The organism is Chryseobacterium sp. T20 (genome assembly GCF_047345655.1).
In the GTDB taxonomy this organism is placed as follows: domain Bacteria; phylum Bacteroidota; class Bacteroidia; order Flavobacteriales; family Weeksellaceae; genus Chryseobacterium.
Map to the genome: position 1 here is coordinate 115344 of NZ_JBLFDU010000012.1, position 57671 is coordinate 173014.

Below are 57671 nucleotides of genomic sequence, written 5' to 3' on the forward strand. Positions count from 1 at the left end.
TTAACTAAAATAACATATATATGGCTATAAATTTCAGTTAGAATCTCAAATGAACATTGAAATTTCAACAAGCACAAATTCGCAGATATTCAAAAAAATATGATTCCATAGAATGATGAAAAGTTATCCACAAATGAAAACAAATTTAATAACCCAATACCCTCATTCAAATGACAACAACAGACATCATGGAAAACATCATCCCTTACCTTGGGGAAACACAACCTTACATTTCTATTCCAGAAAATACAATTTTCAATGGCAACAGCATAGAAACTAAAATTTATAACTGTGATTTCAGCCATGAGAACTTTTCGAAACTCATAAAAATTCTGTCTTCTTTGGGAAGCTGCAATTTGTACAGACTACTCACCCATACATCTAAAGAACGGATTTATTTTATGGGTGAAAAAGTGAGAATAAGACAGCTTTCTTATAAAAAATATGATTCGGTTTTCATTGTTGGTGAAAGCTATTTAGAATCGAAAAGAAAAGGTAAATCTTCTCTTATGGTAAGAGATCATCATTCCGGAGAACCACTTTACTCTTTTGAACTTGATTATCATATCATCGCAAAAGATACATTCAAACTTTTTTACAAAGATTATTATAATGACACCCCGGTAGAATATTATGATGAAGCGCTTCCCAAAGGTAAAATTACCCTCGAAAGTGACTGCCAGTTCAGTATTCTCCTGGAACCTTTTACCCCTAACCAATGCAAGGGACATTTTGAAAACTATCCCATCGTTCCTTCTGTTTTTAGTATGAATTGTATTTTAAGGGAAATTTTCCATTTTATGGGAAATGAAAAGGCTTATGAAGTAGATAATCTGGAAGGCTTTGCGACAAAAGCAATGCCCACAGGAATAGAATATCGGATTGAAGTTTCTCACCAGCAGTTTTTAAAAGACCTCATCTTTTTCAAATGTGAAGTAAAAGATCTTTTGGGAACCCCTTATGTTATTATTTTAGTAAACCTCCGATCAAAAGAGAAAAAATAAAAAGATAAACACTGCAGCAATGTAGTGTTTTTTCATTCATCAAGTCCGCAGTAAATACAGATCATTATTTTTAAAGGTCTTTTCGTAAATTACAATCTTAAAATAAAATACATCAAAACTCTCATTTTATATGGAAAAATACACAGTATCATCAGACGGTCAGAAAATTCATTATCAAGAATCCGGAAGCGGAAATACCACCTTGCTTTTCATCCACGGATGGCTTGGGAATGTTGAATGGTGGGCAGACCAGCAAAAATATTTCAGCAGCCAATATCATATTGTACAAATAGATCTTGCAGGACATGGAAAATCTGATGCTTCCAGACAGGAATGGACGAGTGCGAAATATGCAGACGACATTAAATCCGTGGCTGATGCTATCGATTCAAATGAAATAATTCTTGTAGGACATTCTATGTCCGGAGCTTATGTTCTGGAAGCTTCATTGAAAATCTCAAAAGTCAAAGCAATAATTCTGATTGATACATTGAAAAACCTGGACGAGTCCTTTACCGAAGAACAGGCTGAAGAAGCGCTTTCTCAATATGGAAAGGATTTCAAATACACTGTAGAAAACATTTTACCTCAATTTTTATTCGCTGAAGGAACACCTCTTGCAGTAAAAGAAAGGGTACAGCATGAATTTCTTCAGCACAAACCTGAATTGGCAATCAATGCACTCTGGCCTTTATATAAAACAGACTTCAAGGCTTTTGCAAAACAGATTCAAGTACCCGTTATAGCTATCAACTCAGATGCTTCTCCTACTGATATTGAAGCTAACCGAAAATATTTAAAAGACTATGATTATGTTACCATTGAAGGTGTTGGACATTATCCTATGCTGGAAAAGCCTACTGAATTCAATACTATTCTTGATGGAGTTATCAAAAAACTAATCTGATATTTAAAGATGCAGAATACCAGAATTTTCGCGACAGCATTCTCCAGTGTTTACCCACATTACATTCAAAAAGCTGAAAAAAAAGGACGTACCAAAGAAGAAGTTCATGAGATTATATTTTGGCTTACCGGATATAATGAAAAAGCATTACAGGAAATACTAGAAGATAAAACTGATTTTAAAACGTTCTTTGAGCAGGCTCCTCAGATCAACCCCAATGTTTCATTGATAAAAGGTGTCATCTGCGGATATCGTGTGGAAGAAATTGAAGATGAACTGATGAGAAATATCCGTTATCTGGATAAGCTGATCGATGAATTGGCAAAGGGAAAGAAAATGGAAAAAATACTAAGAACAACCTAAAGATATCAATTCAAAAGGAATCATTCTTTAAATATGATAAAAAACGCTTCTCCATTTCAAAAAACTTCCCGAAATTAGCAGTCTGTGCGTTAAAAATACGATTCAATGAAATAAAAATTTAAATTACAACATACAGCAAAACTTAGTATAAGTTTTCTTCGGGGCAGGGTGAAATTCCCTACCGGCGGTTACAGTCCGCGACTCCTTTCTTATGAAGGGACTGATCTGGTGAAATTCCGGAACCGACAGTTAAAGTCTGGATGGGAGAAGAAAATGAGATGACCAATAAGATTCCTTATGGATTTTCTTGTTGCGTTGTATTTCATTTCCATGTACCGAAGAGTATTTTAACTTTTAAAAGTAAAATAACATGGAAAAATTATTAGAACAATTCGGAGCTACCTCCAGAGAACGTGTAGAAAAAGCACTTCAGACATTACAAAAGGGAAAAGGTATTCTTTTAGTAGATGACGAAAATCGCGAAAACGAAGGCGATATCATCTTTCCCGCTTCCACGATTACAGAACAGGACATGGCACTTCTGATCCGCGAATGCAGCGGTATCGTATGCTTGTGTATTTCTGAGGAAAAAAGCCGACACCTCAACCTTCGTCCGATGGTGGAAAACAACAATTCAAAAAATCAGACTGCATTTACCATTTCTATTGAAGCCAGAGAGGGTGTAGAATCAGGTGTTTCAGCAAAAGACCGTGTAACAACCATCAGAACAGCTGTAGCATCAGGTGCGCAGGCAGAGCATATTGCAAGCCCTGGACATGTTTTCCCACTGATTGCAAGAGAAGGTGGAGTATTTGAAAGACGTGGCCATACTGAAGGCAGCGTAGACCTTGTAAAAATGGCCAACCTGGGTGACGATGCTGTACTTTGTGAACTGACGAATGAAGACGGTTCTATGGCAAGACTTCCGGAGATTGTTGATTTTGCCATCAAAAAAGGGATGAGTGTCGTGACCATCGAAGATATTTATGCATACCGTAAAATGGTAATAAGCAATTAAACATTAACATTTTTAACGCACAGACCGCCTGTTGATCCGATCAACAGGCGTTTTTGTTAAAAATTTAACTAAAAACTCATTAATTTGATAAATGAATACCATTTTTTATTTATTTTTAACAAAAAATTTTGACTATGAAAAAATCTTTACTCCTTTTATTAGGAGCATCTGCGATGTTTTCTGCGCAGATCACGCTTACAAAAACAGCTAATGACCCTATTTCAGGAAACGTTATCAATTATAATAATACAGCTGGTACCGTAAACAATTCTGCGACAGGGCCAAACGCAACATTTTCAAATGGAGGTCTTACGATGGGAGCAGCATCACAAACAACCTATTCAACTCCTACTGCCACTGAAATAGCAACTTTCCCGGGTTCTACTCTTAAAATGGCAGATGGCGCAACAATAGTTTACTATAAAGCGTCTTCTACTAAACTGGAAATCACAGGAATGGTAAATCCACAGGCAACTTTAAACTTTAGTGTGGACAACGGTACTCACATTAATTATCCAACAACTTACGGACCGGCTCAAAACGATACTGCCAAAGGTACTTTCTCCTCATCTTCTGCCAGCGGACTGTTTAGTGGTACAATGACTGCCATTGCTGATGCATACGGAACTTTAATTATAGGTAATCAAACATACAGTAATGTTCTTAGAGTAAAATTCACACAGAATCTTAATCTATATTCATCACTAGATGTTACTTATTCTAACCCTATCGGAGCAATAGTCAATACAGCCTATTCTTATTACGATGCTTCTCACAGATATGCACTGCTTAATTCTACAAGCGGAAACATCAGCATTCCACTGTTGAGCATCAACCAGAATGTAAAAACTACATTTGCATTAAGTGAAACATTCCTGGCCGTAAACAATGCCGTAAAAAAAGAAAACTTAGTGGTTTATCCAAACCCTGCTCAGGATTTTATCGGTTTCAAAGGAAATACGGATAATTATTCCAAAGCAAATATTTACAGTCTGGATGGTAAACTGGTTAAAACTTCAGATGTAAAATCCGGAAACATACAGATCTCAGATCTTCCACCAGCATCTTATTTCATTGAAATCAGTGGAAAAAATGCTGCAGAAACAAAGAATACAAAATTCATCAAGAAATAATAAAAAAATCCCCGCTCCAATGAGCGGGATTTTTTTGTAAGGAAGCAGGAGGATGGAGGTTGGAAGCTATTTTAGTCTAAGAATAAATAGAGTTTAATTTATGCTATTTTTTAATAAATAAAATCTTAAATGATCATCTGCACAATATAAACTCCCATCCTCCAACTTCCCTCTTTCCACCTAAAACCAACTCTTAAAAAGTAGCTGCAGGAGCTGTTTCGTTATTAAGCTTTCGCTGAATTTCTGTCTTTTTTCCTTTCGAGAAATCATAACTCAGCCCTAATACAAACATCGATTTATTGTTCATAATCTGTGTATGAATTTTATAATCTACCAGACTTTCCGGTAAACTTTTCGTTTTGTATTCTGAAGGCATTCCTATCCAGTACATTCCTGTGGAAAATGTCCAGTTTTTATGCTTATAGCTCACAAAAATATTATTCTGATTTTCATTCGTATTAAGGAATGCTCCATTGAGACTATACACCGGAATATTAAACTGATACTGAACGGAAAAAGATTTATATTCTGAAGAAAGTGAGAAGTAATTTCCTAAATAATTATTTTTTATCAAAGCACCTTTACTTGTTCTTACCGTTTCAGAAGTGGGTGTAATCACAGCTTTGATAACAAGAAGACTATTCCCAAAAGGCTTATAGGATCCTGTTAACTGAGCTCCATATCTCTGAGCATTTTTTCCATTTTCATAAGTCAGTGCATATCCATTCAATACCTCATCCTGAACGTAGTACTGATTGATCACTCTGTTGGTATATCGGTAAAATAAACCTGCATTGAAATCAAAATATTTATTATTAAAAGAATAGGTCAGATTATTAGAAAAGACCTGTTGGGATTTTAAAAAAGGATTTCCCCGTTGAACAATATTAGGAGCCAATTGCACCACATTACTACTTAAAGCGTTACTCCAGGGACTTACCGGATTATAGCTTGCTGTAAAGCGAAGATTCTGATTATTTTTAACCTGATAAGCCAGGATAATTTTTGGAGTAAAAGTCCATTCATCAAAAACATTCTCTGCACTTTTGTTGTGAATATTGGTAAGGCCAGCTCCAATACGATAACTGAATTTATCCATTTTCCCTGCAAATTCAGTGTATAAATACTGTTCCAGATAATTGACACTGTACTGAGAATATCCGGCAAGATTATTCAGATCATTGGAAATAGAAGACCTTGAAATACGGTATCCGGATGAAAGCTTTCCTGCTGTAAAATCATGGATATGCGCCAGTTCTCCCACCAGACTCGTCTGCTTTGCTTTCAATACCATATCATTATCATATACCGATAATCCTGAACCTACAATCCATTCTTTGGCCGTTTCTGTAGTATTGGTAGTATAATGAGAACCTACAACATTAATGCTCAACTCATCTTTTTCCCCAATCTTTTTAGAATAATAAAGATCCAACTTTGGGATCACATAATCTGAACCATTATTTTTGAACATATTGTGCTCTTCATTCAGATTATCCTCAGTAAAAATACTCTGCCCTACTCCTTTTGAAAACCTGCTGAAAATATCCATATTCAGTTTAGCCTGAAAAGCGTAATCATCAGGAACAAGTCTGGTATATCGTAACGCAATATTCTGGAAAGTATATCCGAAATGATCTTTTCTATTTTCATCAGACCGGTAATGCTTCCCGTTCAGCTCATAGTCATAGATACTATTAACCCTTCTGTCATTATAATCTCTGAGATTCAGGGAATATTCCAGTCCGAAATTATTCTTTCCTTTTGTATAGTCTGCGTAGGCAGAACCATTCACAAATCCTGTATTCAAAGCTGCGGAAACATCAGCCCCAAAAACATATCCCGTTTCTGTAGACCTTGTCAGAATATTCACTACCGTATCTGCTCTTGTTGCCCATCTTGCAGGTGGAATATCATAATACTCTACCTTTACAACCTCACTGGGTGCAATACTTCGGATCTGCATATCGGTAGCTTCAATCCCGTTGATAAGAAATAACGTAGTTCCTCCCTTCGTACTGGTAATGGTATTGGCCACCGGATCCAATTGTAATTCTGGAAGAGTACGAAGTAAATCTTTTGCGTATCGTGCTTTCTCCAGAGCCTCCCTATCAAAGGTATAAACTGCTTTGTCTGCAAACTGTTTTTTACGCTGAGATTTCAAAATAACCTCCTGAATTTCTTGGGTAGCCACTGCATCCACTGTATCATTTTTCTTCTCCTGTGAAAACATAAAGACGCCACAAAGAAAGAAAATGGTATATATAGTTTTTTTCATGTCTGAAGATGAATTATACAATTAGAACAATCAATTCTCAATGTTTGTTACATTTGTAATAGCAAACAGATTAGAAAATGATCAATCTGTTTTCTTTAAAAACTTTGATTATTATGTTAAATCCAGCCCGTTTTTTGCTGGTATTTTTTACATCACAAAATATAAAGTCATGAAAAAAGCAGTCCTATTAATTCCATGCTTCCTGTTTTCTTTTATGAGAGCTCAGGAAATTCAGAACAGCCCGGCAGAGAAAATGAATATCATCAAGACCAATGTCACGGCTTATGCATTCAGAAATATCAATCTGTCTTATGAAAGAGCCATCAACCAATGGTTTTCTGTGAACATTGGCTTTGGAACGATGACAGAAGGAAAAGTACCTTTTATCAATGCTTTTCTGAAAGATGAAGATGAAAAAAGATTCCAGAATTTAAGAGTAAAAGCGACTAATTTTACAATAGAACCAAGGTTTTATATTGGACAAGGCTATGGAAAAGGTTTTTATTTTGCACCCTATTACCGGTACTCAAGTGTTACTTCCAATACTTTTGATTTTTATTATGATTACAACGGCCCGAATGGAGTCACTTATCCAATTCCACTTAAAGGGCATGGAGATACCAAAGGAAACAGTGGTGGTCTGATGGTTGGAGTACAGTTCTTTCTTACCAGAAACCAGAATCTTGTATTGGATTTCTGGATCGCAGGAGCACACTATGGAAGCGGAAAAGGAGATTTTACTATGACTTCAGATTATGTACTTACACCGGATATGCAGGCACAGCTTAAAAAAGAAATTGAAAACCTGGATATTCCTTTTGTAAAATATACAGTAGAAACCAATGCCAATGGCGCAAGAATAAAAGTAGACGGACCTTGGGCCGGCTTCAGAAGTGGGCTTTCCATTGGATATAGGTTTTAAAAACTCACTTTTATATACTATTAAACCGTTCTTTTCCAGAGCGGTTTGCTTTTTTCTGAAATTTGTATCTTGGATCCCATTATTAAAAAACTTTTCAGGAAAATAACATTGTATGAACTCAACGGCTATCACCACAGCTCAAAGAATCAAAGCCATTATAGGCGGATCTATCGGAAATCTTGTTGAATGGTATGACTGGTATGCGTATGCAGCCTTTGCCATTTATTTTTCCCATTCATTTTTCCCGGATTCTGATCTGAATGCACAACTGATGAATACCGCAGGAATATTTGCTGTAGGTTTTCTTATGCGTCCTATCGGCGGATGGCTGTTCGGGAGTATTGCTGATAAAATCGGAAGAAAAAAAGCAATGACACTTTCTGTTTTGTTGATGTCTTTCGGATCTTTATTGATTGCCCTTACTCCTACCTATCAATCTATAGGAATTTTAGCACCGTTATTACTTTTACTTGCAAGATTACTTCAGGGATTAAGTGTGGGCGGTGAATATGGAGTTTCCGCAACTTATCTCAGCGAAATGGCGACACAAGACAGAAGAGGATTTTATTCAAGCTTTCAATATGTCACTTTGATTGGCGGGCAGCTTATAGCATTGGGAATTCAGCTTATTTTACAAAAATTATTACTCACTGAAGCTCAGCTGGAAGAATGGGGATGGAGAATTCCTTTTGTAATTGGAGCACTCCTTTCTATTATTGCATTATATCTTCGGGCGAATCTTCACGAAACAGAAGCTTTTGAGAATAAAAAAGCAGTCAGCGAAAAGAAAAAAGGAACAGTAAAAGAACTTCTGAAACATCCAAAAGCTCTGCTAACCGTTGTGGGATTGACTTTAGGAGGAACCCTTGCATTTTATACCTATACAACTTATATGCAGAAATTTCTCGTGAATACGGTACATCTTACGAAGGAAGAGTCTACATTAGTTTCTTTCATTTCGTTATTTATTTTCGCCTGTCTTCAGCCTGTCTTTGGTGGATTATCTGACAAGATCGGAAGAAGACCGCTTCTTTTAGGTTTTGGTATTCTGGGAACTTTATGTACCGTTCCGCTTCTTACAGCATTGAGTACAACTACATCCATTTGGACTGCATTTTTCCTGATTATGGCAGCGTTAATTATTGTCAGCGGATACACTTCTATTAATGCTGTGGTAAAAGCAGAACTTTTCCCTTCCGAAATCAGAGCGCTTGGTGTAGGTTTACCTTACGCTATTACTGTAGCTGTATTTGGAGGAACCGCAGAGTATATTGCGCTTTGGTTTAAAAAGATAGGATCTGAAGAATATTTTTATTGGTACATTACCGGTTGTATTCTTTTTTCTCTGGTTGTTTATGTTGGAATGAAAGACACCAGGAAAACCTCTACACTGGATAAAGATTAATATAAAAAATAATATAAAAATCGAGCGCCGCAGAAAATCTGCGGCGCTCGTTCTATTTTTTAATGATAGGCCTGTTTAAATTTTTCAATCATACTATCCAGATTATGACGCTGGACGTATATACTTTTTACCTCTTCATACCTCGGTGATTTGTAGAAAACCTCGTGGAAATCCATACTACCGTTTCCTACTTTTACAACTTTCTGTACTTCGATATTCAACTTTCTTAATTCGTCTTTGAAGACTTTAAATTCATCTTGGATACTACTGCTCATTAATATTTATAGTTTTTTAGTTAAAAATTCCATTCACCCCTTCAAATGTTAGGGGTAACATCTCAAATTCCGAATAAAGTTAGTAAATTTATTGACACAAAGTAACACTTTGATAATATTTTATTATTTTTTTTACAAATAGTAAGTCGATATTATTCGATTGATGCATATTTCGTATTTTTAACCTCGAAAAAAAATTGTAACAACCTTATACAAACCATGAATAATAAAGCATTTTTCTCTTTATTCTTTTTACTACTGCTTACTTTCCTGCATGGTCAGAAAATGGAATTTAAAGCACCGGATTATGCGGAAATTCAAAAAAATATTGAGAATAAAAATTCAGAATTCTATTATCCGAAACTTTTAAAGAGGTTAAAGCAGAACGATACGCTTCTTACCAGTAATCAATACCGTCATCTTTACTTCGGATATACCTTTCAAAAAGACTATCAACCTTATAAAATTGGAAAGAAGTCAGAAGAAGTTGCCAAATATTATCGTGGAGAAGGTATTTCACAAAAAGATCTTTCAAAGGGAATCCAGTTATTTTTAGGTGCATTGGATGAAAACCCGCTGGATCTTAGGGCCATGAATTATCTCGCTTATTTATATCATTTGAATAATGATGACACCACTGCTGAAAAAATTGCAGGAAATTTCCACGGATTATTAAATGCCATTCTTACCTCGGGTGATGGACTAACCTGTGAAACAGGCTTTCACGTTGTTTCTGTAACAGATGAATATGTTCTTTTGAACAGGTTTCAAATGGAAACAAAATCACAAAGTCTGAAAGGGAAATGTGATTACCAGGAATTTGAAAAGGATAAATACAAAGTTCCGGGTTTTTATTTTGACATCAGCAGATTCTATGGAAAGATATTAGATTAATAATTTTCTGATATTTTATTCATTATTTCATCACCTTTTTACTATTCAGAAATGACCGTTATCAATTTTTATAAAAATAAATTTCATATGATTTTACCCTAAACAAAAGGGTTTGGAAGGAGGAGAAATATTTTTTTTCAAAAAAAGATTAAATCTTGTGTAACATTTTTTAAAGGTTCGTCTCTAAAAGACAAATAAACTTTAAAACTTTAGAAATCATGAAAAAATTCACATTCCTTTTAATCATCATGTTATTCTTTTTAGCGGTATGCAATATATTCGGCCAACAAACAACTTATCCGTTTGAAGTAAAGAAAACAGGAAAAGGAAATCAATCGTTAATTTTCATTCCGGGATTTGCTTCTTCAGGAGATGTATGGAACGAAACCACGGCAAAGTTTGAAAAAGATTTCACCTGTTATACTTTAACAATGGCTGGATTTGCAGGAGCAAAACCACAGGCAGATGCCAGCTTTAAAGACTGGGAAAAAGAAATAGCGGCTTACATCAAAAATAATAAAATTGACAAACCTATTCTTATCGGCCACAGTATGGGAGGTGGCCTTGCTCTGGCTATCGCAGCCGACTATCCTGAACTTGTAGGTAAAATCATCATTGTAGACACACTTCCCTGTCTGGCAGCCTTATCTGATCCTAATTTTACGTCTAAAGAAAACAATGACTGCTCAGCTACTATTACTCAGTTAACAGCAATGAATGATGAGCAGTTCCGAAAAATGCAGGCTCAGGCTATGCCACGTCTCTTAGCAGATACTTCGATGCAGGAAACCGTGATCAATTGGAGCATGAAATCTGACCGAAAAACATTTGCCAAAATGTACTGTGATTTTTATAATACCGATCTCAGAGAAAAAATAAAAAACATCCAATGCCCTTCCCTTATTCTTCTGGAATCCTTTTTTGTAAACCTTAAACCCACTATTGAAGGACAGTACAAAAATTTAAAGAATGCCAATATGCAGTATGCTTCAAAAGGATTACATTTCATTATGTACGATGATAAAGATTGGTATTTTAACCAGCTTACTCAATTTTTATCTGCGAAATAATGGCTTTTGAAGAGATATACGAACTCTACTGGCAAAGGATATTCCGTTTATGCATGGGATATGTGAATGATACTGAACTCGCTCAGGATCTTGCTCAGGAGACATTTATTATTGTCTGGCAGCAGCTCCCGAAATTCAGGAATGAATCCAGCGTAGGAACATGGATTTTCAGAATCGCTTCTAACAACTGTCTCCGACAGATTGAAAAGGAAAAGAAATTTACCAAAACAGATTTACCCATCAACCTGGAAGAAAAAAAACAGGAATCTATGGAACCTCAGATTCAAATGCTCTATCAGTTTATTTCAGAGCTGCATGAAACAGACAGAATTATTATTTCATTGGAACTGGAAGAGATAAAACAGGCTGAAATAGCCCATATCGTAGGACTTTCAGAGTCTAATATCAGGGTAAAGATTCACAGGATAAAAGAAAAACTAACACAAAAGTTTAAAGACAATGGATACTAATATCGATTTCAAAAATATCTGGAAGCAGCAGACTTCCAACAAACCCAATCTGGAAGAACTTCTCGGAAAACTGAAAAAATTCAGAAACCAGAATCTTCGCAAGCTGATTCTCGCGAATGTGGCTTTAATCACCACCTCCATATTAATTGCTTTTATCTGGTACATTTACCAGCCTCAGATGATCACTACAAAAATTGGAATTGTACTTGTTATTCTGGCTATGGTAATCTTTCTTCTGGCCTATAATAAAATGTTTATGGTATTTTATAAGATTGATCAGACCCAATCGAACAGTGAATATCTTCAAAGTTTATACATGGTCAAAAGCAAACAGAAATTGATGGAGACAACGATACTCAATCTGTATTTTATGATGCTCTTTCTGGGAATTTGTTTGTATATGTATGAATACACATCGAGGATGGCCTTAGGTTTTGGTATTCTAACGTATGCTATAACATGTACATGGATCGCTTTCAACTGGTTTTACCTGAGACCACGAACCATAAAGAAACAACAGGGAAAACTTAACGAATTAATTAATAAATTTGAGGAGATCAATAATCAATTAAAAGAATCATGATTTCTTCTGACAACAAAAACCACTGGGAAAATGTATATGAAACCAAAAATCCTGATCAGGTAAGCTGGACCCAGAAAAAACCACAGACCTCGCTTGACTTTATCCTTTCTTCAGGATTGGGAAAAGATGCCAGCATCATTGATATTGGTGGTGGAGACAGCAATCTTGTTGATTTTCTTCTTGAAGAAGGATATGAAAATATTACAGTACTTGATATTTCTGCCAAATCTCTGGAAAAGGCACAGGAAAGACTCGGAGATGCAGCCGGTAAAGTAAAATGGATTGTCACAGATATTACGACCTTCGAACCTACAGAAACCTATGACATCTGGCATGACAGAGCTGCTTTTCATTTCCTTACAACTTCGGAGCAGGTCTCAAAATACATCGATATCGCAGAAAAGAATGTGAACAGCTTTATGATTGTCGGAACTTTTTCGAAAAACGGTCCTACGAAATGCAGTGGATTGGATATTCAGCAGTATGACGAGGAATCATTATCAGAAAAATTTGAAAAAAGCTTTAAAAAAGTACAGTGTATTACTGAAGATCACACCACTCCTTTTGAAACGGTTCAAAATTTTGTATTCTGCAGTTTTAAAAAGTTGTAATGAATTGTATGTATTTTTTATTTACTTTTAGATTTCCAACCATTTAAATAAAAAATACAATGAAAAAATTATTATTTCTTCTTATTTCAGGTACATTCTGCTCAAATTTTTATTCACAACATTTAGAATTCCAGGAATGCGGAACCGATGAATTAATGAAAAAACATTATGAAAGGTATCCGGAAGAAAAAGCTCAGGAAGATGCTTTCAACCTGGAATTATCAAAAATGATCAAAAGTGGCAAATTCACGTCTAAGCTCAATAATCAGGTATACGAGATTCCCATTGTTGTACACGTTGTAGGAGACGGAAGTGCTATAGGAACGGCCAATAATAAATCAGATGCAGATATCATCGCATGGGTCAACTATACCAATGGTGTTTTTGCAGGAAGTTCCACCAGCGGAATGTCAGGAACAAGTGCAATACTGCCTGTCAAATTTGTTTTTGCAACCAAGGATCCTAACTGTAATACGACTAATGGTATCAACAGAATCAATGCTTCCGGTCTTCCCAAATATGTAAGTGGCGGCGTAAATAATGACAATACAACCAATGCCGTAACTGCTTCTGAGATTACTGCAATGGGAATGTGGGACACTTCTAAATATTACAATATCTATGTTGTTAAAAAACTAACATCCAGCTCCGGAGGACTGAATGGCTTCGCTTATTATCCCGGAGGAAGCAAAGATTATGCTTTTATGGCAGCAAGTGCATCCGCTGTTAATGTTCAGACTTTAGGGCATGAATTCGGACACGCTTTGGGACTCAGACATACACATGAGGGATACAATGAAACTACAGGAGACTGCCCGGTAAACAATGACTGTACTTTAGAAGGAGATCTTGTTTGTGATACAGAGCCTATGAAAAGTCTTTATCATTCCTCAGTTCCTCACACATGTCAAACCGGACAGACCAATCCATGTACCAATCAATTATACAATGGTGGTGAAAGAAATGTGATGGCCTATACCTACTGCTTCAGAGATTTATTTACACAAGGACAGACCAACAGAGCGACAGCACAGCTTTTACAGTACAGACAACAGCTGATCAACTCACCAGTTGCATCTCCAACTACAATTAATAACAGTGTGACATTAACCAATGCATGTACTCCCGCAACCATTACCAATCCGGGTACGTACAATGTAGGAATTACTTTGGTAAAGTTTGGAAGTATTAGTAATTATTCAACTAATTATAAGCAGGCAACCAATAATTTTTATGAAAATTTTACGGGTACTTACTGTTTGGGGATTTCAAAAACCAACATTCCCCAAAATGCCGCCACCACACTTACTGTAGCTCCTGGAACAAACAACCCTCACATTGTCAAAGCATATATTGATTATAATAATGATGGTCAATTCGATGAATCTACAGAACTGGTTCTTAATCAAAGTGGAATAAGCAATGGTTCATTGGCTACAGCACAGGTAACTCCTCCTGCGAGCGCAATAACCAATACTCCTTTAAGAATGAGAGTAATTGGAGAGTACAACGGAACAGCGGTGACAGCATGTTATACTCCAAAGTACGGACAGGTAGAAGATTATTCTGTCATCATTGAACCTCAGAATGTATTAGCTATAGAAAATGCAGGATTGAAAAATGCACCTGTTATTTTTAAAGATGAAAATTCAGTATCTGTAAGAAGTAATGTGAAAATTTCCTCGGTACATATTTATGAGGCTTCAGGAAGATTACTGATGAGAAAAAATGATATTAAATCTTCAGAATTCAAATATCCGGTTGACCAGAAAAATATAATCATCACCGCTACAGTAATACTGGAAGACGGAAAAGTAATTACGAAGAAATTAAAATTCTAAAACTCATTCATAAAAACAACAAAAACTTTACAAAACCACAAAAGTCACAAAAGCTTTTATTTTAAAATATGTTACCACTTAAGTAAGTTCAAAATGATGCTGCAAAAAAGCTCACACAAATTGAAAATCAAAGATTTTCACAACACTTAGGTCTACTTATTATATATAAAGCTTGTTTCTAAAAAAATCAAGTGCTTAAAACTTTTGTGACTTTTGTGGTTAAAATAATCAATGTAAATGGTTAAAACTTCTTTATAAAAAAAGAGAGTCGTTACTGACTCTCTTTTTTGTTTATTATCATTCCTTATGGATTATGATTCTTTTTCTTCTTCCATTTCCACTTCATGGCGAAGCTGGGCTTTGTAAAGCGTGGCATAATATCCGTTTTTATCCAAAAGATCAAGATGTTTTCCTTCTTCTACGATTTTACCATGCTCCATCACAATAATCTTATCAGCTTTTTCAATGGTAGAAAGTCTGTGGGCAATAATAATGGAAGTTCTGTTTTTAGTAATTTTTTCCGTTGCTCTCTGAATCAGCTTTTCACTTTCATGATCAATGGAAGACGTAGCTTCATCCAGAATTAAAATTTTCGGATCTGATAAATAAGCTCTCAGGAAAGACAACAATTGTCTCTGTCCTAAAGAAATGGATGAACCTCTTTCGCTCACTACATAATCATATCCGCCAGGAAGCTGCTGGATGAATTCGTCCACTTCAATTTCTCTGGCTCCTGCTTTTATCTTCTCCAAGGTGATGCTGTCGTCTCCAAAAGCAAGATTTTCAAAAATACTTCCGTGGAAAAGGAATACATCCTGCAATACCACTCCGATATGACTTCTGAGATTATAAAGCTCATAATCTTTTAAATCCACATCATCAATCAGAATATTTCCTGAATTGATATCGTATAATCTTGTAATCAGACTGATAATGGTAGATTTTCCGGCACCTGTTGCTCCTACAATCGCTACGGTTTCTCCCGGGTTTACTTTGAAATCAATGCCTTTCAGCACTTCCTGCTTTTCATCATACGCAAAGTGTACTTTCTGGAATTCAATTTTTCCGGCAAAATGATCTTTCTTTACTGTTCCGTTATTCGGCATTGAGTTTTCTTCATCCATCAATCCCAATACTCTTTCTGCACCTACAATTCCTCGCTGGATATTGTTGAAACGGTCAGCAATCTGTCTTAAAGGACGGATCAGCATTGAAATATACTGGATAAAGGCAATTACCACTCCGGCACTGATCGTAATATATCCTCCATAGAAAAGGATAAAACCGATGAATAGTGAAGAAATAAGTTCTACTACAGGAAAGAACAATGAGAAAATAAATACAGTTCTCAGCAATGCTCCTTTCAGCGTAATATTGATATCATCGAATTTCTTGAACTCAGATTCCTGTCTGTTGAAGACCTGAATGATTGACATTCCTGCCAGTCTTTCCTGAACAAAAGAGTTTTGATTGGCCGTCCAGTTTCTTTCATCTCCGAAAGCTTTTTTCAGCCTTTTCTGGAAAAATCTTGTAATTACCACCATTAAAGGTAAAATAGCCAGCGTAATATAACTCAGGTGAACATTGGTACTGAACATCATCACCAGCACAAACAGAATTCTCAGAATATCTCCGAATACCATCAGGAAGCCATCTGTATATACTGTAGCAATGGTTTCCACATCTCCTACGGCACGTGTCACCAACTGCCCGATAGGCGTTTTATCAAAAAATGAAGTTTTGAAATAAATCAGTTTAGCATATAAACGCTCCCTGATATCCCTGATCACATTCTGGGAGATGAAATTTGAAAAATAAACTAAGAAAAAGTTTAATATAGTTTCAGCAAACACCAATCCCACAAGGATGTAGATGTGTTTCATCATCAAAGCTTTATCATGCAGCTTTGTAATGTCATTATCCACCACCTGCATGGTAAGATAAGGCCTGTAAGTAGAAACGATGGAAAGGAATATGGAAATGATAAGGGTAAGGATGAACCAAGAACGAAATTTCATTCCGATAAAGAACAGCCTTTTTATAATTCCCCAGGTATCTTGTTTTTTCATTGTACGAATCGAAAGAAAGAATTAAAATAAAATTCTATGCAAAAATAAGACATTATAACCGGACTGCCTTTACAACTTTTGCAAATCGTCATAGAAAATATCAGATACCTACTATTTACAATATGAATATATTAAGCATTCTTTTGTATCCAGCCAAGTATATATTCCGCTACTTCTTCCCAGTTTTTTTCACCACAGATGAAATGACTTCTCCCTGCAAACTCTTTAAAATCGACAATACTGCCAGTATCTTGATAAGCTCCCGCTATTTTCTTTGAAAATGCTGCCGGAAAAATATGATCATTAGAACCTGCAATGAACAGCAGTGGCTGGTGTGGTTTCTTTAAATCTAATTTTGCAGAAGCTTTGAACAAAGGATCTTTGGCTAGTTTTCGGCTTTCAGGAACAGCTACTGTTTCGTACAGTTTATCACTTTCTTCTTTTGAATAATTATTGAAAAAAGCCTTGTGATACCATTCTTTTGTTCCCATATACGGACTGTTTCCTTTGAAAAAGTTCACCACCGGCCAAACGATTTTAATGGTAGAAAAAGGAGCCATCACATTTTTTGGAGGGGCTCCGTCAATACTTACTCCAGCTGCCGCTTTTCCCATATCAATCAGTTTCTGAACCATAAGTCCTCCAAAAGAATGGCCGATAACAATAGGTTTTTCAGGAAGACTGTCTATCAGCTTTACAAGATTATTCACCGTATCATCAAATCCCACATGGCGAAGTTCTCCCGGAATATTATTTTTTAAATGAACAGGATTTCCTTCATGACCTGGATTGGAAGGAGTATGTACAGTATATCCCTGAGCTTCAAAATAAGTTTTCCATTCTTTCCAGCTTGTATTATTCACAAATAACCCATGAATTAATACGATTGTTTTTGTTTTCATAATTTTTACTTTTTTGTATTGTTAAATTGATGAAACAAATTTCCGCAGATAAAATGACGAAAACTTTAACTCAGGTTAAAATCGTACTATTTCCCTGAAATTCTTTTCCTTATCCTACTCAGAGAAGGTCCCTGAATACCCAGATAAGAAGAAATATGATACAACGGAACATTGCTGAAAATATCCGGATGTTCTTTCATCAGATCCAGATAGCGCTCTTCCGGAGACTTTAATAAAAACCCTTCTACCCTTGTCATGGTGATATTAAATGCTGCCTGCGCCATAAGCCGCCCAAATTTTTCCCATTGGTGCGACTGCTGATAAAGCGAAAGTAAATCGGTATGCCGGATAAAAATAATGGAAGCATCCGTAAGAGCCTGTGTAAAATAATCACACGGAATCTGATTGAGAAAACTCTTAAAAGGAACTACAAAGCCATTGGCAGAATACAGAAAAACATTCTTCTCTTCTCCGGTATCTTCATTAATGACATAAGAGCGGAAAACACCCTCAACAATAAACCCCAAATAAGAGCAGACATTTCCCTGAAGATTATAAAAATCTCCTTTTTTATATTCCTTAGGAAGCCAAAATTGTTCAGACAATCTGAAATCTTCTTCTGAAAGTCCGGCAAAATGATGTAATGCGAAGGCTAGTTTTTCAATTTCAGTCATGGTCATTTTTTTAGTATCCTTTACATTATTTAAAAATAATCTTAATTTCTGATACTAAAAAGAGAAATGTTACTGATCAATAGTCTTCCCTATTTCTTCAATTTCGATGGTTTTTGCCGGTCTTTCTTTTATAAACTTATTTTCAAGGAGTTTATAAACTCCCCAAACGGCAACAATAGAGATGAGCCAGCCTATAATATTCACTCCGGAAAATCCTGTATAATTTACATTATCTACGGATTCAGGATCTGTTATTCCCAAATACACACCGTAACTCATACCTAACACAATTTGGGTTCCCAGATAAATTCCAATAGCTAAAACACCGTATTGCCATTTTGTTTTTCCAAATCTTTCTGCCAGCTGGGCATAATATCGGTAGGCACCGATAAGAATAAAAATTGATAACATGATTATTATTTTGTTTTTAGTTTTTTATTTAAAATTCATACCCTACATCTACCAGATACAGCCCGTGTCCTGGCGCTGAGGTACCTGCAGCATTGCGGTTTTTGTCTTCAATTACTTTCCGAAGATCTTCCGGTTTCAGCTTTCCTGTTCCTATTTCTACCATTGTTCCAACAATAGCACGAACCATATTTCTGAGAAAACGGTTGGCAGAAACGGTAAATTTCAATTCCGTTCCGTTCTGTTCCCATTCTGCTTTGTAGATTTTGCAGATATTCGTTTTGTTGTCGGTTTTTAATTTGGCAAAACTGGTGAAATCTTCATATTCAAAAAGAATCTTACAGGCCTCATTCATCGCATCCATATCAAGAGATCTTTTCCAGTGCTGCCATGCAGATTCCTGAGTGAAAGGATTTTTTTCCAGTGAGATAAAATATTCGTAGGTTCTGTACGTGGCATCAAAACGGGCGTGAAAATCCTCTTTTACCGGGAAAATTCTTTTAATGGAAATATCGGGGGGCAGAAAACTGTTCAGCCTTCGTACAAGCTGATCATCCAATTCCTTTTCCGTATCAAAATGGGCAAATATTTTTTTGGCATGAACGCCTGTATCCGTTCTTCCTGCTCCTGTAGTTTTTATCTCTTCGCGCAAAATGGTAGACAGCGCCTTTTCCAGTTCTTCCTGTACAGAAATAGCATCCGGCTGTATCTGGTAGCCGAAATAATTCTTTCCGTTGTAAGAAAATTCAATAAAGTATCTCAATGTATTGTAATAACTCCACAAAAATACTTTAATTTAACGAAATATTTGTTGAAAAGTCTTTGAGAATATTACTCCAAATGCTTATGAAAATTCCTATTTTTGCAATCGTATGAAAAGATGGTACCTTTATCCTTTTTCCCTCGGTTATCATTTGGTAACGGGTATCCGGAACACAATGTATGATCTGGGAGTTTTTAAGTCGACAAAATTCAAGACACCGATAATCAATGTCGGAAACCTTTCTGTGGGCGGAAGCGGGAAGTCACCCATGGTGATGTATCTTGCTCAATTCTTATCCAAACATTACAGAACAGGAGTACTTTCACGTGGTTACGGAAGGCTTACCAAAGGCTATGAAGTAACAAATTACGAAAGCAACTACAAAATGGTGGGTGACGAAGCGATGCAGCTTTTTGAACGTTTTAAAAACCGTTTCGTAATTGCCGTTTCCGAAGAACGTGTTCCCGGTGCTAAAAAAGTAATTGATGATATGGATCTTGAAGTTCTGGTACTGGATGATGCGATGCAGCACAGAGCGATCAAAGCCGGATTCAATATTCTGATGACCGATTTTAATGATCCGTTTTTCAAGGATTACCTTCTTCCTGCCGGAGATCTGAGAGAGTCAAGAGCAGGATATAAAAGAGCCAATATCATCATGGTCAGCAAATGTCCTGATGAACTTACTGAAGAAACCAAAAGGTATTATATCTCAAGAATAAGACCTTCATACGGACAGAAAGTATTCTTTTCATCCATCGGCTATGACGAAAATGTATACGGAAAAGATAAAATGCTTCCGGATAACAACCTGAATTATTATGATATTTTACTGATCACCGGAATTGCCAATCCTAAACCGCTTCTGGAACATCTGGCCAAATTCTCAAAAAGGGTGAAACATTTAAAATTCAGAGATCATCATAATTTCACAGATGATGATATTAAAAAAATCCTTGCCGAGTATAAAAAATTAGGAGAATATAAACTGATATTAACCACAGAGAAAGACTACGTTCGTCTGAAAACTTTTGACTATCTTAGAGAAATTGTTTACTACTGGCCTATCAATGTACTTATTGATAAGAAAGAAGAATTCAATCAAATCATCTTAGATTATGTTAGAAAAAATTAAACAGACTGCAGATTTTATTAAAAATATTATTCAGGAAACTCCTGATTTTGCAGTTGTTTTAGGATCCGGACTTGGGAAATTACAAAATGAAGTAGAACCGATCCATGTTTTAGAGTACAAAGACATTCCTCATTTTCCACAAACTACAGTGGCCGGACATACCGGAAAACTGATTTACGGAATTCTGGAAGGGAAAAAAGTACTGATGATGAGCGGACGTTTCCATTATTATGAAGGACATTCTATGGAAACGGTGACTTTCCCGATAAGAGTTTTTCATTTACTGGGAATTCAAAACCTTATTCTTTCCAATGCCTGCGGTGGGGTAAACCCTGCTTACAGCGTTGCAGACATCGTTATTCTCAAAGATCATATCAACATGATGCCTGAGCATCCTTTACGCGGAAAAAATATTGATGAGCTTGGACCACGTTTTGTGGATATGAGCGAGCCCTACAACAAAAAAATGATTGCCACTGCGGAACAGGCAGCTGCAGATCACCAAATAAAAATCCATCAGGGAGTTTACGTAGCACTACAAGGACCAACTTTTGAAACACCGGCTGAATATGGCATGATCAAAGCCATTGGCGGTGATATGGTAGGGATGAGTACCGTTCCTGAAGTCATTGTTGCCAGACATATGGGAATGGATGTTTTCTGTATTTCTGTCATCACAGATCTTGGCGGACCGGACATCGCTTTTGCCGTTTCCCACGAAGAAGTTCTGAATGCAGCCAACAAAGCAATGCCCAACGTAATTGCCGTTGTCAAAGGCTTGATTAAAAACTATCAGTAAAATAGCATAGCTCAATATTACAACTGAAGCCGTAATATTCTCCTCCTCTGGAGGGGTGGCAAAAATTTAAAGAATTTTTGACGGGGTGGTTTACCCGTTCCCACTCTCCTCCCTAATAGAATCCATCAATATTATAAATTTTTACTAATTCCAAAGAAATCAATCTCAGATTGCCATTCATTGTTTAGATTTGTACCCATGAAATTGTACGAGATGAGAAAGTTGATATTACTATTGATGATGGGTATTTTTGGGATAAGCTATTCACAAAAAGTCCCAGCGGTCCTGAAAACAGGATTTTCAAAAGAAGCTTTACAACAGAAACTGGAAGATGACAATGGAAAAACCATTACTATCAAACAGATTCTGGATCAGCATAAAGGGAAAGTTTTAGTGATTGATTTCTGGGCCGGATGGTGTAGAGACTGTCTAAATGCTCTCCCAAAAGCCAAGGAGTTAGAAGAAAATAACAAGAATATTGATTTTGTATTTCTGTCATTAGACCGTTCAAAAGAAGGGTTTGAAAAAAGTCTTGAAAGATTTGATATGAAACACAAAGAAAACTATTGGTTTTCTACAGGCTGGAAAAATGATTTTAATAACTATATAGATCTTAACTGGATCCCGAGATATATGGTAATTGATCAGAAATCTTCAATTGCAAAATATTATGCGATATCTCCTGAAGACCCTGAACTTCAGCAAACCATAGACAAGCTTTTAAAATAACTGACCTTTATTTTAATCCGAAAAACTTATAAAAACTCATTGAAAATCAAAACTTTCAATGAGTTTTAAAATTTTAGATAGATATCACCATGATCACAAGAGAAGCCACAGAACAGGATTTAGAAATCCTTTTAGAATTTGAACAGGGAGTTGTAACTGCAGAAAGACCTTTCAACAGTACTCTTATAGAAGGAGAAATCCATTATTATGATTTAAAACATCTGATACAATCTCCTGAAGCAACCGTAATTGTTGCCGAAGAGAATAATGAAATCATTGCATCAGGATATGCTCTGATTAAGAAAGCAGCAAAAGAGTATTATCAGTTTAAAGAATATGCCTATCTCGGGTTTATGTATGTAAAGCCGGAGCACAGGGGAAAGGGAATCAATAAGGTGATTACTGATGAACTTATTTCCTGGTCAAAATCAAGAGGAATCAGCGAGGTAAGACTTGATGTGTACGCACAAAATGAATCTGCCATAAAAGCGTATGAAAAAGCAGGTTTTGAACCTCATCTTCTTACCATGAGATTGAAGGTTTAAAAGGCTGGAAGATGGGAGATGGAAGTTATTGACGCGTTATTAATTACTACTTCGTTTTTTATTATTTAGTAAGCAGTTCTTTAATTTCCTTATCGAGTAATATTAACTTCCAGCTTCCAGCCTCTAGCTTCCTTCTATAAATAAAGGAATCCATATCTTTGTATATGGATTTTTCTTTGCCTCTTCGTAAAATTATTCATGTGGACATGGATGCATTCTATGCTTCTGTGGAGCAGCATGATAATCCTACGTTGAAAGGCAAGCCAATAGCCGTAGGTGGGCAGCATCGTGGCGTAGTGGCAGCCGCAAGCTATGAAGCCAGAAAATTTGGTGTCCGTTCTGCAATGCCCAGTAAAACAGCCAAAGAAAAATGTCCCCATCTTATTTTTGTTCCTCCCCGATTTGCCCGATACAAAGAGATCTCTAAAAAGATCCGGGAAATTTTCTATGAATATACAGATCTGGTAGAACCTCTGTCTCTGGATGAAGCTTATCTGGATGTCACCGAAAATAAAAAAGGAATGGAATCTGCCAATCTGATCGCCAAAGAAATCCGTCAGAAAATTTTTGAACAAACCGGATTAACGGCTTCAGCAGGAATTTCCGTCAATAAGTTTTTAGCTAAAGTAGCTTCCGACATTAATAAACCCAACGGCCAGAAAACCATTCACCCCGATAAAATGGAGCATTTTCTGGAAGAATTACCTGTGGAAAAATTTTACGGTGTAGGAAAAGTGACGGCTAATAAAATGTTTAGTTTAGGAATCTATAAAGGAAAAGATTTAAAGAAAAGATCGCTTGAAGATCTGATCAAACTTTTCGGAAAGTCTGGCAATCATTATTATAATGTGGTACGCGGGATTCATACTTCTGAAGTAAAACCTCATCGGATTCAGAAAAGTGTGGCCGTGGAAAGAACTTTTTTTGAAGATCTACTGGATGAACAACAGATCAATGAAAAGCTGGAAAGTCTTGCAGAGGAAATTCATCAAAGGTTACAGAAACACAATATTCTCGGCAGAACTTTAACGTTAAAAATAAAATATAAAGACTTCTCTCTTTTCACAAGAAGCATCACAAGGGAAGATTATTTTTCATCACCGGAACAGTATTATAACACCGGGAAAAAACTTTGGGAACTTCGTCCTTTTGATAAAGCGGTGCGCCTGCTCGGATTATCTCTCTCTCAACTGAATACGGAAGAAAAAAAACAAGTTTCCGTTCAACTAAAAATCCCGTTTGAGGAATTCGAAAATGAATAGGTTATATTTTTTTGCTAACTTGTATGAACCAAATCAGCAAATCTATGAACCCAACCATGATCCAGTTTTTCCACTGGTATTCTGAAGGAGACGGAAAATTGTGGAAAGAAGCCGAAAAACAGGCCAGATATTTAGCAAAACTTGGAATTACCTCTGTATGGTTTCCTCCTGCCTACAAAGGGACAAATGGCGGTTATTCTATCGGCTATGACGCCTATGACCTGTACGATCTCGGAGAATTTGATCAAAAAGGAACTCTTCCTACCAAATACGGCACAAAAAACGACTACACCAAAGCCATTAAAGCCTTAAAGAAACAAAATATACAGATCATTGTAGATATTGTTCTTGGACATAAAGCCGGAGGTGATGAACTGGAAAAATTCAAGGTGGTCAAAGTAGATGAGGAAAACAGGGAAAAGGTGATTTCCGATGTGATCGAAATAGAATCTTATACCAAATTTACCTTTCCGGGAAGAGGAAAAAAATATTCGGATTTTGAATGGAATTTCACCTGTTTCAGTGGTGTAGATTATGCTGAAGGGATGGATTCCCACATCTTCAAAATCCAGTCAGAATACGGAAACGATTGGGAGGAAATGATTGATGATGAAAAAGGGAATTACGACTACCTGATGTATAATGACATTGAGCACCGGAATCCTTTTGTAAGGGAAGAACTCAACACCTGGGCAAAATGGTATTTTGATCAGACCGATTTTGATGGAGTAAGACTGGATGCTTTAAAACATATTTCTTTTGATTTTTATAAAGAATGGCTCACACTCCTCCGTTCCAATTCCGGAAAAGATATTTTTGCTGTAGGAGAATACTGGGCTCCGGGATATCTCCATCTTCTTCAAAAATATATTGAGGTCACAGAAGGCTGCATGAGTCTTTTCGACAGTTCTTTGCAGAATAACTTTCATACAGCTTCCAGAGAAGGTGATTCTTATGATCTCCGAAGAATTTTTGATGAAACTCTTACTCAGGCAGATCCTATGCATTCTGTAAGTTTGGTTGCTAATCATGACACACAACCGTTGCAGGATCTTGAAGCTCCCGTGGAACCTTGGTTCAAGCCTATTGCCTATGCTCTTATTTTATTGAGAAAAGATGGCTATCCCTGTGTATTTTACCCGGATCTTTATGGCGCTCATTATGTGGATAAAGACAGAGACGGTAATGATCAGGAAATATTTATGCCTAAAGTAGATGGTATTGAAGAGCTATTAAAATCAAGGAAGGATCATGCTTACGGTGAGCAGCATGATTATTTTGAGGATGCCAACTGTCTTGGCTGGGTACGTACAGGAGATGATGAACATACAGGATGTGCAGTGGTTCTAAGCAATAAAGATTCTTACAATAAGCCTATGGAAGTGGGAATACTTTACGCTGGGAAAAAATTTAAAGATATTCTGAAACGATTCAAAGAGAAAGTAATGATTGATGAAAACGGCTGGGGAAATTTTCCTGCTCCGGCGGGAAATGTGAGTGTCTGGATTCCTGAATAAGATTAATATACCAAAAACCCTTGTCAAGGTTTAAAACCTTGACAAGGATCATCATTTTATCAGCAAGTTTTAATTTAGCAATAAATGTATCTGCAATTCCAAACATCTATAGCCCATTCACAACATTGTCCATCTTCCGTGGAAGTACAGCACACTTTGCCCCAATTTAAATCTCCTGCTTTTAAACTTTTTAATTCCTGACGGTTCAATTTTTTTACTTTGATTTCTTTGTGCGTTTTCATAATTGTTATTTTTTATGGTTTAGTTATTAAATATACATTAAAAATTACAATTATGAATAAACATTCAATACTAACTACCTGATTTAGTATATATATAATTTTCATTATTAAAGATAAATATTGAGAATATGATGAACCACCCCGTCAAAAATTCTTTGAATTTTTTCCACTCCTCCAGAGGTGGGGAATGTTTACGTCTTCAGTTGGGATATTTGTTAAGATTAGATAAGTTTGATCTCTAGTTACATTTTTCGGAGTTCAAGGATTTCCGGTCTTTCGGAGGTATCGGATATCTTTCCGGTGCGGGCAAATTCAGCCCAGAGCCCTCTCAACTTTTTGCCATTCTCATGAATACGACTCCATGGAATATCTTTCAACAATTCGGAATATTTCCAGGCTGATTCATTCCCGAAAATTAAAGGAAGATCAATGCAATGCGGTGCTCCGATATGATTGTCTTTCAGTTTTGAATGAATTCTGAAAAGATAGACATTTCCACCGGCATTCGCCAGATTCTGGGCAAACTGTTTTGCCGGATTTCCATAGATCAATGCTGTTGTTTTCTCAACCGTTTTGTCCATGATTTTTAAACCAAATCCTTTTCCAAAATATTTGTTTAAAGCTTCAGAGGTTTTAAGGTAAAATGCTGTTTCATCATTATTTAAACCAATCAGAACATCAAATTTATGAGCATTCTTTTTCCACATTTCCACCGACTCTTCTTCTTTACACAAAGGAAAATGTCCGTATTGAGTTCCGAAAGGCATTGCCGCTTTCAATCCGTATCTTATGACAGAGGGCAAAAATTTTCCATATTCATCCATTATTTTTAAAACATCTGGATCATCTTTCAAAAATTCTGTTTTTTTCAGAAATTCTGCCGACATTTTCTGTCTTTTATGACGTAATCCCAATGGAGCACTCTGGATAATCAAGCGCTGAAACAAATCTTCCACTCCTTCTGATATCATTAAATGAGCAATAGCATCACCTCCTGAAGACTGTCCCAGAAGGGTAATATTATTTTCATCACCTCCAAGATCTGCAATATTGGTTTTTATCCACTTTAACGCTTCAATGATATCCAGCAATCCAAGATTGGCAGGCCTTTTTTCATCACCACCTAAAAAACCAAATAATCCTAAACGATAGGAAACGGTAACCACGATAATATGCTGCTCTTTCACCCATTCTGCAGGATCAGCAGTGGCCAGATCACCACACCCTATTTCATGGGAACCTCCGTGAATCCAAACGACAACAGGGAGCTTTTCATTTTCAGAAATGACTTCCGGGCGGGTTATGGAAAGGTATTGGGTAGATTCATCAGGCTCGAAGCTTTCAATAGGTGTTGCTCCTATCATCTTTTCTACAAGCGGACTTAAAGCCTGCGGACAGACGGGAGTTTTTTCCGGAGAAATAATCATTGAAGATAAGGAGGCTTCTGCAGCAACAGGTTTTTTAAATCTTTCAGAATAGGCATACCGAATACTTCTGGCTCTGATAATTCCATTTTCTTTTAAGGCTAAAATTTTTCCGAAACGGGTTTCGAAAATAATAGTGTGCTGCTGATTTGGTGTCATCTTTAAAACTGTGAAAACTTTTCTCTTTAAATTTAATTATTTAAACACAAATTCCACAAATATGAACACAAATATTCACGAATCATTGTTGTGTTCTTCGTGAAGAAATTAGTGTGATTCGTGTTGAAAAAAATCTAAACACAAATTTCACAAATATGACCACAAATATTCACAAATCATTATAGTGCTATTTGTGAAAAGATTAGTGTGATTCGTGTTGAAAAAATCTAAACACAAATTTCACAAATATGACCACAAATATTCACGAATCATCATAGTGTTATTAGTGAAAAAATTAGTGTCATTCGTGTTGAAAAAATCTAAACACAAATTCCACAAATAAGGGCACAAATATTCACGAATCATCATAGTGTTATTTGTGAAAAGATTAGTGCTATTCGTGTTAAAAAAACTAGTTCAGGATTTTGTATTCACTTGGAGAAATCCCCACTTTGGTTTTGAATAGCCTTGTAAAATGCTGTGGATATTTAAAGCCCAGATCATAGGAGATTTCACTGATTGTTTTTGCCTGATCCAGAATCTGTTCTTTGGCAATATCAATAAGTTTATTGTGGATAAATTCCTGTGCGGAAATTCCCAATTCTTTTTTGATCAGATCTCCGAAATAATTGGCAGAAAGATTCAGTTTTTCTGCAAAATAATTGACCATTGGGAAACCTATATTTTTTGGATTTTCAGATTTTAAATAGTCATCGACCAGATTTTCAAATTTCCCGATGACTCCCTGATTGATATGATCTCTTGTAATGAACTGGCGGTCATAAAAACGCATGCAGTAATTCAGGAACAGTTCGATGTTATTAACAATTAAAGATTTACTGTGTTTATCAATAGACTGTTCCAGTTCCAGTTTAATATTTTTAAAGCAATCCAATACCACTTCTCTTTCTTTTTCTGACAGGTGAAGTGCTTCATGTACATCATAAGAGAAAAAAGAATAATCTTTCATATTCTTCCCTAGATTGGTTCCTTTTATTAAATCCGGATGAAAAATCAGGGCAAAACCTGCAGGCTGAACAAATCTGTCCCTATTATAAATTCCATAGGTCTGTCCGGGAGCAATAAAAACCAGTGTTCCTTCCTGATAATCGTAGCTGTGTTTTCCATATTGCATGTCTCCACACATAACATCTTTCAGAAAAACGGTATAAAACCCAAATTTTCTTCTATACTGGCAGATAGGATCAGACTTGGAAAAATCAATGATACTTACCAGCGGATGTAGGGTTTCATGATTCGCCATTTTATTATATTCCGAGACCGTATTATAGATTTCAACCTCCTGATTTTCCATGAAGTATATTTTTATTGCTATTCAAAATTACCACTTTCATTTGTAACTGAAATAGGGTCTGTAAAATTGGTAAGTAATTCGGTAATCTGTATAAGTTGGATTTACTTGAAAGTTTCGACTTTTGTACCGTTATGGAAACTTTTAATACCAACATTTTTCCGAAAGGAGAAAAAGCCTCTCCGGATTATTTCTCTGGAGGAACAGCGTGGGTTCATATTCTGAAACCCAATGAAGACAACCTGAACTGCCAGATCGGAAATGTGATTTTCGAACCCGGATGCAGAAATAACTGGCATTCTCATGGAGGTGGACAGATTTTAATCGTAACTTCAGGAAAAGGATATTATCAGGAAAAAGGAAAGCCGGCTCAGGTTTTAAATCCTGGAGATATTGTTAATATTCCTCCTGATATCATCCACTGGCATGGAGCTGCTCCGGACAGTGAGTTTATCCATATTGCCATTAATCCTAATACACAAAACGGAATTGTAGAATGGCTTGAGCCTGTAACGAATGAAGAATACAGCAATTTATAACCCTAAATAAACCAAATATAAAAAATGAGTACAATCACAGTAAAAGCTTATGGTGCTGAGTCTACCACAGCAGACCTGAAAGAAATGAATATTGAAAGAAGAGAAGTCACCGCAAAAGATGTAGAGATTGAAATTCTATATTGTGGAGTTTGCCACTCTGATCTTCATACTGCAAGAAACGACTGGGGAGGATCTTTGTATCCTGTAGTTCCGGGACATGAAATTGTAGGAAGAATTACAAAAGTGGGAAATGAAGTTTCCAAATTTAAAGTTGGAGATCTTGCAGGGGTAGGATGTATTGTAGATTCTTGTGGACACTGCGACAGCTGTCAGCATGATCTTGAACAATATTGCCTGAATGGCTTCACCGGAACATACAATGGAAAGGATAAACATCTGGGAGGTCATACTTTCGGTGGATATTCTCAAAAAGTAGTGGTGGATTCTCACCACGTTTTAAAAGTACCTGAAAATCTTGATCTGGCAGCAGTAGCTCCACTTCTTTGTGCAGGTATTACCACATGGTCACCTTTAAAACACTGGAATGTAGGTCCTGGTTCTAAAGTGGCGGTTGTAGGGTTGGGAGGTCTTGGTCACATGGCTATTAAACTGGCAAAAGGACTGGGAGCTGAAGTTACCTTATTCTCCAGAACTCCGGGAAAAACTGAGGATGCTAAACAATTGGGAGCTGATCATGTAGTAATTTCTACGGATGATGCACAAATGGATGCTGTAAAAGGAAAATTCGATGTGATTATCGATACAGTTCCTTACGTACATGATGTAAATCCGTATGTGACTACTTTAAATATCAATGGAACTCATGTTTTGGTAGGATATCTTGGAGGTTTAGAACCTATTTTGAATACGGTTCCTATGATTATGGGAAGAAAATCGGTAGCTGGTTCGGTAATCGGTGGTATTGCAGAAACTCAGGAATTACTGGATTTCTGTGGAGAGCACAATATCGTTTCGGAAATTGAAATCATCAAAATGCAGGAAATCAACGAAGCGTATGAAAGAATGCTAAAAAGTGATGTAAGATACCGTTTCGTTATTGACATTCAGTCTTTATAATTCTTCTATAGAATAGTAACAGAAACAGGCTCTTCGGATTGAAGAGCCTGTTTTTATTTTTTCAGATTTTGGCTAAAAGCATTCTGATCCTGATTTACCATATACCGGTTTCCTTCGGCACATTTATTATCATTTCTTTCCATATCCTGGAACGCCCATGCTGCCATGGCATCAATCACGGGGGCCAGTTCATTACCGGCTTCACTCAGTTTATAGGTCACGTGAGGAGGGATTACAGGTTTTGCAGTTCTGATAATTAACCCGTCTGTTTCAAGCTGTTTTAAATGCTGGATAAGCATTTTTTCCGTTACGGCAGGAATTGCTTTTTTCAATTCGCTGTATCTTTTTTCTCCTGTGGAAAGATTAAACAGGATAATGGGCTTCCAGAATCCTCCAATTCTTTCCATAACATACATTACAGGACAATCCTGCACTGTTTTCTTATTCTCCTGAATGGTTGAACTTTCTTTGATCGCTGTCATATCTACATACTTTAGGGTAAGTACTTGTATAAAAGTAAGTACAAATATAACTTTGTTCCCAGAAATAAAAAAATATTTACATATGAAAATTATAATCACAGGATCTCTAGGAAATGTAGCTAAACCATTAGCACAACAGTTAATTGCCGACGGGCATAATATTACCATAGTAAGCAGCAGCGATGCCAGAAAACAGGATATTGAATCTCTGGGTGCAACTCCGGCCATTGGGTCTATCACGAACGTTGATTTTTTAACGCAAACATTTGATGGAGCTGATGCTGTTTTTGTAATGACTCCTCCTGCAATCAGTCCGGATAAAATTGTGGAAAACACGACCAATGCCGGAAAAAATTATGCTGAAGCTTTAAAAAATACCAAAGTAAAAAGAGCCGTAATGCTAAGCAGTGTAGGAGCAGAATCTCCTGTAGAAAATGGCCCTATCGCCGGTCTTCACAATATTGAAAAAATATATAATGAAGTAGAGAATACTTCTTTTACTTTTTTAAGAGCCGGATATTTTTTTAACAATTTTTTCAATGATATTCCTTTAATTCAAAATGCAGGAATCATTGGAGGAAATTATCCTGCAGATATTGAAGTACCCATTGTACACCCTAATGATATTGCCAAAGCAGCTGCTGAAGAACTGGTAAAAGATGAAAATACCAACACTATCAGATATATTGTAAGTGATGTAAGAAAAGCTTCTGACTTTGCTAAAGTTCTGGGAACTTCTGTTGATAAACCTGAGCTTCCATGGGTAGAATTCTCAGATGAAGATTCTTTAAACGGAATGCTTCAGGCAGGATTACCTGAAGATATGGCTCAACTGTATGTTGAAATGGGAAGAGGAATAAGAACTGGTGTTGTACAGAAGGATTTTATTGATCATGGTTCTCCGGTTACAGGAAGTGTTAAGTTAGAAGATTTTGCGAAAGAATTTTCTTCTCAGTTTTAATTCCTAAGTCAATTTATAAAACAAGTTCGGCGCACCAAAGGTGTGCCGAAACTTGTTTTTTACTATTATATTTTAAGTCTTAAGAATTATTTCTTCTCTTTCAGGGCTTCTTTTAAGACTTTCAATTTTCCATCAATAGGCTGATCGATTTTTAATCCTAAAACCTCAGCAACCAAAGGATAAACATTGATGTTGGCAAATTCACTGATTACCAGATTATTTTTAAATTCCGGTCCCCAGGCAAAGAAAGTGGCTTTCATTTCCGGTACCACTTTAGGATTGTAACCATGTTTCCCCACTGATGATTTCTTACCTTTCTCCAGGAAAATCTTTGGTGCTTTCGGGATCAGAAGAATCTGTCCTATTCTGTTATACTGGTCATCTCTTGTGGCAAAATGCAGATATTTAGGAAGTTTCTTATCAAGATAAACTTCATAGTCATCTGTTTTCTTGGCTTTCAGTTCTTTGTAAACAGCTTTTACCTCATCAGGATTTTTAACGTAAACTCTTAGTAAAGTCTGGGAATTGTAAAAATCAAATCTGTTTTTATCAAAAAGAAGAGCCGGAATTTCCAACGGTGTACCTCCATCTACTTTAATCATTCCGTGATCGGAAACAAAGACAAAGTTGACATTTTTTAATCCTAAATCATTTACTTTCTGAACAAGATCGCCAATGGCCTGGTCTATCAGATGAACAGCGGTTTCTGTTTCTTTAGTATCCGGACCATAATGATGCCCGCTTCCGTCTACTTCCGGGAAATATAATGAAATAAAGTGAGGTCTTTTATCTTCCGGTAATTTCAGCCAATTCACAACTTTTTCTACTTTTTCAGAAGGGGTAAATTTTTCGTGATAAGGATAATAATAAGTAGGTCTCATTCCTCCGGCATCACTGGCAGATCCTACCCACATTAAAGAGGCAGATACCATTCCCTGTTTTTCAGCAAGTCCCCAAAGCGGAGTTCCTCCGTACCAGCTTCCGTCCTCAGCATTTTTTTTGCTACTCATGGCATAGCCTTCTTTTCTCTTGTAATCGTAGAAAAAGTTATCTATCAAACCATGGTGGGAAGGATAAAGTCCGGTGATTAGGCTCCAGTGGTTCGGGAAAGTAATGCTTGGATAGCTTGGAGTCATTGCTTCAGCCTTTACACCACCATTAGCTAGTTTCAAAAGGTTTTCAGCATTGTATTTCTGAGCATAATCATAACGGAAACCATCCGTTGATATCATGATCACATAAGGTTTTGATTGTGCTTCTGTGCTGTTTTGTCTTCCCGGGATAACCACCTGGGCAGTGTCAATATTGGCCTGTTGTGCAAAAGCCGTAAAGGAAATTAGCAGCAGTAAAAAATGGATTCCTCGCTTCATTATTTTAAAATTTTCCGCAAAGTTACATCCTATACTTCTGCCTGAAAAGTTTAGGAGATTAAAAGTATATTAAAACCTCTTATTTTGTTTGAGTCAAAATTAATCCCTGTTAAATAGGTCTTTTCATTTCAAACTGTGACAACCAGTTGTTCAGTCCTACTCTTTTGCTAAGAAACATAGCTGTATTTTCTGAAGAATCATCTACATTATTTAACGCTATAGCCTGTCCGTCATTCTTTTCTCTAATCACATTAAACAGCTTTGTACCTATTCCCTGATTTCTGTAATTCTTATCTACAGCAAACTGATATATTTTTCTTGAAACAGGTCCATAAACAATATATCCAACCAGATTTTCATCTTTATAAGCCCCTAAGCTCACATAGTTTTCCGGCATAGGTTCCAATACGAAAACAGATCCTTGCCATGAAGGTTCAATATCCCAGAATGAGCATAATACATTCCATTGAAAGTCTTTCAAATCTCGTATGGATACTTCGGTATTTCCTTTTTCCTGTTTAATATTTCCATTAAAGCAAAGCAGTCTTCTGACAATCGTAAAACCTAAATTTTCATAAGCCCTGATAGCAGGCTGATTTCCTTCAATCACTTCAAGCAGTAGTATATTGGCATTTCTTTCTTTTAAAACAGGAATGATAAAATCATACATTTTTCTTACCAGGCCTTTACCTCTGCTTTCCGGAACGACTCCTGTTCCGCCATTGTAAATAATTTTCTCACCATTCTCAATTTTTTCAGACTGAAGAATAAAACCTACCAGTTTTCCATCTTCAAATGCTCCGGCAGACAAACTCATGTCTAATTTTTCTGCAGCAATTTTTGAAACAAGTACTTCTTTCGTTAAGTGAAAAGGAACAACATAATCAGAAAATGAATGGTTGAACACTGATAAAAGTTCATCTGTTGTGATATTGGCTAACGTTTTAAATTCCATGGGTTGTAAAAATTGTAAGGTCAGAAAATTTCTTTTTGTTAAGAATCAGGATATACACAAATATATGAATTTTAAAGCAAACTCCCTGAAAATGGGGCTTTAAGAAAAAAAATGATACCCCTGAAAGATCAGAGGTATCTGTTTAAAAAAAATATTTAGGTGTGTTTTTCCTGAAAATTACTCTTTAATCAATTTTTCATAAGATGTAGTTCCATCTTTAAGCTGGATTTCCAGATAATAGCTTCCTGATCTTAGTTTTTCCACACTGATGCTTTCTCCATCCGGTTTTACTGATAGTACTTTTCTACCAGAAGCTTCATAAATATCAACAGATTTTATTTTGTCAAAGTTTTTGAAATTAACCGTTGATTTTGCTGGGTTAGGGTACAGATTTACCTTCTTGCTATTGGCTGCAATTTCATTGGTAGACAGTGATGCTGCAGTCATTGTTAATGTTGCATATCCTCGTCCTACATTATGATATCCTAAAGAAGTTCCTCCACTTTTGCGGGAGTAGAAAATATTGATTGTTCCTGCTGCATTAGCAATTGCAAAATCTTCCCCTCCACCAGAAAGACTTCTGGTAGCGACCACTGTTCTTGTGCTTCCGGATACAGTATTGGACGTTTCTGTCCAGTCCTGGCTGGCATCTGCATTAGGAGTTGTCATTCCAATGAATGTATAATCTCTGTTTGCTGATGAGTTATAAATAAACCCATCTGATCCCGGAGCCATCCCTGTACTTCCAAAGCCTATTCCTAACATAGAGTTGCTGTCACCTGTCAATGTAATTGTTGCAACTGTTGGAGTTGTATCTAATTTCACCGTCATGGAAGTTGCCGATAGATTTACCGTCCCTGACGAAAACTGTGCCCATGCGCAATTGGCAAGAGCTAAACTAAGTACTAGTAGAGTTTTTTTCATATCAATTTTTTAAAAGATTAATAATTTCCTTGTTGTTGGTTTGTAATGCATATTCAAAAGGGGTCATTCCCATTGAGTCTTTTTTTGTTTTATCTGCTTTGTATCTAAGCAGCTGTTCTATCAGGTCTTTATTTCCGGATTTTACAGCCCAGAATAAAGGAGTGTAGCCTGTAGCATCCGCAATATTCGGATCAGCTTTTTTCTTTAACAGATGTTCTACCAGATCTTTATTGTATTTAATGGCAAGACCAGCTAATGCTGTTCCTTCGCGGCTTTTGTAGTTTACATCTTTTACATTGTCAATCAGGAAATCTGCCACCGCTGTATTCCCTCTGTAACATGCTAGAATAAGGGGTGAAAATCCGTTCTCGTTGATCTGATTAATCACATCCGGATTTTGTTTCATCAACTCCTGTACTTCAGTCACAGTTCCACTTCTTGCAATATCAAATACTGATTTCGCTTTTTCCTGAGCAGATACTAATGAGCTCAGGAACAGTCCTAATATTAAGATGAAATGTCTCATTGTTTTACCATTATATAGTTGTATTCAATATTGACATTTTCAGCAACTTTCTTGGTAACCATTTTGGGAATAGTCACTTTATAATCTACAGGTCTTGCTACAAAACCTCCCTGCATATAGATTTTCCCGTCTTTGGCATATAAAGTGGCAGCAGAGGTAACGGCTTTGTCTACTCCGTGAAAGTTTAATGTTCCCTGCACCGTATATTTCTGAGGGCTTGCAGTAAGCTTTGTTTTATCAAAGTTGACAATCTTTCCTTTGAAGGTAGTTTTCGGATATTTTGCAGATTCAGCATAGCTTTCATTGAAATGTTCTTCCATTAATTTTGTTTTAAAATGAAAGTTTTTGACATTTGAGACTGATGCCATTTCACCATTATCTGCATTGAGAATAACAACATTGTTGTCATCCTGAGCAAAAATATCATCAAACAGAGGAACCGAAGCTTCAAAAGTCACTTTCCCTGTTTTAGAGCTATATTTTTGTGCTGAAGCGTATCCTGCAGAAAGCAGTAATACGCTTAATAATGCTAATTTTTTCATATCAATTTTTTTAATTTTCATTTAATCCGTCAGCTTTCCATTTGATAAACATATTGATCTGAGCTGCAGATAGAGATCCTCCCTTTGGCATTTTCTCCGGATCACCATTAGGCCTTTGGATACGATCCAGAATTCCGTCAATATTATTTTTTACCTGATCATAAGTGACCAGAGGTTTAAAACTTCCTGCAGAATGACAGCCTGCACAGCTGTTATCCATAATGGGTTTTACATCTGCTGTATATTTTACAGGTATCGTGATCGGTGTGTTATCAGAAATCTCTTCATAAGTTCTGCTGTCACAAGCCGTCAGTATGATTGCTGACGACAATATCAATAAGGATGTTAGCTTTTTCATATTAAAAAACTCTATAAAGATTAAACCCAAAGAAAATATGTCCCTTTCCCCATGCTCCTGTAGCATTGGTAAGATATCCGATATCTGAATTTATCTGGGAGTTTGTGAGTAAAAGCTGGAACACGTGTCCTCCTGTTTCTATATCTACGCCCAATGATAAAGGGTTTTTATAAAAACTGTGATCGTCAAAATTCACAAAGTATTCTGCATTTAAAGAAACTCTTTTTGAGATTTTGTAGCGTCCTCCCAAACCTGCCAGAAACTGGTTTTTGTTTTCAATGGTAGGTTCGTAAAGGTTTTTATGAACAAAGGAAGGGGTAAGCTGTACAGAAAGCTTATCACTGAATCTTCTTGAAATCAATGCCTGGGTAAGGTAAGAAAGCCTGTCACTGAATTTCAGATGTGGATAAGTATCTTTATCCAGTTCAGTATTGGCCCCCATTACATTGTACCCCACAATATCCACCGGAAAGTTTTCACTTTGTTGTACCAGTCTGTACTTCACTGCTCCTTCAAAGGTTTTCATATTTGTTTCTCTGGACAGACTTACCGAAACAGCATCTGAAATACCATAGATAGCACCTAATTTGGTTGAAGCATTATCCAGTCCGAAGAAATCTTTAAATCCTGCACTTATATCACCAAATCTATGGGCAACAATCATGTACCATTCTTTTTTGGCAGCTAGTTTTGTAGATTGTCCTGTTACAATCTGAAGGGCTTTGAAGGCCGGTTGTGAGGTTTCTGTATTGGTTTTAACAGTGTCAATATCTTTCAGCAGATCTTCCTGTGCAAAGACAAGACCTGAAGAAAACATTGACAAAAATAAGAGAGTTTTTGTCATATACAATTTGAATTAAATTATGATATAACAAACTTATTGAGTTCTCAATTCAAAAATAGGTGATAAAAGTCACCAGTCAAATTGTTTTTATCAATGATAGAAATAAAGTTTTCAAACAATTGAAATTAGACGATTCTAACATTTTCATTTACAGGAACTTTTATTCCTTCTTTAGTCTGAACAATTTCACCTTCGCTTTCAATTTTTTTCAAAACTCTGCTTACAACTTCTCTGGAAGTTCCCAAACTATTGGCAATTTCACGATGGGTAATCTTAATAGGATTGTTTCCTGTGGATGAAATCTGTTGTTTGATATAGTTCAGAACCCTCTTATCCAGTCTGTGAAAAACAGCGTCATTCACCATATTCATCACTTCTGAAAACCTTCGGTCGTATTCATGGTAAAAGAGTTTATTAATCTCCGGGAATCTGGTAAGCCATTCGTGCATGATAGAAACGGGAATCAGAATGGCTTCTGAATCTTCTTCTGCAACGGCATATACCCTGCTGATATAATCTGTCAGAATAGATGAAAAAGTCATCAGACAGCTATCCTTAGGTTTGATGTAATAGTAGATGAGTTCTCTTCCATCATTAAGGGTAAAAACCTTGATAGAACCTTTTATTAAGAAAGGAACAAACTTATTTTTCTGTCCTTCTCTTATGATTTCAGTCTTTGCTTTTATATCAATAGCAACAGCATGTTTTTCAAGCTCAGATAAAAATTCGGCACCTAAAAACCCAAATTTACTTACAGCGAACGAGTTATCAATCATATCTTATATTTTCTGCTTTTTCTTAAACAAAGATATAAAATTGATATATCCTTACTACACATTTTTATCTTATTAAATAAAATTAACAATTTAACAAATGCTGATTATCTTTCTTTAAAGTGCAAAAAAAATGTCCTGGTAAAAACCAGGACATTCTTTATTTTATTGTAAAAGAAATCTTACGCTTGAACGTTGTTTCCTCCTAATACGAAAGGCTCAACTTCTTTGATTTCTCCGAACTGCTGCTCGTAGTTAGCGATGTTCTGTTGAAGAGCGCTTAATACTCTTTTAGCGTGAAGTGGAGCAAGAATTACTCTTGATCTTACTTTAGCTTGCTGAACACCTGGCATCAACTGAATAAAGTCTACTACAAATTCAGATGGAGAGTGGTTTACTAAAGCTAGGTTAGCATAGATACCAGCAGCTACCATTTCGTTTAATTCGATGTTGATGTTTCCGTCTTGTGGATTTTGATTGTTGTCCATTGTTATAAATTATGTTTTTAAAATTCGAAATTTGAGATTGTGAAAATATAAAAATAATTTCAAATCCCAAATTTCAAATCATTAATTTTAGTTAAGGTCTTCGAATTCTTTCTTAGAACCAACAATAACGTTCTGATACTCTTTAAGACCTGTACCTGCAGGGATTCTGTGACCTACAATTACATTTTCTTTAAGACCGTTAAGATCGTCTACTTTACCAGCAACTGCTGCTTCGTTAAGAACTTTAGTTGTTTCCTGGAACGATGCTGCAGACATGAATGACTTAGTCTGAAGGGCCGCTCTTGTAATACCTTGTAGTACAGGAGTTGCAGTAGCAGGAAGAGCTTCTCTTACTTCTACCAGACCTAAATCTTCACGCTTCAACTTAGAGTTTTCGTCTCTTAATTCTCTTGCCGTAATCATCTGACCTGGTTGGAATTCTTTAGAATCACCAGCATCTACTACTACTTTAAGACCGAATACTCTGTTGTTTTCTTCTAAGAAATCAAACTTGTGTTCAAGAGCTCCTTCAAGGAATTGAGTATCACCTCCATCTACGATAGATACTTTCGTCATCATCTGTCTTACGATAATTTCGAAGTGCTTGTCGTCGATTTTTACCCCCTGTAGACGGTAAACTTCCTGAATCTCGTTTACTAAGTATTCCTGAACGGCAGTTGGACCTTTAATTCTTAAGATATCTTCCGGTGTGATAGAACCGTCAGAAAGTGGAGAACCTGCTCTTACGAAGTCATTCTCCTGAACAAGAATCTGGTTAGAAAGTTTTACTAAGTAAATTTTTCTTTCTCCAGTTTTAGCCTCAACAATAAGTTCACGGTTACCTCTCTTAATTTTTCCGTAAGAAACTACCCCATCGATTTCAGTAACAACCGCTGGGTTTGAAGGGTTTCTTGCTTCGAATAATTCGGTAACTCTCGGAAGACCTCCGGTGATATCCCCTGCTTTTGCAGATTTTCTTGGGATCTTGATTAAGACTTTACCAGCCTTAATTTTTTCACCATCGTTAACCATTAAGTGGGCTCCTACCGGTAAGTTGTAAGCTTTTTGCTCAACTCCTTTAGAGTCTACCACTTTTAAGGTAGGTACGGCTTTCTTATTTCTAGATTCAGAGATTACTTTCTCTTCGAATCCTGTTTGTTCGTCAATTTCAAGTTGGAATGAAATACCCTGGATGATATCCTCGTATTCTACCTTACCTGAAGTTTCAGCAATGATAACCGCGTTATACGGATCCCATCTACAGATTGTATCTCCTTTCTTCACTTTATCACCTGGTTTTACAGATAATATAGATCCGTAAGGAACGTTAGCTACCATTAATGGAGTTCTGGACTCATTATCAGCAACTAATCTGAATTCTGTTGAACGAGACACTACAACCTCAGCTGTATTACCGTTTTCATCTTCAGAAGTAATTGTTCTTACCTCATCCATTTCTACGATACCATCTCTTCTTGCAACGATAGATGGGTTTTCTGATACGTTACCTGCAGTACCCCCTTGGTGGAAGGTTCTCAACGTAAGCTGAGTACCTGGTTCCCCAATTGACTGTGCTGCAATTACACCTACCGCTTCACCCATGTGGATCACTTTACCTGTTGCTAAGTTTCTACCGTAACATTTCGCACAGATACCTTTCTTAGCTTCACAAGTTAATGGTGAACGAACCTCCACAGCTTCTAATCCTGCTTCTTCGATTCTCTTCGCCAAAGATTCAATGATCACCTGATCTGCACTTGCGATAAGCTCGTCAGTTTCAGGATCGTAAATATTATGAAGGGATACTCTACCTAAGATTCTTTCAGAGATTCTTTCAACGATCTCGTCATTTTTCTTAAGTGCAGTAACTTCTGTACCTCTCAATGTTCCACAGTCGTCTTCTGTAACGATAACGTCCTGTGCAACGTCTACCAATCTTCTCGTTAAGTAACCAGCATCGGCTGTCTTAAGAGCGGTATCCGCAAGACCCTTACGAGCACCGTGGGTAGAGATAAAGTACTCTAGAATCGAAAGACCTTCCTTAAAGTTTGCAAGGATCGGGTTTTCGATGATCTCCGCTCCGGTAGAACCAGCTTTCTGCGGTTTTGCCATCAAACCTCTCATCCCTGATAACTGACGGATCTGTTCTTTAGAACCCCTCGCTCCAGAGTCAAGCATCATGTATACAGAGTTGAAACCACCTTGGTCAGTTTTCATTCTGCTCATGATCATTTCAGTTAATCCAGCGTTGGTATTTGTCCAAACGTCGATTACCTGGTTATAACGTTCTGTATCGGTAATTAGACCCATGTTATAGTTAGCTCTAATTTCGTCAACAGTTTCAATTGATTGTGCAATCATCTGCTTTTTCTCAACAGGAACTACAATATCCCCAAGTGAGAAAGAAAGACCTCCTTTGAATGCGTTTGAATACCCTAGGTCTTTCATTGCATCAAGGAACTTCACAGTTGTAGGGAAATCTGTATCAGCAAGGATCTTACCGATAACGTTTCTCAATGATTTCTTCGTAAGAAGTTCATTGATATATCCTACCTGCTTAGGTACAATCTGGTTGAACAGGATTCTACCTACAGAAGTTTCGATCAATCTTGTAACGATTTCTCCATCTTCTTTGATAGGTAGTCTACATCTTACTTTAGCATTTAAAGATACTCTACCTTCAGCGTAAGCAATTTCTGCTTCTTCAGGAGAATAGAATGCAAGACCTTCTCCTTTTACTTTCATCGTCTCAGTAGAGCTTAATTCTTTAGTCATGAAATAAAGACCAAGAACCATGTCCTGAGATGGTACTGTAATTGGAGAACCATTTGCAGGGTTCAAGATGTTCTGAGAACCTAACATCAATAACTGAGCTTCAAGGATCGCTTCTGGTCCTAGTGGCAAGTGTACCGCCATCTGGTCACCATCGAAATCGGCGTTGAAGGCCGTAGTTACTAACGGGTGTAGCTGGATTGCCTTACCTTCGATCATCTTAGGTTGGAAAGCCTGAATACCCAGTCTGTGAAGCGTAGGTGCTCTGTTCAATAGAACAGGGTGACCTTTCATCACGTTTTCAAGGATATCATAAACTACTGGTTCTTTTCTGTCGATAATTCTCTTTGCAGATTTTACTGTTTTTACAATACCTCTTTCAATTAGTTTTCTAATGATGAATGGTTTGTAAAGTTCAGCTGCCATATCCTTAGGAATACCACATTCGTGAAGCTGCAAGTTTGGACCTACAACAATTACCGAACGCGCAGAGTAGTCAACCCTTTTCCCTAGTAGGTTCTGACGGAAACGACCTTGCTTACCTTTCAATGAATCAGAAAGTGATTTCAATGGTCTGTTTGATTCAGATTTTACTGCAGAAGATTTTCTTGTGTTATCGAATAATGAATCTACTGATTCCTGAAGCATACGCTTCTCGTTTCTCAAGATTACTTCAGGAGCTTTGATCTCCAATAATCTCTTCAAACGGTTATTTCTGATAATAACTCTTCTATAAAGGTCATTCAAGTCAGAAGTAGCGAAACGTCCTCCATCCAATGGAACCAATGGTCTTAGTTCTGGTGGGATAACAGGAAGTACACGCATGATCATCCACTCTGGTCTGTTGATCATTCTTGTATTAGCACCTCTTAATGCTTCTACAACGTTCAATCTCTTAAGAGCTTCTGTTCTTCTTTGTTTTGAACCTTCGTTGTGAGCTTTGTGTCTCAAGTCGAAAGACAATGCATCAAGATCGATTCTTTTTAATAGATCTTCAACAGCTTCAGCACCCATTCTGGCGATGAATTTGTTTGGATCAGAATCATCAAGATACTGGTTTTCTACAGGAAGAGTTTCCATGATGTCAAGGTACTCTTCTTCTGTAAGGAATTCCATATTTTCAAAATCAGAACCGTCTAACTTCTTAGCAATACCTTGCTGAATCACTACATATCTTTCGTAGTAGATGATCATGTCTAATTTCTTAGAAGGAATTCCTAAAAGGTATCCGATTTTGTTTGGTAATGAACGGAAATACCAGATGTGTGCAATTGGAACTACAAGGTTGATGTGTCCGATTCTCTCTCTTCTTACTTTTTTCTCAGTAACTTCTACTCCACAACGGTCACAAACGATCCCTTTGTAACGAATTCTCTTGTATTTACCACAAGCACATTCGTAATCCTTTACAGGACCAAAGATTTTCTCACAAAATAGCCCGTCTCTTTCAGGCTTGTGAGTTCTGTAGTTAATAGTTTCCGGCTTTAAAACCTCCCCTCTTGAGTCTTGTAAAATAGACTCCGGTGAAGCTAGACCGATGGTTATTTTATTAAATCTACTTGATTTATTTTTATTTGACATAATTTTATTTTTGATTATAAAGATTAAAGATTGAAAGCGTTACACTTTCGCTCTTATCATCTCGGAGTTGATTAATTCTTTAATTTTTAGTAATTAAATCTTTAATTTACTCCTCCAATCTTACGTCTAATCCAAGACCTTGTAACTCGTGAAGTAATACGTTGAATGATTCCGGAATACCTGGTTCAGGCATAGATTCACCTTTTGCAATTGCTTCATAAGTTTTTGCTCTACCAATCACGTCATCCGACTTCACAGTAAGGATCTCTCTAAGGATGTTAGATGCACCGAATGCTTCAAGTGCCCAAACCTCCATCTCTCCGAATCTCTGACCTCCGAACTGAGCTTTACCTCCTAACGGCTGCTGAGTAATCAATGAGTAAGGACCAATAGAACGTGCGTGCATCTTATCATCTACCATGTGTCCTAGTTTCAACATGTAAATGATACCTACTGTTGCAGCCTGAGTAAATCTTTCTCCGGTACCACCATCATAAAGGTGAGTGTGACCGAATTTAGGAAGACCTGCTTTCTCAGTATATTCAGTAATCTGATCAAGACTTGCTCCATCAAAGATTGGTGTAGCGAACTTCAATCCTAATTTTCTACCAGCCCATCCAAGAACGGTTTCGTAGATCTGACCAATGTTCATACGAGAAGGTACCCCTAGTGGATTCAATACGATATCTACTGGTGTTCCGTCTTCAAGGAATGGCATATCTTCTTCACGAACGATTCTTGAAACGATACCTTTGTTACCGTGACGTCCTGCCATTTTATCTCCTACATTCAGTTTACGTTTCTTAGCGATGTAAACTTTAGCCAACTTCATAATACCTGCTGGAAGCTCATCTCCGATTGAAATTGCAAATTTCTCACGGTTTTTAACTCCCTGGATGTCGTTATATTTGATTTTGTAATTGTGAATCAATTGTTTGATCAATTCATTCTTGTCAGCGTCTACTGTCCAGTCTGAACCGCTAACGTTTACATAATCTTCAACTGAAGTTAATAACTTGTGAGTGAATTTCACACCTTTACCGATGATCTCTTCGTCTAGGTCATTTTGTACCCCTTGAGAAGTTTTACCGCTTACCAGTGTGTTTAATTTTTCAATTAAAGTATTTCTCAACTCGTCAAACTTAGCCTTGTAAGTGTTTTCAATTTCTTCAAGTTTAAGTTTTTCTTCAGTTCTTTTCTTTTTGTCTTTAATATTTCTGGAGAACAATTTCTTGTTGATAACAACTCCTCTTAATGAAGAGTCAGCTTTCAATGAAGCATCCTTCACATCACCAGCTTTATCACCGAAGATTGCTCTAAGAAGTTTTTCTTCAGGAGTCGGGTCAGATTCACCTTTTGGAGTAATTTTACCAATCATGATATCTCCAGGCTTCACTTCAGCACCGATTCTGATCATACCGTTCTCGTCAAGATCTTTAGTAGCTTCTTCAGATACATTTGGAATATCTGCTGTAAGCTCTTCCATACCTAATTTGGTATCACGAACTTCAAGAGAATATTCATCAACGTGGATTGAAGTAAACCAGTCTTCACGAACAACTTTTTCGTTGATTACGATTGCATCCTCGAAGTTGTACCCTTTCCAAGGCATGAACGCTACCACTAAGTTTCTACCAAGAGCTAATTCTCCTTTTTCAGTAGCATAACCATCGCAAAGTACCTGTCCTTTTTCCACTACATCACCTACTCTTACGTTTGGTCTTAGGGTAATGGTTGTACTCTGGTTAGTTTTTCTAAACTTAGTAAGGTTGTATGTTTTAGTAGCAGACTCAAATTGTACTAAATCTTCGTCTTCGCTTCTTTCATATTTAATAACGATTCTGTCAGCATCTACGTACTGTACTGTACCTGTACCTTCAGCGTTAATTAAAATTCTTGAATCTCTTGCAACTTGCTGCTCAAGCCCTGTACCCACGATTGGAGCCTGTGGCTTCAATAGAGGAACGGCCTGACGCATCATGTTAGATCCCATCAATGCACGGTTCGCATCATCATGCTCAAGGAACGGAATTAATGAAGCAGAAATACCAGAGATCTGGTTTGGTGCAACATCAATAAGGTTAACCTGAGATGGCTCCACTACAGGGTAGTCACCATCTAATCTTGCAATAATTCTATCTGTTAAGAAATCACCGTTATCGCTCAATTCAACGTTTGCCTGAGCAATTACTTTGTCTTCTTCGTCTTCTGCATTAAGGTAAATAGGATCAGCGTTAAGATTAATCTTGCTGTCTTCTACTTTTCTATATGGAGTTTCGATGAAACCTAGTCTGTTGATTTTAGCATAAATACCAAGGGATGAAATCAAACCGATGTTTGGTCCTTCCGGAGTTTCAATCGGGCAAATTCTTCCGTAGTGAGTATGGTGAACGTCTCGAACCTCGAAACCTGCTCTTTCTCTTGATAAACCACCAGGCCCTAGTGCAGATAATCTTCTCTTGTGAGTAATTTCTGATAGAGGGTTGGTTTGGTCCATGAACTGAGAAAGCTGGTTGGTACCAAAGAATGAGTTAATTACAGATGTTAATGTCTTAGCATTTACAAGGTCAAGTGGAGTAAAGATTTCGTTATCTCTAACGTTCATTCTTTCCTTGATTGTTCTTGCAATTCTTGAAAGACCTACTCCGAACTGTCCAGCTAATTGCTCACCAACAGTTTTAATTCTTCTGTTTGATAAGTGGTCAATATCATCAACCTCAGCTTTAGAGTTTACAAGCTCGATTAAGTGTCTTACAATCGCAATGATATCTTCTTTTGTAAGAACCTCAGTTGTCGTTGGAATATTAAGACCTAACTTTTTGTTCAATCTGTAACGTCCTACTTCACCTAATGAATATCTTTGCTCAGAGAAGAATAATTTTTCAATGATTCCTCTTGCAGTTTCCTCATCTGGTGGATCTGCATTTCTTAACTGACGATAAATATACTCTACCGCTTCTTTTTCAGAGTTAGTAGGGTCTTTTTGTAATGTATTCTGGATGATAGAGAATTCGTTGCTGTTTTCTTTGTGAATCAGGATTGATTTCACACCAGCATCAAGAATAAGATCTAAGTGTTCTTTTTCAAGAATGGTTTCTCTATCCAGGATGATTTCGTTTCTTTCGATAGAAACTACTTCACCTGTATCTTCGTCTACGAAATCTTCGAACCAAGTGTTCAATACTCTCGCAGCCAATGTTCTCCCTTCTACTTTTTTAAGGGCAGCTTTAGAAACTTTCACTTCTTCAGCAAGGTCGAAGATCTGAAGGATATCCTTGTCAGATTCATAACCGATCGCTCTTAATAGAGTTGTTAATGGTAATTTTTTCTTACGGTCGATATACGCGTACATTACGCTGTTGATATCTGTTGTAAATTCCATCCAAGATCCTTTGAAAGGGATAATTCTTGAATAGTAAAGTTTGGTTCCGTTTGCGTGGTAAGTTTGTCCGAAGAATACACCAGGTGAACGGTGAAGCTGCGTAACGATAACTCTTTCAGCACCATTGATGATAAAAGAACCACTTGGCGTCATATAAGGAACCGGACCTAAGTATACGTCCTGAACCACTGTTTGGAAATCTTCGTGTTCCGGGTCAGTACAATACAATTTAAGTCTAGCTTTTAGAGGAACTGAATAAGTAAGTCCTCTTTCCACACACTCATCGATTGAATAACGTGGAGAATCTACCAGATAGTCTAAGAATTCTAATACGAATTGGTTTCTTGAATCCGTAATTGGGAAATTCTCTTGGAAAGTCTTGTAAAGAGCTTCTGTCTTTCTGGCTTCAGGAAGTGTATCAAGCTGGAAAAATTCTCTGAAAGACTCAATTTGGATATCCAAAAAGTCTGGAGTGATGATTTTTCCTTTCGCTGATGAGAAATTAATTCTCGGATTTCCTTGAGTTGTTGATTTTGTTTTACTCATAAAACTTTTAAGAAAGGGTTAAAAAATATTTTGATTCATTAAAAAATATCAGAAAAGAACAAGAAACAAGATAAAAGTAAAAGGTAAAAGTGTTTTTGGCGCTCACAAAGGACCTTAAGCTCTTTTAAACTTTGTATACAGTTCTTTCTAACTGCAACGCTGGTATATCTTTTCACAGCGTAATGCAAAATATTTTTATTACTTTTGAGGCAGTATTACCGCAGTATTTATATACACGAAATCCCTTCCATGTTTTACACAATGAAAGAGTTGATTTTCAGTATTTTATAAATTTACAAACAATTTTTCGCGCCAAAAGAGGGGCAAAGATACAAAAAGTTATCCACAATAACAAATAAAACCTCTCATTTTGAGACTCTTAAAACAAGAGAGGCTGCCCAAATATGAGCAACCCCTCCACAACACAAGCTAATCCTATGATTATTTCACAATAACCCTATAAGATTTTATTTTTGATTTAGTTTCTATTTTAATAATATACACTCCTGTAGGAAGTGAAGAAGTATCAATACCTGTATGGGCATTAAAATGATCTGCTTTAACAACCTGTCCCTGTGCAGAGAACAAAGTATACACTCCTTCTTCCTCTGATATAATTCTAAGGTTTTCTCCTGCTTTTACAGGATTCGGATATACTTTTGCATCATTTGCTGCTTCGATAATTTCTGCGGAAGTAGTTTTTGCCGCATTAGATACATTTTTCAATAATGAAGCATAAGGTGAAAGCGGGGAATCCGGAGAACCTCTTTTTACAAGATCCGTATCTACTACAGCCTGAATTCCGTCTTTGTCTTTATCATTAATGGTAGAAATGAATCCTCCTCCTAATGTATCAAGATTTGCTTTTCCGATCTTATAAAGGTCAGGTTCTGAACCATCGGAAGTTATATCCAGAAAGTCCGGTTTATCATCTCCGTCTGTATTTTTGATTGGATATTTCAATACGCCTGAATCAGGTGAAGTTTCCAGAATATCTGCAATTCCGTTTTTACCTACCGGAACATTCGCATCAATGATACCATTATGATCAGAATCAATCTGATTGATGACAGAGTTCGGAATTCCAGATTCAAATAAATCCAGGATACCATCATTATCAGAATCAAGATCAAGATAATTAGGAACAGAGTCCCCCAATACAGGTGTCAGCAGAATATCTCCTTCGTTACCATCATCCTGGAACTTGCCGTTTTTATCAAAATCTTCTACTGCATCAGGAATTCCGTCATTATCAGAATCCAGATCACAGGCATCTACAATTCCGTCACCATCTGTATCGAGTGCAGGAGATTTGTCATTTACGGCTGTACATACTTCTGCACAGTCAGGAATTCCGTTTCCGTTATTATCTATGCTGTCATCTCCTCCCTGGCATTGATCAAAACAGTTCGGGACTCCATCATTATCATCATCTCTGCTTGCAAAAGCATTGTAGATATAATAGTTTTGAGGAATACGAATAGCCGTTCCGCTGTTGAAAGTGATTTTAATACGGTTAAAAGGTTTTGTTGATTTCCCTCCAACATAGAATTTATTGGAATTCGTTGTGAAGAAATTTCCGCTGATAAGACTTCCTGAACTCGTAAAAGTATCTGTCAAAGTATTTCCGTTGTACAATGTCACAGTGATATTTTCCAAAACACTCACTCCAAGAAGGTTTCCTGCTTTTTCTACCGTAAATCCAGCCATTGTATTGGCAGGAAGCACTGCATTAGTTCCTACTGTAGCAAATGCTGAGAAAAGGCTGAATATAGAGGCAGCCGGAACAGTAGCCGTGGCATAATTGGAAGGATTATTATCTACAATCGCTTCAGGACTGGTCATTTTAGCTAAAATAAGACCAAGGAACCCTGGTCCGGAAGTCCATGGAGTTCCTGTAACCAAATTTCCAGGTACTGATGAACCACTGGTCTGGATTTTATCATCACAATCACAAGTAACAGGTTCTTCGAAAGCATAATATACTTTCAATGCTCCTAAATTAAATCCTAGGGTCTGAGTCACTTTTAATCTTACTTCATTGAAAGGTTTAGTAGTCGTTAAGGTAACTTTTTGTTTTCCTGAGCCATAACCTAATACTTTGATATTAATTAAGCCTCCTCCGTCGGACAACTGTTTTGAATCCTGAAGCTGGCCAAAAAGATAAGTTTCTATGGTAATATTTTTTAAAAACTCTGCACTTAACAGTTTACCCTGATCATCCGGTTCTATTACAAAACCTGTTCTGTTTCCTGCAGGGTATGTCTGGTTTTTGTCTAAAACGCCTACCGAATAAGAGCCCAATAATCCTACTGGCAGAACAATTGATCCATAAGAATTTTTGTTCCCGTCTCCTATTTTTTCTTTATTCTGAACATAGGAAAGTGGAGCCAGAAAACTGCTGCTTCCGGATACATTTCCATCCACACCGCTTCCCGCAATGATATCATCACAAATACCATTATTATCCGTAGGCACTTTTGTCGGATCAAATGCAAATGCATAATACACATTCATTGCACTGAATATGGAAAGAACATTGGTCTGATATAACCTTACTTCATCAAATTCTTTTGAAGTTTTGAAATGAAGAAATATTCTGTTTTTACTTCCCCCGAATGCAGGTACTGACAAAAGCGTACTGCTGGTAGTCGTTTCCTGAAGAACCCCATTTTTATAAGTACTGATTCTTAAAGAGCTCAAAAGATCAACCGTGATAAAACTTGTTCCAAGATCTACATTGAAACCGGTAATATATCCCGCAGGATAAGTTGTATTTTTATTTTTTACAGAGATTCCGTTTCCACTTAAAAGAGAAGCGAAATTACCCATACTTACACTATTATCAAGACTGGCATCCACTACGGGATTCATACTTCCGTTATAACAGGCAAGACATATCCCTGAATTATTGACTGGTTTTGCCTCTACACCCATTCCACGGATTGGTTCATAGCCCTGCTGTGCCAATACTCCTGCAGACACCATCAATGTCATGAGCAGCGCAGCTAACTTTTCGAATAATTTTCTGGTCATTTTTTATTTTTTTTAGGTTTGTGTTTTTATTGAATTAGTAAAGCGCCTTCCAGTTGGAACCGTTACAGCCTTCATGAACTTTAGCGGTTGTATTATATCGGATTGCGCCTTCTTCAGCTGTTGTACATGCCGCATTGGCACCGGAAGCAATTCCTTTCATCTGAAGAGCTGCCCCTGTAGAAGTAGCCGCTGTAGGAGCCATATTAATTCCCAGTATGGTATCTGTTCCGTTTCCTTTATTGAGGAAAACATGTTCCTTATTGGCATACACCATTTGTCCCGCAGCAGCCTGACCTGAAAATCCTATAGCAAAAGCTTCCGTACCTGTTGCTGTATTTGCCGAACCAACAGCTATATTGTTTAATGAGGTGGTATTTCCGCTTCCAATGGCAATCCCGCCATTGTTATTGTGATTATTTCCGATTGTCAGCCCTGTGAGTCCTGTTACTGTATTCAGATTTCCAAAGACAAGGTTATTAGCGCCTGTTGCTGTATTATTATTTCCTATTACTTTAGCTCCATTATTGGCGGCATTGTTTAATCCAATTGCTACAGCCGGAAAATTTCCTTGTGCAGAAACGGTATTATCTTTTCCCAGGGCAATATTGGAGGAAGTACTGTTTGTAAGGGTATTGTTTGATCCCCATGTCAATGAAGCATAAGGACCTGATGCAGAATTAGCATTTCCTCCCTGCAAGGTGCCATTAATATCCAGGATTCCTTTTACATTTTTCTGAGTTGCCAAAACCAAGTTCTGACCGTCATTAGTTCCCAGGTAATTTCCAGTTCCAATGTCTGTTCCCAAGACTGCAGTACTTGCTGTTGTACCTGTATTTCCTACTAGCCGCCAGTTAACGCTTAAGCCACTCCATTTTGAACCGTCAAAATAATAGTAGCCCGATGAAACAACATCCACAGTTTGTCCCGTGGGGGTAGTCTCAGCTGCTGTAACATATACGATTGCTCCGGTTTGGGCTACAGTATAGTTTTTAGCTTTTAATTGTATTCCTGTAAGTCTTGGGGCAATCACTCCGTCGAGTTTGCCTGGATTGGAAGGTGATCCTACGATATCAAAAGTTGCCTGTGGTTGATTAATATTAATCCCTACCTGAGCGAATATTGGAAAACTTACTGATAACAGAGCGATGGTTAATAATTTGTTTTTCATTTCTAATGATGTTTGCTGTTTTTATGTAAATGTGTTTTTTTGAAAGGGCAATTCTCAGGCATTCTCATCTAAATCATAAATGAAATAACAGCTTATGCTGTAAGAAGGCGCTTAAAATTGTAAGGAATGTTATAGAATAAGGGAAAGAATCGGTTTATCAGGAATTTTGATGATAAATTTAAAACCGTCAACCAGTTTAATGGAATTGCTGTAGAACTTTTTAACGTCTTTAAATATCGGGCAAACGTTCTCCCTATATTGCTGACATGAATAGTTCCATTTATTTGATAGGGCTACAAGTTTTATAGTATTAAAGATAGGGAGTTTATATTGGGAATCTTCGCCATAAAATATATGAGTTTGCTTTTGATGAGCAGAAAGATTTTCTGAAACAGACCCATCATTTTTGGTTTCAGAACACAGATGAACAGAAACATCAGCGAAGTAACCCTGCAGATGATTTTTAATATCTGTACAATATGATAACTCAGGTTTTGTTCTCATTACAGATATCAACTTAGTGTTTAATTTTCCTACAGCCGCCAGAAGCAACAAAAGTGTAATCTTATGGCCGTAGGAAAGAAAATAATTTCTATCCAATTATATTGTGTTTTTTCGGTACAAATATAATATTTTTTCAACCAAAACAATATTTTATTAATAAAAATTCACACAAAATAAACAATATTCAAAATACTACTAAAATATTATGTTAATTATTAAATAATATTCAATCGTAAAAAGATATATTAAAATTAGAAATAATAATATTAAAATACTGTTACAAAATAAGAATCACATTTACAAAGACTTACATACAAAAAAAGCCCGGGCAAATGCCCGGGCTTCTATATTTATAATAAAATTGAAATTATTTCAATTCTACTTCAGCACCAGCTTCTTCTAATTGCTTCTTAAGAGCTTCAGCTTCGTCTTTAGAAACACCTTGCTTAATTGCAGCAGGAGCTCCGTCTACGATATCTTTAGCTTCTTTAAGACCAGCACCAGTTAAATCTTTTACTAATTTAACGATAGCTAATTTAGAAGCACCTGCAGACTTAAGAATTACGTCGAATTCAGTCTTTTCTTCAGCAGCTTCACCAGCAGGACCAGCCATTACTACTGCAGCAGCAGCAGGCTCAATTCCGTACTCATCCTTAAGGATAGCAGCTAATTCGTTTACGTCTTTTACAGTTAGGTTTACTAGCGTTTCAGCTAAATTTTTTAAATCTGACATTGTTGTAATGTTTTTGTTGATTATTTATTTAATTTTTTGAGTGTAATTATTCAGCACTTGTTTCTTCAGTGCTTTCTGCAGCAGCTTCTGGAGCTTCAGCAGCAGGAGTTTCTTCTACTACAGGAGCAGCTTCTTCAGCTTGAGCTTCTACAGTTTCAGATTTGTTTTGAAGAGCAGAAACAACTCTCTGGATTGGAGACTGAAGTAATCCGATGATTTCACCGATCATTTCTTCTCTAGACTTGATGTTAGCCAACATATCTAGGTTATTGTCACCAACGTAGAAAGTTTCTTGAACAAAAGCAGACTTTAAAGCTGGCTTTTCTTCTTTCTTTCTGAATCCTTGGATCAATTTCGCAGGAGCGTTTGCTGTTTCAGCAATCATTAACGCTGAGTTTCCTTTGAAAGATGGGAACATTTCAGAGTAATCTACTCCATCAATTTGCTCCATTGCTTTTTGTAAAAGTGTATTTTTTACAACTTTCACTTTGATATTTTGCTTGAAAGCCTGTCTTCTGAAATCTGAAGATTTACCAGCGTTCAAACCTTCTAAATCTGCTACGTATACTACTTTTGCATCCTGAAGCAAATCTTTGATCTCTTGTATTGCTACAACTTTTTGGTCTTTTGTCATTGTCTTAAGGATTATTATTAGTTAACAGATTTAGTATCAATTGCAATACCTGGGCTCATTGTAGAAGACAAATAGATGCTCTTCACATAAGTTCCTTTAGCAGCAGTTGGTTTCATTTTGATCAATGTCTGGATTAATTCCTGAGCATTTTCTTTGATCTTAGCAGCATCGAAAGATACTTTACCAATACCAGCATGGATAATACCATACTTGTCTACTTTGAAATCAATTTTACCTGCTTTAACTTCAGTTACTGCTTTACCAATTTCCATTGTTACAGTTCCTGATTTAGGGTTTGGCATTAAACCTCTTGGACCTAATACTCTACCTAATGGACCTAATTTACCCATTACAGCTGGCATAGTAACGATAACGTCAACATCTGTCCAACCTTCTTTGATTTTTTGTAAATATTCGTCAAGACCTACATAGTCAGCACCAGCAGCTTTAGCTTCTGCTTCTTTATCTGGAGTTACAAGAGCTAATACTTTAACATCTTTACCAGTACCGTGAGGAAGAGATACAACACCTCTTACCATTTGGTTTGCTTTTCTTGGGTCTACACCTAATCTTACAGCGATATCTACTGAAGCATCAAACTTTGTAGTGTTCACTTCTTTTACAAGAGCTGAACCTTCTTCAAGGTTATAGATTCTTCCTTTTTCTACTTTGCTTAAAGCTTCCTTTTGCTTTTTAGTTAATTTTGCCATTTCTTTAAGTTTTAAGCGTTAGTTGGTTTAGTTCCTGTTACTCTTAATCCCATAGATCTAGCAGTACCTGCAACCATAGAAAGAGCAGAGTCCATTGTAAAACAGTTAAGATCCGCCATTTTATCTTCAGCGATTTTCTTTACTTGTTCCCAAGTTACAGAACCTACTTTGTTTCTGTTTGGTTCACCAGAACCTCCCTTGATCTTAGCTGCATCCATTAACTGGATCGCTGCAGGTGGAGTTTTAATAACGAATTCAAAAGATTTGTCTTCGTATACTGTAATAACTACAGGTAAAACTTGCCCTGGCTTATCTTGGGTTCTTCCGTTAAATTGCTTACAAAACTCCATGATGTTCACACCTGCAGAACCCAATGCTGGACCTACTGGTGGAGAAGGGTTAGCTGCGCCACCTTTCACCTGAAGCTTTACCATTTTAAAGACTTTCTTAGCCATTGTTTGTTTTTTAAATTTGAATAATTAATGAGTTTGGAAGCATTTATTATTCAGTAGGTTATGCACTCACATAACAATAAACCTACTTTTTGGACTGCAAAAGTATAAAATATTTTTGAAATAGCAAACGGAAATTGCTGATTTTTAAAAAGTTTTAGAAAAATAAATCTTTGCTCATTATTGTATAATTTAAAATACAGCCAGAAAAATAAAAAACGGTTATTTGTATTAAATAACCGTTTTAAAATATTTTTAAAAGGAAAGACTGATTAAAAACCGGAAGGTTTATTAATTGTTTTTGTAGAACCGTCATTCCCTCCAAGATCATCATTGATGTCGTTTATATTTTGTTTTTCAATCAATCTTCTGTAGGCCATCAGGTAAAGATCAACCGTAAAGTTGTTATAAGTTCTTGACGGTGTAGTGGTATTGGTAGCAATCATTCTGCTATCTGTAAATCTTGCTCTTACGTGCCATGTTCCGTTACTTTTGAAGGCTACTACATCCGGAGATCCCTGCTTATTGTCATTCACACCATTGTCTCCGTAATCAAGCATTACGCTGGTATTTCCATCATTCAGCTTAAATGAATAGTTATGAAGTATAACCAAAAAGTTGGTGGCATCAATTTTAGTATCATAATCCGTAATTCCTGTCCCAGGTACACCAGTAAGAGTAAGCTTAAGGTAATTGAACAGTCCGCTGCTTTCCAGGGCAGGATCATACAACTGTAAAGCATTCTGTGAAGTTGCTAAAAAGCTACCTCCTGTCATGGTAGGCTCTCCCGGATTTCTCAAGTACAGAGAATTCGTATATGTTTTTCCATTAACATCAAGTGTTTCTGTAGGGTTTGCTGTATTTACCCCTACTTTTCCTTTCTGGGCATTCAAAAATATCCCAAGGCACATGATTATTGTGATATAAATTTTTCTTTTCATAGTTTTTTTATTGAAGCCCTACAGGCGTGTTGGTTGATACTCCCGAATATCCCGGTGAAGCAGATGCTGAAACAGAACCGTTAAAAGTTCCCCAGTCTTTTACTAATGATTTTTCAAATACATTTAGAGTAAGTGTCCAGGTTCCATTGATGGAGGAAACAGTTCCGGCTCCTTTAAAAGCCAAATTAATAGCATGGTATTTTTTACCTCCACTGGTTACCTGTGTAATTTCAGTTGCGTAGGAACCATACGATTTTGGGCTGGTGGTGGTATTCGCTGCCGAAACCGCTCCTGTAAAAACAGCACCTGTAATAGCCACCACATATTTACTCGCATCTAATCCTGTATTGAGATTTACCACTTCATCCTGTCTCACATTTTTCAATACAACATTATACATATTTACAGGTGCTACATTACGGAGCGATATATCCAGCAGTTTTACCTTACCTACCGGTGAAGTATCTTTTGATCGGGTAAGAAGAAGATAATTTCCGCCTGCCTTTGTATTTTCAGTATCTATTAAATAGGATTCTACTAATGTTTCACCTTCAACGTCCAACGTTCCTTTAGGTGTTGTAGTATTGATTCCTACTTGTGCATTTATGCTTAAAGCAGCAAAACCCGTAAAGAGTATCGCAATAATTTTTTTCATAGAGTTTATGTTTTTATTGAATTAATGGAGCTGTTGCAGCACCAGTAGCTGCCCCACTAAGGCTTTGTGTTGAATTAAAATCTTTGGCATACGATCTGTCAAACACCAATAAGTTCAGTGTCCAGACACCTGTAGGAAAAGAATTATCAGGGGCGAATCCCTGGTAATCTGCCTTAAGCTTCCATGTTCCTCCTGAAGAGTAGGCAAAAATCTGGGGCATTGGTGTAAGCCAGTCTGCAGAATACGTTCTTGTAGGCTGTGTAAATCCAAAGGAAGAGATTACTACCAAAAACTTGCTGGAATTAATCTTTGTGTCAAATTGATTCACCCAATCCTTGTCTGTAGGATCACAGGTAATTTTGAACTGAATAAGATTAATAGGTGCCGGTGAATTAGGTACAAAAGAATCATTGTACGCTGTAATTTTGTTTTCCGGAGCCGGAGACTTAATAATGAAAGTGTAATTCTCGTCCGCTTTCAGTTTCTCCAGAGGTTGCTTGAAAACAATTCCTGATGTCTTCATTGTACCATTCACGGTAAGCTCCTTTTCCGGTGTCGCAGTATTGATACCAACCTGCGCACTCATGAGTACGGATGTACCCACCAGAGTGATCATCGAAATAATTCTTGTCATTGGGTTATGTGTTTATATAAGACTTGTGTTTTGTTTAGCTAATCCAGATTTTATATTTATTTAAATAACATATATTGTTTATACCTCTGTAACCAGGGTATGAAATAAAAAAATATAAAATTTTGTGGATTAGTTAACAGCTTGGTTGCAAGAAGTATGCCATCTGAAGGTGAATTAAGCAATTAAAAAAAACTCAATGCTTAAAAAGAAAATATGATCACTGAATGGTGATAATTAAATTAAAGCAAAGTACATTATAGAAGTAACCAACAGAGTTGTGAAATTTGAGAATCAATAAAATAATTTCAATAAACTTAAAAAAACTCTAACAATAGGGAAAAAATATAAAAACTAAGTTTCAATATTTCATTATGAATCAATAGGATTACAGAACTACTTAATAATAAAGAATAAGCAATTCATCAACAAAAAATAAATTTGAAAAGAGTATATATGAGAAAAGACCGCTTTAAAAGCAGTCTTTTTATATTTTATAAGTAATGTATTATACTTTTTCTACTTGCATGTAGCTTAATTCCATTGGAGTTTTTCTACCGAAGATCAATACAGAAACTTCAATTTTCTTTTTGTCTTCAAGAATCTTCTCAACTGTACCATTGAATCCGTTGAAAGGTCCGTCGATTACTTTAACGTTTTCACCTACTACATAAGGAATTTCAACATCGCTTGCGAATTCTGAAAGTTCATCCATTCTTCCAAGCATTCTGTTAACCTCTGATTTTCTCATTGGAACAGGATCTCCTCCTTTTGTTAAACTCAAGAAAGAAATAACTCCTGGGATATTTTTAATAACGTGAGGAATCTCTCCCATCAGGTCAGCTTCAATCATCAAGTAGCCAGGATAGTAAGGTCTCTCTTTAGGAACTTTTTTACCGTTTCTAATTTGGATTACCTTTTCCATAGGAATAACCACTTGAGTAACGTACTGCTCAAACCCTAGACGTTTGATTTCTGTCTCAATATAGTTTTTCACTTTATTTTCCTGTCCGCTGATTGCTTTCAGCACATACCATTTCAATTCGCTCATTATGGAAAATACTTAATTATTAATTGAACAAGTTGATTAGCATTCCTATTATGTTGCTGATTGCTTTTGAAAACAATTCATCAACTCCAAAGGTAAATAAAGCCAGAATAACTGTCGCAATAGTCACTACAATTGTAGAAGACTGAAGGTCAGCCCATTTTGGCCATTCAACTTTATGTCTGAATTCGTTATAAGAACCTTTTAAAAAATCGACAAATGAACTCATAATTTATATTTGCACGGGCACAAGGATTCGAACCCTGATCAACGGTTTTGGAGACCGGTATCCTACCATTGGACGATGCCCGTAGTTAAAAAAAGC

General features: G+C 36.7%; 56 protein-coding genes, 1 tRNA gene and 1 riboswitch. Of the genes, 22 read left to right on the plus strand and 35 right to left on the minus strand.

Annotation, left to right across the window (positions count from 1 at the left end; genetic code table 11):
• Window positions 1-170 precede the first annotated feature (170 nt).
• The 5 genes from ACMA47_RS21255 (at window position 171) to ACMA47_RS21275 (ending at window position 4425) form a co-directional block, all read left to right on the plus strand.
• Entirely contained in the window at window positions 171-1004 is an 834-nt protein-coding gene (locus ACMA47_RS21255; protein WP_413931388.1) for a hypothetical protein, read from the plus strand.
• A gap of 130 nt (window positions 1005-1134) precedes the next feature.
• Window positions 1135-1911, plus strand: a complete 777-nt coding sequence (locus tag ACMA47_RS21260; protein WP_413931389.1) for an alpha/beta fold hydrolase — start codon at window positions 1135-1137, stop codon at window positions 1909-1911.
• A 9-nt stretch (window positions 1912-1920) separates the two neighbouring features.
• Complete coding sequence (locus tag ACMA47_RS21265; protein ID WP_413931390.1) at window positions 1921-2274, plus strand: DUF2200 domain-containing protein; 354 nt, start codon at window positions 1921-1923, stop codon at window positions 2272-2274.
• Window positions 2275-2424: 150 nt separating this feature from the next.
• Window positions 2425-2550, plus strand: a riboswitch (FMN riboswitch).
• Between the two features lie 94 nt (window positions 2551-2644).
• Window positions 2645-3292, plus strand: a complete 648-nt coding sequence (gene ribB, locus ACMA47_RS21270) for a 3,4-dihydroxy-2-butanone-4-phosphate synthase (RefSeq protein ID WP_413931391.1) — start codon at window positions 2645-2647, stop codon at window positions 3290-3292.
• A gap of 134 nt (window positions 3293-3426) precedes the next feature.
• Complete coding sequence (locus tag ACMA47_RS21275; RefSeq protein WP_413931392.1) at window positions 3427-4425, plus strand: T9SS type A sorting domain-containing protein; 999 nt, start codon at window positions 3427-3429, stop codon at window positions 4423-4425.
• Between the two features lie 193 nt (window positions 4426-4618).
• Here ACMA47_RS21275 and ACMA47_RS21280 read toward each other — a convergent pair whose 3' ends face one another.
• On the minus strand, window positions 4619-6703 hold the full coding sequence (locus ACMA47_RS21280; protein WP_413931393.1) for a TonB-dependent receptor domain-containing protein: 2085 nt from the start codon (window positions 6701-6703) through the stop codon (window positions 4619-4621).
• A gap of 169 nt (window positions 6704-6872) precedes the next feature.
• On the opposite strand from ACMA47_RS21280, the gene ACMA47_RS21285 reads away from it, so the two are divergent.
• Both ACMA47_RS21285 and ACMA47_RS21290 read left to right on the plus strand, forming a co-directional pair.
• Window positions 6873-7625 carry a DUF3575 domain-containing protein gene (locus ACMA47_RS21285; protein WP_413931394.1) on the plus strand — a complete coding sequence of 251 codons (753 nt, stop codon included), beginning with the start codon at window positions 6873-6875 and terminating at the stop codon, window positions 7623-7625.
• Between the two features lie 112 nt (window positions 7626-7737).
• Entirely contained in the window at window positions 7738-9030 is a 1293-nt protein-coding gene (locus ACMA47_RS21290; RefSeq protein ID WP_413931395.1) for an MFS transporter, read from the plus strand.
• A 59-nt stretch (window positions 9031-9089) separates the two neighbouring features.
• Here the strand turns inward: ACMA47_RS21290 and ACMA47_RS21295 are convergent, their stop codons facing one another.
• Window positions 9090-9305 carry a hypothetical protein gene (locus ACMA47_RS21295; RefSeq protein ID WP_034696179.1) on the minus strand — a complete coding sequence of 72 codons (216 nt, stop codon included), beginning with the start codon at window positions 9303-9305 and terminating at the stop codon, window positions 9090-9092.
• A gap of 219 nt (window positions 9306-9524) precedes the next feature.
• On the opposite strand from ACMA47_RS21295, the gene ACMA47_RS21300 reads away from it, so the two are divergent.
• The 6 genes from ACMA47_RS21300 to ACMA47_RS21325 all read left to right on the plus strand — a co-directional run bounded on the left by ACMA47_RS21300 (window position 9525) and on the right by ACMA47_RS21325 (window position 14774).
• Window positions 9525-10199, plus strand: coding sequence for a DUF4919 domain-containing protein (locus tag ACMA47_RS21300; RefSeq protein WP_413931396.1), 675 nt, complete (start codon window positions 9525-9527; stop codon window positions 10197-10199).
• 218 nt (window positions 10200-10417) lie between these two features.
• Complete coding sequence (locus ACMA47_RS21305; protein WP_413931397.1) at window positions 10418-11269, plus strand: alpha/beta fold hydrolase; 852 nt, start codon at window positions 10418-10420, stop codon at window positions 11267-11269.
• Window positions 11269-11739, plus strand: a complete 471-nt coding sequence (locus ACMA47_RS21310) for an RNA polymerase sigma factor (protein ID WP_413931398.1) — start codon at window positions 11269-11271, stop codon at window positions 11737-11739. The genes ACMA47_RS21305 and ACMA47_RS21310 overlap by 1 nt, the downstream gene beginning before the upstream one ends.
• The gene (locus tag ACMA47_RS21315; protein ID WP_413931399.1) at window positions 11729-12322 is read left to right on the plus strand and encodes a hypothetical protein; all 594 of its coding nucleotides are present in this window, start codon (window positions 11729-11731) and stop codon (window positions 12320-12322) included. The genes ACMA47_RS21310 and ACMA47_RS21315 overlap by 11 nt, the downstream gene beginning before the upstream one ends.
• Complete coding sequence (locus tag ACMA47_RS21320; RefSeq protein WP_413931400.1) at window positions 12319-12933, plus strand: class I SAM-dependent methyltransferase; 615 nt, start codon at window positions 12319-12321, stop codon at window positions 12931-12933. Before ACMA47_RS21315 ends, ACMA47_RS21320 begins: the two co-directional genes overlap by 4 nt.
• A gap of 59 nt (window positions 12934-12992) precedes the next feature.
• Window positions 12993-14774: a GEVED domain-containing protein gene (locus tag ACMA47_RS21325; RefSeq protein WP_413931401.1), complete on the plus strand. Its 1782-nt coding sequence runs from the start codon at window positions 12993-12995 to the stop codon at window positions 14772-14774.
• 311 nt (window positions 14775-15085) lie between these two features.
• Here the strand turns inward: ACMA47_RS21325 and ACMA47_RS21330 are convergent, their stop codons facing one another.
• The 5 genes from ACMA47_RS21330 to truA form a co-directional block, all read right to left on the minus strand.
• Entirely contained in the window at window positions 15086-16843 is a 1758-nt protein-coding gene (locus ACMA47_RS21330) for an ABC transporter ATP-binding protein (RefSeq protein WP_413931402.1), read from the minus strand.
• Window positions 16844-16974: 131 nt separating this feature from the next.
• Entirely contained in the window at window positions 16975-17745 is a 771-nt protein-coding gene (locus ACMA47_RS21335) for an alpha/beta hydrolase (protein ID WP_413931403.1), read from the minus strand.
• 86 nt (window positions 17746-17831) lie between these two features.
• Window positions 17832-18419, minus strand: a complete 588-nt coding sequence (locus tag ACMA47_RS21340; protein WP_413931404.1) for a Crp/Fnr family transcriptional regulator — start codon at window positions 18417-18419, stop codon at window positions 17832-17834.
• A 69-nt stretch (window positions 18420-18488) separates the two neighbouring features.
• Window positions 18489-18830 carry a hypothetical protein gene (locus ACMA47_RS21345; protein WP_413931405.1) on the minus strand — a complete coding sequence of 114 codons (342 nt, stop codon included), beginning with the start codon at window positions 18828-18830 and terminating at the stop codon, window positions 18489-18491.
• Between the two features lie 28 nt (window positions 18831-18858).
• Complete coding sequence (gene truA / locus ACMA47_RS21350) at window positions 18859-19590, minus strand: tRNA pseudouridine(38-40) synthase TruA (protein ID WP_413931406.1); 732 nt, start codon at window positions 19588-19590, stop codon at window positions 18859-18861.
• 109 nt (window positions 19591-19699) lie between these two features.
• Between truA and lpxK the strand changes: the two genes are divergently transcribed.
• The 6 genes from lpxK to ACMA47_RS21380 all read left to right on the plus strand — a co-directional run bounded on the left by lpxK (window position 19700) and on the right by ACMA47_RS21380 (window position 25577).
• Window positions 19700-20725, plus strand: a complete 1026-nt coding sequence (lpxK, locus tag ACMA47_RS21355; protein WP_034696194.1) for a tetraacyldisaccharide 4'-kinase — start codon at window positions 19700-19702, stop codon at window positions 20723-20725.
• Entirely contained in the window at window positions 20709-21524 is an 816-nt protein-coding gene (locus ACMA47_RS21360; RefSeq protein ID WP_413931407.1) for a purine-nucleoside phosphorylase, read from the plus strand. The genes lpxK and ACMA47_RS21360 overlap by 17 nt, the downstream gene beginning before the upstream one ends.
• A 213-nt stretch (window positions 21525-21737) precedes the next feature.
• Window positions 21738-22253, plus strand: coding sequence for a TlpA family protein disulfide reductase (locus ACMA47_RS21365; protein WP_413931408.1), 516 nt, complete (start codon window positions 21738-21740; stop codon window positions 22251-22253).
• Between the two features lie 89 nt (window positions 22254-22342).
• Window positions 22343-22798, plus strand: a complete 456-nt coding sequence (locus ACMA47_RS21370; RefSeq protein ID WP_413931409.1) for a GNAT family N-acetyltransferase — start codon at window positions 22343-22345, stop codon at window positions 22796-22798.
• A gap of 164 nt (window positions 22799-22962) precedes the next feature.
• On the plus strand, window positions 22963-24060 hold the full coding sequence (dinB, locus tag ACMA47_RS21375) for a DNA polymerase IV (protein ID WP_413931410.1): 1098 nt from the start codon (window positions 22963-22965) through the stop codon (window positions 24058-24060).
• A 23-nt stretch (window positions 24061-24083) separates the two neighbouring features.
• Complete coding sequence (locus ACMA47_RS21380; RefSeq protein WP_413931411.1) at window positions 24084-25577, plus strand: alpha-amylase; 1494 nt, start codon at window positions 24084-24086, stop codon at window positions 25575-25577.
• A gap of 74 nt (window positions 25578-25651) precedes the next feature.
• Here the strand turns inward: ACMA47_RS21380 and ACMA47_RS21385 are convergent, their stop codons facing one another.
• The 3 genes from ACMA47_RS21385 to ACMA47_RS21395 form a co-directional block, all read right to left on the minus strand.
• The gene (locus tag ACMA47_RS21385; RefSeq protein ID WP_156106453.1) at window positions 25652-25819 is read right to left on the minus strand and encodes a hypothetical protein; all 168 of its coding nucleotides are present in this window, start codon (window positions 25817-25819) and stop codon (window positions 25652-25654) included.
• Window positions 25820-26061: 242 nt separating this feature from the next.
• Window positions 26062-27402, minus strand: a complete 1341-nt coding sequence (locus tag ACMA47_RS21390; protein ID WP_413931412.1) for a carboxylesterase family protein — start codon at window positions 27400-27402, stop codon at window positions 26062-26064.
• Window positions 27403-27814: 412 nt separating this feature from the next.
• Window positions 27815-28717, minus strand: a complete 903-nt coding sequence (locus ACMA47_RS21395) for a helix-turn-helix domain-containing protein (RefSeq protein ID WP_413931413.1) — start codon at window positions 28715-28717, stop codon at window positions 27815-27817.
• Between the two features lie 95 nt (window positions 28718-28812).
• On the opposite strand from ACMA47_RS21395, the gene ACMA47_RS21400 reads away from it, so the two are divergent.
• On the plus strand, window positions 28813-29253 hold the full coding sequence (locus ACMA47_RS21400) for a cupin domain-containing protein (RefSeq protein WP_413931414.1): 441 nt from the start codon (window positions 28813-28815) through the stop codon (window positions 29251-29253).
• 24 nt (window positions 29254-29277) lie between these two features.
• On the plus strand, window positions 29278-30330 hold the full coding sequence (locus ACMA47_RS21405; RefSeq protein WP_413931415.1) for an NAD(P)-dependent alcohol dehydrogenase: 1053 nt from the start codon (window positions 29278-29280) through the stop codon (window positions 30328-30330).
• A gap of 53 nt (window positions 30331-30383) precedes the next feature.
• Here ACMA47_RS21405 and ACMA47_RS21410 read toward each other — a convergent pair whose 3' ends face one another.
• On the minus strand, window positions 30384-30812 hold the full coding sequence (locus ACMA47_RS21410) for a winged helix-turn-helix transcriptional regulator (protein ID WP_413931416.1): 429 nt from the start codon (window positions 30810-30812) through the stop codon (window positions 30384-30386).
• A gap of 82 nt (window positions 30813-30894) precedes the next feature.
• Here ACMA47_RS21410 and ACMA47_RS21415 point away from each other — a divergent pair, with 82 nt between their 5' ends.
• Window positions 30895-31773, plus strand: coding sequence for an NAD(P)H-binding protein (locus ACMA47_RS21415; RefSeq protein ID WP_413931417.1), 879 nt, complete (start codon window positions 30895-30897; stop codon window positions 31771-31773).
• 86 nt (window positions 31774-31859) lie between these two features.
• Here the strand turns inward: ACMA47_RS21415 and ACMA47_RS21420 are convergent, their stop codons facing one another.
• The 24 genes from ACMA47_RS21420 to ACMA47_RS21535 all read right to left on the minus strand — a co-directional run bounded on the left by ACMA47_RS21420 (window position 31860) and on the right by ACMA47_RS21535 (window position 57658).
• Window positions 31860-33143 carry an ectonucleotide pyrophosphatase/phosphodiesterase gene (locus ACMA47_RS21420; RefSeq protein WP_413931418.1) on the minus strand — a complete coding sequence of 428 codons (1284 nt, stop codon included), beginning with the start codon at window positions 33141-33143 and terminating at the stop codon, window positions 31860-31862.
• A gap of 109 nt (window positions 33144-33252) precedes the next feature.
• Window positions 33253-34098 carry a GNAT family N-acetyltransferase gene (locus ACMA47_RS21425; RefSeq protein WP_413931419.1) on the minus strand — a complete coding sequence of 282 codons (846 nt, stop codon included), beginning with the start codon at window positions 34096-34098 and terminating at the stop codon, window positions 33253-33255.
• A 177-nt stretch (window positions 34099-34275) separates the two neighbouring features.
• On the minus strand, window positions 34276-35022 hold the full coding sequence (locus tag ACMA47_RS21430) for a T9SS type A sorting domain-containing protein (protein ID WP_413931420.1): 747 nt from the start codon (window positions 35020-35022) through the stop codon (window positions 34276-34278).
• Window position 35023: 1 nt separating this feature from the next.
• Entirely contained in the window at window positions 35024-35548 is a 525-nt protein-coding gene (locus ACMA47_RS21435; protein ID WP_413931421.1) for an ankyrin repeat domain-containing protein, read from the minus strand.
• On the minus strand, window positions 35545-36090 hold the full coding sequence (locus tag ACMA47_RS21440; protein ID WP_413931422.1) for a YceI family protein: 546 nt from the start codon (window positions 36088-36090) through the stop codon (window positions 35545-35547). Before ACMA47_RS21440 ends, ACMA47_RS21435 begins: the two co-directional genes overlap by 4 nt.
• Window positions 36091-36100: 10 nt before the next feature.
• Complete coding sequence (locus ACMA47_RS21445; RefSeq protein ID WP_413931423.1) at window positions 36101-36448, minus strand: hypothetical protein; 348 nt, start codon at window positions 36446-36448, stop codon at window positions 36101-36103.
• Window position 36449: 1 nt separating this feature from the next.
• A complete protein-coding gene (locus tag ACMA47_RS21450; RefSeq protein ID WP_413931424.1) occupies window positions 36450-37292 on the minus strand; it encodes a DUF5777 family beta-barrel protein in 843 nt (280 codons plus the stop codon).
• A gap of 125 nt (window positions 37293-37417) precedes the next feature.
• Window positions 37418-38068: a Crp/Fnr family transcriptional regulator gene (locus ACMA47_RS21455; RefSeq protein WP_062675830.1), complete on the minus strand. Its 651-nt coding sequence runs from the start codon at window positions 38066-38068 to the stop codon at window positions 37418-37420.
• A 179-nt stretch (window positions 38069-38247) separates the two neighbouring features.
• Entirely contained in the window at window positions 38248-38553 is a 306-nt protein-coding gene (locus tag ACMA47_RS21460) for a DUF3467 domain-containing protein (RefSeq protein WP_027375539.1), read from the minus strand.
• An 87-nt stretch (window positions 38554-38640) separates the two neighbouring features.
• Complete coding sequence (gene rpoC / locus ACMA47_RS21465; protein WP_336702546.1) at window positions 38641-42906, minus strand: DNA-directed RNA polymerase subunit beta'; 4266 nt, start codon at window positions 42904-42906, stop codon at window positions 38641-38643.
• A gap of 106 nt (window positions 42907-43012) precedes the next feature.
• Window positions 43013-46834 carry a DNA-directed RNA polymerase subunit beta gene (gene rpoB / locus ACMA47_RS21470; protein WP_079243259.1) on the minus strand — a complete coding sequence of 1274 codons (3822 nt, stop codon included), beginning with the start codon at window positions 46832-46834 and terminating at the stop codon, window positions 43013-43015.
• A gap of 441 nt (window positions 46835-47275) precedes the next feature.
• Window positions 47276-49870: a T9SS type A sorting domain-containing protein gene (locus ACMA47_RS21475; protein WP_413931425.1), complete on the minus strand. Its 2595-nt coding sequence runs from the start codon at window positions 49868-49870 to the stop codon at window positions 47276-47278.
• A 34-nt stretch (window positions 49871-49904) separates the two neighbouring features.
• Window positions 49905-51038: a hypothetical protein gene (locus ACMA47_RS21480; RefSeq protein ID WP_413931426.1), complete on the minus strand. Its 1134-nt coding sequence runs from the start codon at window positions 51036-51038 to the stop codon at window positions 49905-49907.
• A 129-nt stretch (window positions 51039-51167) separates the two neighbouring features.
• Entirely contained in the window at window positions 51168-51638 is a 471-nt protein-coding gene (locus ACMA47_RS21485) for a hypothetical protein (protein WP_413931427.1), read from the minus strand.
• A 271-nt stretch (window positions 51639-51909) separates the two neighbouring features.
• A complete protein-coding gene (gene rplL / locus ACMA47_RS21490; RefSeq protein WP_034693192.1) occupies window positions 51910-52275 on the minus strand; it encodes a 50S ribosomal protein L7/L12 in 366 nt (121 codons plus the stop codon).
• 46 nt (window positions 52276-52321) lie between these two features.
• The gene (gene rplJ / locus ACMA47_RS21495) at window positions 52322-52909 is read right to left on the minus strand and encodes a 50S ribosomal protein L10 (protein ID WP_034693190.1); all 588 of its coding nucleotides are present in this window, start codon (window positions 52907-52909) and stop codon (window positions 52322-52324) included.
• A gap of 17 nt (window positions 52910-52926) precedes the next feature.
• Window positions 52927-53619 (minus strand): 50S ribosomal protein L1, encoded by a 693-nt coding sequence (rplA, locus tag ACMA47_RS21500; protein ID WP_002976422.1) that lies wholly within the window; start codon window positions 53617-53619, stop codon window positions 52927-52929.
• A gap of 11 nt (window positions 53620-53630) precedes the next feature.
• On the minus strand, window positions 53631-54074 hold the full coding sequence (gene rplK / locus ACMA47_RS21505; protein ID WP_047435399.1) for a 50S ribosomal protein L11: 444 nt from the start codon (window positions 54072-54074) through the stop codon (window positions 53631-53633).
• 269 nt (window positions 54075-54343) lie between these two features.
• Complete coding sequence (locus ACMA47_RS21510; protein ID WP_413931428.1) at window positions 54344-55012, minus strand: hypothetical protein; 669 nt, start codon at window positions 55010-55012, stop codon at window positions 54344-54346.
• 7 nt (window positions 55013-55019) lie between these two features.
• On the minus strand, window positions 55020-55667 hold the full coding sequence (locus ACMA47_RS21515) for a hypothetical protein (RefSeq protein WP_413931429.1): 648 nt from the start codon (window positions 55665-55667) through the stop codon (window positions 55020-55022).
• A gap of 13 nt (window positions 55668-55680) precedes the next feature.
• A complete protein-coding gene (locus tag ACMA47_RS21520) occupies window positions 55681-56301 on the minus strand; it encodes a hypothetical protein (protein WP_413931430.1) in 621 nt (206 codons plus the stop codon).
• A gap of 505 nt (window positions 56302-56806) precedes the next feature.
• Window positions 56807-57349 (minus strand): transcription termination/antitermination protein NusG, encoded by a 543-nt coding sequence (nusG, locus tag ACMA47_RS21525; protein WP_002976412.1) that lies wholly within the window; start codon window positions 57347-57349, stop codon window positions 56807-56809.
• A gap of 19 nt (window positions 57350-57368) precedes the next feature.
• Window positions 57369-57575 (minus strand): preprotein translocase subunit SecE, encoded by a 207-nt coding sequence (gene secE, locus ACMA47_RS21530; RefSeq protein ID WP_002976410.1) that lies wholly within the window; start codon window positions 57573-57575, stop codon window positions 57369-57371.
• Between the two features lie 12 nt (window positions 57576-57587).
• A tRNA-Trp gene (locus tag ACMA47_RS21535) sits at window positions 57588-57658 on the minus strand.
• Window positions 57659-57671 lie beyond the last annotated feature (13 nt).

Bases quoted from the DNA above. Each gene is read 5' to 3' on its own strand.
- ACMA47_RS21255 (WP_413931388.1), top strand. From the start codon at position 171: ATGACAACAACAGACATCATGGAAAACATCATCCCTTACCTTGGGGAA.
- ACMA47_RS21260 (WP_413931389.1), top strand. From the start codon at position 1,135: ATGGAAAAATACACAGTATCATCAGACGGTCAGAAAATTCATTATCAA.
- ACMA47_RS21265 (WP_413931390.1), top strand. From the start codon at position 1,921: ATGCAGAATACCAGAATTTTCGCGACAGCATTCTCCAGTGTTTACCCA.
- ribB (WP_413931391.1), top strand. From the start codon at position 2,645: ATGGAAAAATTATTAGAACAATTCGGAGCTACCTCCAGAGAACGTGTA.
- ACMA47_RS21275 (WP_413931392.1), top strand. From the start codon at position 3,427: ATGAAAAAATCTTTACTCCTTTTATTAGGAGCATCTGCGATGTTTTCT.
- ACMA47_RS21280 (WP_413931393.1), bottom strand. From the start codon at position 6,703: ATGAAAAAAACTATATATACCATTTTCTTTCTTTGTGGCGTCTTTATG.
- ACMA47_RS21285 (WP_413931394.1), top strand. From the start codon at position 6,873: ATGAAAAAAGCAGTCCTATTAATTCCATGCTTCCTGTTTTCTTTTATG.
- ACMA47_RS21290 (WP_413931395.1), top strand. From the start codon at position 7,738: ATGAACTCAACGGCTATCACCACAGCTCAAAGAATCAAAGCCATTATA.
- ACMA47_RS21295 (WP_034696179.1), bottom strand. From the start codon at position 9,305: ATGAGCAGTAGTATCCAAGATGAATTTAAAGTCTTCAAAGACGAATTA.
- ACMA47_RS21300 (WP_413931396.1), top strand. From the start codon at position 9,525: ATGAATAATAAAGCATTTTTCTCTTTATTCTTTTTACTACTGCTTACT.
- ACMA47_RS21305 (WP_413931397.1), top strand. From the start codon at position 10,418: ATGAAAAAATTCACATTCCTTTTAATCATCATGTTATTCTTTTTAGCG.
- ACMA47_RS21310 (WP_413931398.1), top strand. From the start codon at position 11,269: ATGGCTTTTGAAGAGATATACGAACTCTACTGGCAAAGGATATTCCGT.
- ACMA47_RS21315 (WP_413931399.1), top strand. From the start codon at position 11,729: ATGGATACTAATATCGATTTCAAAAATATCTGGAAGCAGCAGACTTCC.
- ACMA47_RS21320 (WP_413931400.1), top strand. From the start codon at position 12,319: ATGATTTCTTCTGACAACAAAAACCACTGGGAAAATGTATATGAAACC.
- ACMA47_RS21325 (WP_413931401.1), top strand. From the start codon at position 12,993: ATGAAAAAATTATTATTTCTTCTTATTTCAGGTACATTCTGCTCAAAT.
- ACMA47_RS21330 (WP_413931402.1), bottom strand. From the start codon at position 16,843: ATGAAAAAACAAGATACCTGGGGAATTATAAAAAGGCTGTTCTTTATC.
- ACMA47_RS21335 (WP_413931403.1), bottom strand. From the start codon at position 17,745: ATGAAAACAAAAACAATCGTATTAATTCATGGGTTATTTGTGAATAAT.
- ACMA47_RS21340 (WP_413931404.1), bottom strand. From the start codon at position 18,419: ATGACTGAAATTGAAAAACTAGCCTTCGCATTACATCATTTTGCCGGA.
- ACMA47_RS21345 (WP_413931405.1), bottom strand. From the start codon at position 18,830: ATGTTATCAATTTTTATTCTTATCGGTGCCTACCGATATTATGCCCAG.
- lpxK (WP_034696194.1), top strand. From the start codon at position 19,700: ATGAAAAGATGGTACCTTTATCCTTTTTCCCTCGGTTATCATTTGGTA.
- ACMA47_RS21360 (WP_413931407.1), top strand. From the start codon at position 20,709: ATGTTAGAAAAAATTAAACAGACTGCAGATTTTATTAAAAATATTATT.
- ACMA47_RS21365 (WP_413931408.1), top strand. From the start codon at position 21,738: ATGAGAAAGTTGATATTACTATTGATGATGGGTATTTTTGGGATAAGC.
- ACMA47_RS21370 (WP_413931409.1), top strand. From the start codon at position 22,343: ATGATCACAAGAGAAGCCACAGAACAGGATTTAGAAATCCTTTTAGAA.
- dinB (WP_413931410.1), top strand. From the start codon at position 22,963: ATGGATTTTTCTTTGCCTCTTCGTAAAATTATTCATGTGGACATGGAT.
- ACMA47_RS21380 (WP_413931411.1), top strand. From the start codon at position 24,084: ATGAACCAAATCAGCAAATCTATGAACCCAACCATGATCCAGTTTTTC.
- ACMA47_RS21385 (WP_156106453.1), bottom strand. From the start codon at position 25,819: ATGAAAACGCACAAAGAAATCAAAGTAAAAAAATTGAACCGTCAGGAA.
- ACMA47_RS21390 (WP_413931412.1), bottom strand. From the start codon at position 27,402: ATGACACCAAATCAGCAGCACACTATTATTTTCGAAACCCGTTTCGGA.
- ACMA47_RS21395 (WP_413931413.1), bottom strand. From the start codon at position 28,717: ATGGAAAATCAGGAGGTTGAAATCTATAATACGGTCTCGGAATATAAT.
- ACMA47_RS21405 (WP_413931415.1), top strand. From the start codon at position 29,278: ATGAGTACAATCACAGTAAAAGCTTATGGTGCTGAGTCTACCACAGCA.
- ACMA47_RS21410 (WP_413931416.1), bottom strand. From the start codon at position 30,812: ATGACAGCGATCAAAGAAAGTTCAACCATTCAGGAGAATAAGAAAACA.
- ACMA47_RS21415 (WP_413931417.1), top strand. From the start codon at position 30,895: ATGAAAATTATAATCACAGGATCTCTAGGAAATGTAGCTAAACCATTA.
- ACMA47_RS21420 (WP_413931418.1), bottom strand. From the start codon at position 33,143: ATGAAGCGAGGAATCCATTTTTTACTGCTGCTAATTTCCTTTACGGCT.
- ACMA47_RS21425 (WP_413931419.1), bottom strand. From the start codon at position 34,098: ATGGAATTTAAAACGTTAGCCAATATCACAACAGATGAACTTTTATCA.
- ACMA47_RS21430 (WP_413931420.1), bottom strand. From the start codon at position 35,022: ATGAAAAAAACTCTACTAGTACTTAGTTTAGCTCTTGCCAATTGCGCA.
- ACMA47_RS21435 (WP_413931421.1), bottom strand. From the start codon at position 35,548: ATGAGACATTTCATCTTAATATTAGGACTGTTCCTGAGCTCATTAGTA.
- ACMA47_RS21440 (WP_413931422.1), bottom strand. From the start codon at position 36,090: ATGAAAAAATTAGCATTATTAAGCGTATTACTGCTTTCTGCAGGATAC.
- ACMA47_RS21445 (WP_413931423.1), bottom strand. From the start codon at position 36,448: ATGAAAAAGCTAACATCCTTATTGATATTGTCGTCAGCAATCATACTG.
- ACMA47_RS21450 (WP_413931424.1), bottom strand. From the start codon at position 37,292: ATGACAAAAACTCTCTTATTTTTGTCAATGTTTTCTTCAGGTCTTGTC.
- ACMA47_RS21455 (WP_062675830.1), bottom strand. From the start codon at position 38,068: ATGATTGATAACTCGTTCGCTGTAAGTAAATTTGGGTTTTTAGGTGCC.
- ACMA47_RS21460 (WP_027375539.1), bottom strand. From the start codon at position 38,553: ATGGACAACAATCAAAATCCACAAGACGGAAACATCAACATCGAATTA.
- rpoC (WP_336702546.1), bottom strand. From the start codon at position 42,906: ATGTCAAATAAAAATAAATCAAGTAGATTTAATAAAATAACCATCGGT.
- rpoB (WP_079243259.1), bottom strand. From the start codon at position 46,834: ATGAGTAAAACAAAATCAACAACTCAAGGAAATCCGAGAATTAATTTC.
- ACMA47_RS21475 (WP_413931425.1), bottom strand. From the start codon at position 49,870: ATGACCAGAAAATTATTCGAAAAGTTAGCTGCGCTGCTCATGACATTG.
- ACMA47_RS21480 (WP_413931426.1), bottom strand. From the start codon at position 51,038: ATGAAAAACAAATTATTAACCATCGCTCTGTTATCAGTAAGTTTTCCA.
- rplL (WP_034693192.1), bottom strand. From the start codon at position 52,275: ATGTCAGATTTAAAAAATTTAGCTGAAACGCTAGTAAACCTAACTGTA.
- rplJ (WP_034693190.1), bottom strand. From the start codon at position 52,909: ATGACAAAAGACCAAAAAGTTGTAGCAATACAAGAGATCAAAGATTTG.
- rplA (WP_002976422.1), bottom strand. From the start codon at position 53,619: ATGGCAAAATTAACTAAAAAGCAAAAGGAAGCTTTAAGCAAAGTAGAA.
- rplK (WP_047435399.1), bottom strand. From the start codon at position 54,074: ATGGCTAAGAAAGTCTTTAAAATGGTAAAGCTTCAGGTGAAAGGTGGC.
- ACMA47_RS21510 (WP_413931428.1), bottom strand. From the start codon at position 55,012: ATGAAAAGAAAAATTTATATCACAATAATCATGTGCCTTGGGATATTT.
- ACMA47_RS21515 (WP_413931429.1), bottom strand. From the start codon at position 55,667: ATGAAAAAAATTATTGCGATACTCTTTACGGGTTTTGCTGCTTTAAGC.
- ACMA47_RS21520 (WP_413931430.1), bottom strand. From the start codon at position 56,301: ATGACAAGAATTATTTCGATGATCACTCTGGTGGGTACATCCGTACTC.
- nusG (WP_002976412.1), bottom strand. From the start codon at position 57,349: ATGAGCGAATTGAAATGGTATGTGCTGAAAGCAATCAGCGGACAGGAA.
- secE (WP_002976410.1), bottom strand. From the start codon at position 57,575: ATGAGTTCATTTGTCGATTTTTTAAAAGGTTCTTATAACGAATTCAGA.